The sequence below is a fragment of the Enterobacter cloacae complex sp. 6730903 genome (genome assembly GCF_048283985.1).
Taxonomy (GTDB): Bacteria; Pseudomonadota; Gammaproteobacteria; order Enterobacterales; family Enterobacteriaceae; genus Enterobacter; species Enterobacter hormaechei_C.
Window position 1 is genome coordinate 57,672 of the sequence record NZ_JBLVXX010000002.1, and the last position, 56,838, is coordinate 114,509.

The 56,838-nt window shown below is 57.6% G+C and carries 55 protein-coding genes (1 of these 55 cut by a window edge); 27 read left to right on the forward strand and 28 right to left on the reverse strand.

Going from position 1 to position 56,838, the window contains the following annotated elements; genetic code table 11:
• Nucleotides 1–76 precede the first annotated feature (76 nt).
• Nucleotides 77–907, reverse strand: a complete 831-nt coding sequence (locus tag ACNQ0W_RS01215; protein ID WP_062932116.1) for an N-acetylmuramoyl-L-alanine amidase — start codon at nt 905–907, stop codon at nt 77–79.
• On the reverse strand, nt 904–1,227 hold the full coding sequence (locus ACNQ0W_RS01220; RefSeq protein ID WP_062932117.1) for a heavy metal-binding domain-containing protein: 324 nt from the start codon (nt 1,225–1,227) through the stop codon (nt 904–906). The genes ACNQ0W_RS01215 and ACNQ0W_RS01220 overlap by 4 nt, the downstream gene beginning before the upstream one ends.
• 97 nt (nt 1,228–1,324) lie before the next feature.
• On the opposite strand from ACNQ0W_RS01220, the gene ACNQ0W_RS01225 reads away from it, so the two are divergent.
• The 6 genes from ACNQ0W_RS01225 to artJ all read left to right on the forward strand — a co-directional run bounded on the left by ACNQ0W_RS01225 (nt 1,325) and on the right by artJ (nt 5,850).
• A complete protein-coding gene (locus tag ACNQ0W_RS01225; RefSeq protein ID WP_015571007.1) occupies nt 1,325–1,843 on the forward strand; it encodes a lipoprotein in 519 nt (172 codons plus the stop codon).
• Nucleotides 1,844–2,069: 226 nt separating this feature from the next.
• Entirely contained in the window at nt 2,070–2,798 is a 729-nt protein-coding gene (gene artP, locus ACNQ0W_RS01230; protein ID WP_006809439.1) for an arginine ABC transporter ATP-binding protein ArtP, read from the forward strand.
• A gap of 18 nt (nt 2,799–2,816) precedes the next feature.
• Nucleotides 2,817–3,548, forward strand: a complete 732-nt coding sequence (gene artI / locus ACNQ0W_RS01235; RefSeq protein WP_062932118.1) for an arginine ABC transporter substrate-binding protein ArtI — start codon at nt 2,817–2,819, stop codon at nt 3,546–3,548.
• A 6-nt stretch (nt 3,549–3,554) separates the two neighbouring features.
• Nucleotides 3,555–4,271, forward strand: a complete 717-nt coding sequence (gene artQ, locus ACNQ0W_RS01240) for an arginine ABC transporter permease ArtQ (protein WP_062932119.1) — start codon at nt 3,555–3,557, stop codon at nt 4,269–4,271.
• Nucleotides 4,271–4,939: an arginine ABC transporter permease ArtM gene (gene artM / locus ACNQ0W_RS01245; protein ID WP_003858369.1), complete on the forward strand. Its 669-nt coding sequence runs from the start codon at nt 4,271–4,273 to the stop codon at nt 4,937–4,939. The genes artQ and artM overlap by 1 nt, the downstream gene beginning before the upstream one ends.
• A gap of 179 nt (nt 4,940–5,118) precedes the next feature.
• Nucleotides 5,119–5,850, forward strand: a complete 732-nt coding sequence (gene artJ, locus ACNQ0W_RS01250) for an arginine ABC transporter substrate-binding protein ArtJ (RefSeq protein WP_015571008.1) — start codon at nt 5,119–5,121, stop codon at nt 5,848–5,850.
• Nucleotides 5,851–5,926: 76 nt separating this feature from the next.
• Here the strand turns inward: artJ and ACNQ0W_RS01255 are convergent, their stop codons facing one another.
• The 11 genes from ACNQ0W_RS01255 to nfsA form a co-directional block, all read right to left on the reverse strand.
• Complete coding sequence (locus tag ACNQ0W_RS01255) at nt 5,927–7,396, reverse strand: sensor histidine kinase (protein ID WP_062932120.1); 1,470 nt, start codon at nt 7,394–7,396, stop codon at nt 5,927–5,929.
• Nucleotides 7,380–8,087 (reverse strand): response regulator transcription factor, encoded by a 708-nt coding sequence (locus ACNQ0W_RS01260; protein WP_045142262.1) that lies wholly within the window; start codon nt 8,085–8,087, stop codon nt 7,380–7,382. The genes ACNQ0W_RS01255 and ACNQ0W_RS01260 overlap by 17 nt, the downstream gene beginning before the upstream one ends.
• Before the next feature lie 313 nt (nt 8,088–8,400).
• The gene (gene rlmC / locus ACNQ0W_RS01265) at nt 8,401–9,531 is read right to left on the reverse strand and encodes a 23S rRNA (uracil(747)-C(5))-methyltransferase RlmC (protein WP_062932122.1); all 1,131 of its coding nucleotides are present in this window, start codon (nt 9,529–9,531) and stop codon (nt 8,401–8,403) included.
• A 40-nt stretch (nt 9,532–9,571) separates the two neighbouring features.
• Nucleotides 9,572–10,069: a YbjO family protein gene (locus tag ACNQ0W_RS01270; RefSeq protein WP_086598616.1), complete on the reverse strand. Its 498-nt coding sequence runs from the start codon at nt 10,067–10,069 to the stop codon at nt 9,572–9,574.
• A gap of 42 nt (nt 10,070–10,111) precedes the next feature.
• Nucleotides 10,112–10,957 carry a putrescine ABC transporter permease PotI gene (gene potI, locus ACNQ0W_RS01275; protein WP_003858378.1) on the reverse strand — a complete coding sequence of 282 codons (846 nt, stop codon included), beginning with the start codon at nt 10,955–10,957 and terminating at the stop codon, nt 10,112–10,114.
• Nucleotides 10,954–11,907 (reverse strand): putrescine ABC transporter permease PotH, encoded by a 954-nt coding sequence (gene potH / locus ACNQ0W_RS01280; RefSeq protein ID WP_017384875.1) that lies wholly within the window; start codon nt 11,905–11,907, stop codon nt 10,954–10,956. Before potH ends, potI begins: the two co-directional genes overlap by 4 nt.
• 9 nt (nt 11,908–11,916) lie before the next feature.
• Nucleotides 11,917–13,050: a putrescine ABC transporter ATP-binding subunit PotG gene (gene potG, locus ACNQ0W_RS01285; protein ID WP_062932123.1), complete on the reverse strand. Its 1,134-nt coding sequence runs from the start codon at nt 13,048–13,050 to the stop codon at nt 11,917–11,919.
• A 143-nt stretch (nt 13,051–13,193) separates the two neighbouring features.
• Nucleotides 13,194–14,306, reverse strand: a complete 1,113-nt coding sequence (gene potF / locus ACNQ0W_RS01290; RefSeq protein ID WP_047051778.1) for a spermidine/putrescine ABC transporter substrate-binding protein PotF — start codon at nt 14,304–14,306, stop codon at nt 13,194–13,196.
• Between the two features lie 349 nt (nt 14,307–14,655).
• The gene (locus tag ACNQ0W_RS01295) at nt 14,656–15,132 is read right to left on the reverse strand and encodes a YbjN domain-containing protein (protein WP_003858385.1); all 477 of its coding nucleotides are present in this window, start codon (nt 15,130–15,132) and stop codon (nt 14,656–14,658) included.
• Nucleotides 15,133–15,195: 63 nt separating this feature from the next.
• Nucleotides 15,196–16,098 carry a 30S ribosomal protein S6--L-glutamate ligase gene (rimK, locus tag ACNQ0W_RS01300; protein WP_017384877.1) on the reverse strand — a complete coding sequence of 301 codons (903 nt, stop codon included), beginning with the start codon at nt 16,096–16,098 and terminating at the stop codon, nt 15,196–15,198.
• 64 nt (nt 16,099–16,162) lie between these two features.
• Nucleotides 16,163–16,885: a nitroreductase NfsA gene (gene nfsA, locus ACNQ0W_RS01305; protein ID WP_003858388.1), complete on the reverse strand. Its 723-nt coding sequence runs from the start codon at nt 16,883–16,885 to the stop codon at nt 16,163–16,165.
• Between the two features lie 185 nt (nt 16,886–17,070).
• Here nfsA and ACNQ0W_RS01310 point away from each other — a divergent pair, with 185 nt between their 5' ends.
• Complete coding sequence (locus ACNQ0W_RS01310) at nt 17,071–17,340, forward strand: GrxA family glutaredoxin (protein ID WP_006809455.1); 270 nt, start codon at nt 17,071–17,073, stop codon at nt 17,338–17,340.
• A 30-nt stretch (nt 17,341–17,370) separates the two neighbouring features.
• Here ACNQ0W_RS01310 and ACNQ0W_RS01315 read toward each other — a convergent pair whose 3' ends face one another.
• Nucleotides 17,371–17,745 (reverse strand): inner membrane protein YbjM, encoded by a 375-nt coding sequence (locus tag ACNQ0W_RS01315; RefSeq protein WP_017384878.1) that lies wholly within the window; start codon nt 17,743–17,745, stop codon nt 17,371–17,373.
• A 274-nt stretch (nt 17,746–18,019) separates the two neighbouring features.
• Between ACNQ0W_RS01315 and ACNQ0W_RS01320 the strand changes: the two genes are divergently transcribed.
• From ACNQ0W_RS01320 to arsC, 4 genes are all read left to right on the forward strand, one after another.
• Entirely contained in the window at nt 18,020–19,705 is a 1,686-nt protein-coding gene (locus tag ACNQ0W_RS01320) for an aspartate:alanine antiporter (RefSeq protein ID WP_032610193.1), read from the forward strand.
• Between the two features lie 254 nt (nt 19,706–19,959).
• The gene (locus ACNQ0W_RS01325; protein WP_047051776.1) at nt 19,960–20,280 is read left to right on the forward strand and encodes a metalloregulator ArsR/SmtB family transcription factor; all 321 of its coding nucleotides are present in this window, start codon (nt 19,960–19,962) and stop codon (nt 20,278–20,280) included.
• A 40-nt stretch (nt 20,281–20,320) separates the two neighbouring features.
• Nucleotides 20,321–21,610, forward strand: a complete 1,290-nt coding sequence (locus ACNQ0W_RS01330) for an arsenic transporter (protein ID WP_062932124.1) — start codon at nt 20,321–20,323, stop codon at nt 21,608–21,610.
• A 12-nt stretch (nt 21,611–21,622) separates the two neighbouring features.
• Nucleotides 21,623–22,048 carry a glutaredoxin-dependent arsenate reductase gene (gene arsC, locus ACNQ0W_RS01335; protein WP_062932125.1) on the forward strand — a complete coding sequence of 142 codons (426 nt, stop codon included), beginning with the start codon at nt 21,623–21,625 and terminating at the stop codon, nt 22,046–22,048.
• A gap of 27 nt (nt 22,049–22,075) precedes the next feature.
• On the opposite strand, the gene ACNQ0W_RS01340 is transcribed toward arsC, so the two are convergent.
• Nucleotides 22,076–22,627: a TetR/AcrR family transcriptional regulator gene (locus ACNQ0W_RS01340; protein WP_022647560.1), complete on the reverse strand. Its 552-nt coding sequence runs from the start codon at nt 22,625–22,627 to the stop codon at nt 22,076–22,078.
• Between the two features lie 82 nt (nt 22,628–22,709).
• On the opposite strand from ACNQ0W_RS01340, the gene ACNQ0W_RS01345 reads away from it, so the two are divergent.
• Both ACNQ0W_RS01345 and ACNQ0W_RS01350 read left to right on the forward strand, forming a co-directional pair.
• Nucleotides 22,710–23,924 carry an MFS transporter gene (locus ACNQ0W_RS01345; RefSeq protein ID WP_062932126.1) on the forward strand — a complete coding sequence of 405 codons (1,215 nt, stop codon included), beginning with the start codon at nt 22,710–22,712 and terminating at the stop codon, nt 23,922–23,924.
• Nucleotides 23,914–24,726: a Cof-type HAD-IIB family hydrolase gene (locus ACNQ0W_RS01350; protein WP_062932127.1), complete on the forward strand. Its 813-nt coding sequence runs from the start codon at nt 23,914–23,916 to the stop codon at nt 24,724–24,726. The genes ACNQ0W_RS01345 and ACNQ0W_RS01350 overlap by 11 nt, the downstream gene beginning before the upstream one ends.
• A gap of 90 nt (nt 24,727–24,816) precedes the next feature.
• Here the strand turns inward: ACNQ0W_RS01350 and ACNQ0W_RS01355 are convergent, their stop codons facing one another.
• The gene (locus tag ACNQ0W_RS01355) at nt 24,817–26,049 is read right to left on the reverse strand and encodes an MFS transporter (protein ID WP_062932128.1); all 1,233 of its coding nucleotides are present in this window, start codon (nt 26,047–26,049) and stop codon (nt 24,817–24,819) included.
• Nucleotides 26,050–26,216: 167 nt separating this feature from the next.
• On the opposite strand from ACNQ0W_RS01355, the gene ACNQ0W_RS01360 reads away from it, so the two are divergent.
• From ACNQ0W_RS01360 to deoR, 3 genes are all read left to right on the forward strand, one after another.
• Complete coding sequence (locus ACNQ0W_RS01360; protein WP_047737783.1) at nt 26,217–26,945, forward strand: phosphatase PAP2 family protein; 729 nt, start codon at nt 26,217–26,219, stop codon at nt 26,943–26,945.
• A gap of 7 nt (nt 26,946–26,952) precedes the next feature.
• Nucleotides 26,953–27,561, forward strand: a complete 609-nt coding sequence (gene ybjG, locus ACNQ0W_RS01365) for an undecaprenyl-diphosphate phosphatase (RefSeq protein ID WP_023296185.1) — start codon at nt 26,953–26,955, stop codon at nt 27,559–27,561.
• A gap of 67 nt (nt 27,562–27,628) precedes the next feature.
• A complete protein-coding gene (gene deoR / locus ACNQ0W_RS01370; RefSeq protein WP_039271239.1) occupies nt 27,629–28,387 on the forward strand; it encodes a DNA-binding transcriptional repressor DeoR in 759 nt (252 codons plus the stop codon).
• A gap of 86 nt (nt 28,388–28,473) precedes the next feature.
• On the opposite strand, the gene dacC is transcribed toward deoR, so the two are convergent.
• A complete protein-coding gene (gene dacC, locus ACNQ0W_RS01375) occupies nt 28,474–29,679 on the reverse strand; it encodes a serine-type D-Ala-D-Ala carboxypeptidase (protein WP_062932308.1) in 1,206 nt (401 codons plus the stop codon).
• A gap of 243 nt (nt 29,680–29,922) precedes the next feature.
• Between dacC and ACNQ0W_RS01380 the strand changes: the two genes are divergently transcribed.
• The gene (locus ACNQ0W_RS01380) at nt 29,923–30,549 is read left to right on the forward strand and encodes a glutathione S-transferase family protein (RefSeq protein ID WP_062932129.1); all 627 of its coding nucleotides are present in this window, start codon (nt 29,923–29,925) and stop codon (nt 30,547–30,549) included.
• Here the strand turns inward: ACNQ0W_RS01380 and ACNQ0W_RS01385 are convergent, their stop codons facing one another.
• Both ACNQ0W_RS01385 and bssR read right to left on the reverse strand, forming a co-directional pair.
• Complete coding sequence (locus ACNQ0W_RS01385; RefSeq protein ID WP_062932130.1) at nt 30,550–31,668, reverse strand: PQQ-dependent sugar dehydrogenase; 1,119 nt, start codon at nt 31,666–31,668, stop codon at nt 30,550–30,552.
• Nucleotides 31,669–31,774: 106 nt separating this feature from the next.
• Entirely contained in the window at nt 31,775–32,158 is a 384-nt protein-coding gene (gene bssR, locus ACNQ0W_RS01390) for a biofilm formation regulator BssR (RefSeq protein ID WP_032620009.1), read from the reverse strand.
• 217 nt (nt 32,159–32,375) lie between these two features.
• Here bssR and rimO point away from each other — a divergent pair, with 217 nt between their 5' ends.
• Entirely contained in the window at nt 32,376–33,701 is a 1,326-nt protein-coding gene (gene rimO / locus ACNQ0W_RS01395; protein ID WP_017693743.1) for a 30S ribosomal protein S12 methylthiotransferase RimO, read from the forward strand.
• Nucleotides 33,702–33,764: 63 nt separating this feature from the next.
• On the opposite strand, the gene gsiD is transcribed toward rimO, so the two are convergent.
• The 5 genes from gsiD to iaaA are packed head-to-tail and all read right to left on the reverse strand — an operon-like array spanning nt 33,765 to nt 39,987.
• Nucleotides 33,765–34,676: a glutathione ABC transporter permease GsiD gene (gene gsiD, locus ACNQ0W_RS01400; protein ID WP_015571027.1), complete on the reverse strand. Its 912-nt coding sequence runs from the start codon at nt 34,674–34,676 to the stop codon at nt 33,765–33,767.
• A 1-nt stretch (nt 34,677) separates the two neighbouring features.
• On the reverse strand, nt 34,678–35,598 hold the full coding sequence (gene gsiC, locus ACNQ0W_RS01405) for a glutathione ABC transporter permease GsiC (RefSeq protein WP_006809475.1): 921 nt from the start codon (nt 35,596–35,598) through the stop codon (nt 34,678–34,680).
• Between the two features lie 5 nt (nt 35,599–35,603).
• Nucleotides 35,604–37,142 carry a glutathione ABC transporter substrate-binding protein GsiB gene (gene gsiB, locus ACNQ0W_RS01410; RefSeq protein WP_062932132.1) on the reverse strand — a complete coding sequence of 513 codons (1,539 nt, stop codon included), beginning with the start codon at nt 37,140–37,142 and terminating at the stop codon, nt 35,604–35,606.
• A gap of 23 nt (nt 37,143–37,165) precedes the next feature.
• Nucleotides 37,166–39,037 carry a glutathione ABC transporter ATP-binding protein GsiA gene (gsiA, locus tag ACNQ0W_RS01415; RefSeq protein WP_062932133.1) on the reverse strand — a complete coding sequence of 624 codons (1,872 nt, stop codon included), beginning with the start codon at nt 39,035–39,037 and terminating at the stop codon, nt 37,166–37,168.
• Nucleotides 39,038–39,048: 11 nt separating this feature from the next.
• Nucleotides 39,049–39,987 (reverse strand): beta-aspartyl-peptidase, encoded by a 939-nt coding sequence (iaaA, locus tag ACNQ0W_RS01420; RefSeq protein WP_062932134.1) that lies wholly within the window; start codon nt 39,985–39,987, stop codon nt 39,049–39,051.
• Nucleotides 39,988–40,176: 189 nt separating this feature from the next.
• Here iaaA and moeA point away from each other — a divergent pair, with 189 nt between their 5' ends.
• Nucleotides 40,177–41,409, forward strand: coding sequence for a molybdopterin molybdotransferase MoeA (gene moeA / locus ACNQ0W_RS01425; protein ID WP_062932135.1), 1,233 nt, complete (start codon nt 40,177–40,179; stop codon nt 41,407–41,409).
• 1 nt (nt 41,410) lies between these two features.
• On the forward strand, nt 41,411–42,163 hold the full coding sequence (gene moeB / locus ACNQ0W_RS01430) for a molybdopterin-synthase adenylyltransferase MoeB (protein WP_023303354.1): 753 nt from the start codon (nt 41,411–41,413) through the stop codon (nt 42,161–42,163).
• A gap of 86 nt (nt 42,164–42,249) precedes the next feature.
• On the opposite strand, the gene fsa is transcribed toward moeB, so the two are convergent.
• Nucleotides 42,250–42,912 carry a fructose-6-phosphate aldolase gene (gene fsa / locus ACNQ0W_RS01435; RefSeq protein ID WP_048973304.1) on the reverse strand — a complete coding sequence of 221 codons (663 nt, stop codon included), beginning with the start codon at nt 42,910–42,912 and terminating at the stop codon, nt 42,250–42,252.
• 127 nt (nt 42,913–43,039) lie between these two features.
• Between fsa and ACNQ0W_RS01440 the strand changes: the two genes are divergently transcribed.
• From ACNQ0W_RS01440 to ACNQ0W_RS01455, 4 genes are all read left to right on the forward strand, one after another.
• Nucleotides 43,040–43,939, forward strand: coding sequence for a glycyl-radical enzyme activating protein (locus ACNQ0W_RS01440; RefSeq protein WP_062932136.1), 900 nt, complete (start codon nt 43,040–43,042; stop codon nt 43,937–43,939).
• 4 nt (nt 43,940–43,943) lie between these two features.
• On the forward strand, nt 43,944–46,376 hold the full coding sequence (locus ACNQ0W_RS01445; RefSeq protein WP_062932137.1) for a formate C-acetyltransferase/glycerol dehydratase family glycyl radical enzyme: 2,433 nt from the start codon (nt 43,944–43,946) through the stop codon (nt 46,374–46,376).
• A gap of 219 nt (nt 46,377–46,595) precedes the next feature.
• Nucleotides 46,596–47,411, forward strand: coding sequence for a Cof-type HAD-IIB family hydrolase (locus tag ACNQ0W_RS01450; protein WP_032647816.1), 816 nt, complete (start codon nt 46,596–46,598; stop codon nt 47,409–47,411).
• A 151-nt stretch (nt 47,412–47,562) separates the two neighbouring features.
• Nucleotides 47,563–48,819, forward strand: a complete 1,257-nt coding sequence (locus tag ACNQ0W_RS01455; RefSeq protein ID WP_062932138.1) for a DUF1479 domain-containing protein — start codon at nt 47,563–47,565, stop codon at nt 48,817–48,819.
• Here ACNQ0W_RS01455 and ACNQ0W_RS01460 read toward each other — a convergent pair.
• Nucleotides 48,816–49,889 (reverse strand): LacI family DNA-binding transcriptional regulator, encoded by a 1,074-nt coding sequence (locus ACNQ0W_RS01460; RefSeq protein WP_062932139.1) that lies wholly within the window; start codon nt 49,887–49,889, stop codon nt 48,816–48,818. The two genes, ACNQ0W_RS01455 and ACNQ0W_RS01460, sit on opposite strands and share 4 nt — an antisense overlap.
• Nucleotides 49,890–50,174: 285 nt before the next feature.
• Between ACNQ0W_RS01460 and ACNQ0W_RS01465 the strand changes: the two genes are divergently transcribed.
• Nucleotides 50,175–51,476 carry an MFS transporter gene (locus ACNQ0W_RS01465; protein ID WP_062932140.1) on the forward strand — a complete coding sequence of 434 codons (1,302 nt, stop codon included), beginning with the start codon at nt 50,175–50,177 and terminating at the stop codon, nt 51,474–51,476.
• Nucleotides 51,477–51,493: 17 nt separating this feature from the next.
• Nucleotides 51,494–53,857 carry a TIM-barrel domain-containing protein gene (locus ACNQ0W_RS01470; protein ID WP_180261493.1) on the forward strand — a complete coding sequence of 788 codons (2,364 nt, stop codon included), beginning with the start codon at nt 51,494–51,496 and terminating at the stop codon, nt 53,855–53,857.
• 84 nt (nt 53,858–53,941) lie between these two features.
• Here the strand turns inward: ACNQ0W_RS01470 and ACNQ0W_RS01475 are convergent, their stop codons facing one another.
• The gene (locus ACNQ0W_RS01475) at nt 53,942–55,537 is read right to left on the reverse strand and encodes an ABC-F family ATPase (protein WP_023296172.1); all 1,596 of its coding nucleotides are present in this window, start codon (nt 55,535–55,537) and stop codon (nt 53,942–53,944) included.
• Between the two features lie 222 nt (nt 55,538–55,759).
• On the opposite strand from ACNQ0W_RS01475, the gene ldtB reads away from it, so the two are divergent.
• A complete protein-coding gene (gene ldtB, locus ACNQ0W_RS01480; RefSeq protein ID WP_003858435.1) occupies nt 55,760–56,680 on the forward strand; it encodes a L,D-transpeptidase in 921 nt (306 codons plus the stop codon).
• Nucleotides 56,681–56,721: 41 nt separating this feature from the next.
• Here ldtB and ACNQ0W_RS01485 read toward each other — a convergent pair whose 3' ends face one another.
• Nucleotides 56,722–56,838 carry the final stretch of a GntR family transcriptional regulator gene (locus ACNQ0W_RS01485; protein WP_062932142.1) on the reverse strand. Its footprint extends 600 nt past the window's final position, so only the last 117 of its 717 coding nucleotides appear in the window; its start codon lies beyond the right edge, outside the window; its stop codon occupies nt 56,722–56,724.

Consider the following 56,838-nt stretch of genomic DNA (forward strand, 5'->3'; position numbering starts at 1 on the left):
ATGAAATGAGTTTGTACTTAGGATTAATCTGATAGAAACCTAAGAAAATATACCCATTCGAGGGTAATCCGAAGGTTTACCCCTGCCCGTATTTCTCTAAAAGTGCTTCGGCAATCGCCATAGTTTCCACATCCGCGACGCCATTCCATAACTGCGGACGGAAATGCATCTGGAAAACCATGATGATGCGTTTTTGCTGTGCGGGCGTGCTGTTTTCTGGCACCTCGTAACCGTAGCGCGCCAGCAGATCGAGCAGCGCTGCGGTATCAACCTGCTGATAATGCGGTCGGCCATTGATATAAAAATTCACCCGCGCCGGATCGGGCCAGGTTCCGATACCCTGCTGCGCCAGCTCGCGCCACGGAAACAGCGGGCCAGGATCGTCTTTACGCTGCGGGGCGATATCCGAGTGTGCCACCACGTTCTGCGGTTTTATGTCGTAGCGGGCGATGATGTCTCTGGCAAGCGGGATCAGCGCCGCAATTTGCCCCGGTTCGAAGGGGGTAAAGGTTTTCACGCCATCGGTTTTCCGCCAGCCGCGGTTTTCCAGCTCAATGCCGACGGAGGTATCATTTATGCGGTTGGTGCCACGCCAGAAGCTGATGCCCGCATGCCAGGCCAGCTCGCTCTCCGGGACCAGCTGCCAGATACGCGGTTTGCCCTGCGGAGCCGGGGGCTTTGCGGGGATGAGATAGTGAGAGCTGACGTTTTTATCGGTCAGGGTCGCAAGCGAGGTGTCGAAATCGTCGGCGGTGTAGTGAATAACCAGCACTTTTATACGCGGGTAGGCCGCCTGCGCCTGATGGCGCGTATCCAGCTCGTACGCGCCTTTATCAATGATGCCCTCTTCCGAGGCGCATCCTGCCAGCAACATCGCCAGCAGGAGGGTTGAGAGCGAACGCTTCATCGACGGGTTTTCACCGCCGTGCCGCTTACGCTCACCATCAGCATGCTGGCATCTTTCCCGACCGTTTCGTAGTCGATATCAATGCCTACCACCGCATCCGCGCCCAGCGCTTTGGCCTGCTCGCCCAGCTCCTTAAACACAATGTCACGCGCTTTACGCAGCTCTTTCTCGTACGCGCCGGAACGCCCCCCGACGATATCCCGAATGCCGGCAAAGAAATCGCGGAATATGTTCGCGCCCAGAATCGCCTCACCGGTGACCACGCCGCAGTACTCGGTAATCGGTTGACCTTCCAGGGTTGGCGTTGTTGAAAATTGCATACTTTCTCTCCTTCTTTAGCGTTCAATGCGTTAGCGACAGCATTATCGGTTCGTTACGCTATGATTGAAAGGATAGTTAATAAATAAGGAAATCAACATGCGCTACTCTGCTTTAACGCTTTTAGTGCCATGCGCGCTGGTGCTCAGCGCCTGCACAACGCCGGTCACGCCAGCCTTTAAGGATATCGGAACCCGCAGCGGCCCTTGTATTGAGGGTGGCCCGGATGCCGTGGCGCAACAATTTTATGATTACCGTATTCAGCATCGCGGTAATGACCTGACCGCCCTGCGCCCGTACCTGAGCGATAATCTGGCGAAACTGCTCACCGACGCTTCGCGCGATCCGCAGCACAACGCCCTGCTGTCATCCGATCCGTTCTCCAGCCGCGCCACGCTGCCGGACAGCGCCGACGTCGCCAGCGCGTCCACCATACCGAATACCGACGCACGCAATATTCCCCTGCGCGTGAAGCTCACCCAGGGGACGCAAACCTGGCAGGATGAGGTGCTGATGATCCGTGAAGGCCAGTGCTGGGCAATAGACGATGTGCGCTACATTGGCGGCAGCGTTCATGCCCCGGCGGGCACCCTTCGCCAGTCGATCGAGAACCGCTAACGCCTCCGTTCAATAAACGTTAACCCCGTAAAATGTCCGGCATTTCCAGCGGAATGCCGACATTTATACTCGCCCCCCTTTCCCGTCGCTATTTTGTGCTATGTTTAAGAGGAAACACGGGTTATATTTAACTTTTAACGCAGAAATATTGCATAACTATTCTGTCAACGGTACTATCTGCGGCCTCAATTGCTATAGATTGCCTGGATGAGTAAAGACTGCCCCGATGAGTATTAAACTAAACGGCATTAACTGCTTCTACGGCGCACACCAGGCGCTGTTCGACATTACGCTGAGTTGCCCGGAGGGCGAAACGCTGGTTTTGCTCGGCCCAAGCGGCGCGGGAAAAAGCTCCCTTCTGCGTGTTCTTAATCTGCTTGAAATGCCCCGTTCGGGGACGCTGGCCATCGCCGGTAACCATTTTGACTTCGCGAAAACCCCGTCTGATAAAGCGATTCGTGAACTGCGTCAAAACGTGGGCATGGTTTTCCAGCAATACAATCTCTGGCCGCATCTGACGGTGGTGCAAAACCTGATTGAAGCCCCGTGCCGCGTGCTTGGCTTAAGCAAAGACCAGGCGATGGCGCGTGCTGAAAAGCTGCTGGAACGTCTGCGTCTGAAACCGTACAGCGACCGGTATCCTTTACACCTCTCTGGTGGTCAGCAACAGCGTGTGGCGATCGCCCGTGCGCTGATGATGGAGCCAGCGGTGCTGCTGTTTGACGAGCCGACCGCGGCGCTGGACCCGGAAATTACCGCCCAGATCGTGAGCATCATTCGTGAGCTGGCGGAAACCAACATTACCCAGGTCATCGTGACCCACGAGGTGGAAGTGGCGCGCAAAACCGCCAGCCGCGTGGTCTATATGGAAAACGGATATATCGTTGAGCAGGGTGACGCGAGCTGCTTCACTAACCCGCAAACCGATGCCTTCAAAAACTACTTATCACACTGATGTGTTAGGGAAACTATAATGAAAAAAGTATTGATTGCCGCGCTGCTTGCTAGCGTCAGCCTTTCCGCTACCGCAGCCCAGACCATCCGTTTCGCCACTGAAGCGTCCTACCCTCCGTTTGAATCCATTGATGCGAACAACAAGATTGTTGGCTTCGACGTGGACCTGGCAAATGCCCTGTGTAAAGAGATCGACGCGACCTGTACCTTCAGCAACCAGGCGTTCGACAGCCTGATCCCAAGCCTGAAGTTCCGCCGTATCGACGCCGTGATGGCCGGTATGGACATCACGCCTGAGCGTGAAAAGCAGGTTCTGTTCACCACCCCTTACTATGACAACTCGGCCCTGTTCATCGGTCAGAAAGGTAAATACGCCTCCGTTGACCTGCTGAAAGGCAAGAAAGTCGGCGTGCAGAACGGCACCACGCACCAGAAATACATCATGGATAAGCACCCGGAAATCACCACCGTGCCGTATGACAGCTACCAGAATGCGAAGCTGGACCTGCAAAACGGTCGTATCGATGCGGTGTTCGGGGATACGGCTGTTGTGACTGAATGGCTGAAAGCGAACGACAAGCTGGCCGCCGTAGGTGACAAGGTGACCGATAAAGACTACTTCGGTACAGGTCTGGGTATTGCCGTACGTCAGGGCAACACCGAGTTGCAGCAGAAATTCAACGCTGCGCTGGAAAAAGTGAAGAAAGACGGCACCTACGAAACCATCTACAAAAAATGGTTCCAGAAGTAATTCCTGATGAATGAAATTTTTCCTTTAGCAAGCGCCGCCGGGATGACCGTCGGCCTTGCCGTTTGTGCACTGATTATCGGCCTCGTACTGGCGATGTTCTTTGCGGTGTGGGAGTCCGTTAAGTGGCGCCCTGTCGCATGGTTCGGTTCAGCGCTGGTGACTGTGCTGCGTGGACTGCCGGAAATTCTGGTGGTCCTGTTTATCTATTTCGGCTCCTCACAGCTGCTGTTAACGCTGTCGGACGGCTTCACGATTAATCTCGGCTTTGCGCAGATCCCGGTGCAGATGCAGATTGAGAACTTCGACGTCAGCCCGTTCCTGTGCGGCGTGATTGCGCTCTCCCTGCTCTATTCAGCCTATGCGTCACAAACGCTGCGCGGCGCGCTGAAAGCGGTGCCGCAGGGTCAGTGGGAATCCGGTCAGGCGCTGGGCCTGTCGAAAGCGGCGATCTTCTTCCGCCTGGTGATGCCGCAGATGTGGCGTCATGCCCTGCCAGGGCTGGGTAACCAGTGGCTGGTACTGCTGAAAGATACCGCGCTGGTGAGCCTGATCAGCGTGAACGATTTGATGTTGCAAACCAAAAGTATCGCCACCCGTACGCAGGAGCCGTTTACCTGGTACATTGTGGCGGCGGCGATCTACCTGGTGATCACGTTGCTGAGCCAGTACGTTCTTAAGCGTATTGACCTGCGCGCAACGCGTTTTGAACGGAGACCAGGCTGATGCTGGATTATTTACCCGAACTGATGAAAGGGCTGCACACCAGCCTGACGCTGACCGTCGCGTCTATCATCGTAGCGCTGATCCTGGCGCTGATCTTCACCATCGTCCTGACGCTGAAAACGCCGGTGCTGGTGTGGATTGTCCGTGGCTACATTACGCTCTTTACCGGTACGCCGCTGCTGGTGCAGATCTTCCTGATTTACTACGGCCCGGGCCAGTTCCCGTCGTTACAGGAATATCCGGTTATCTGGCATCTGCTCTCTGAGCCATGGCTCTGCGCCCTGATTGCCCTCTCCCTGAACAGCGCGGCCTATACCACGCAGTTGTTCTACGGTGCGATCCGCGCGATCCCGGAAGGCCAGTGGCAGTCCTGCGGAGCGCTGGGCATGAGCAAGAAGGATACGCTGGCGATCCTGCTGCCTTATGCCTTTAAGCGCGCGCTCTCTTCCTATTCCAACGAAGTCGTTCTGGTGTTCAAAAGTACCTCTCTGGCCTACACCATCACCCTGATGGAAGTGATGGGCCACGGACAGCTGCTGTACGGACGCACCTACGACGTAATGGTGTTCGGTGCGGCGGGTCTGGTCTATCTGGTGGTCAACGGTCTGCTGACCCTGATGATGCGTCTTATCGAGCGTAAGGCGCTGGCGTTTGAGCGCAGAAATTAATCGTCTTAATGCATAAAGCTGTTGTTACGGTGCGGATAACCTGATGGGTTATCCGCATTTTTTTATGCATTAAATAATATTTAATCATATTTATTGCATATAAATTCATTGAGTGGCATTGTACATCCATGCCGCAGACACGGCGCATAATGACAAGACAGACAGACGGGAGCATTACAATGAAAAAGTTAGTTCTGGCCGCATTACTCGCAACCTTCGCCGCTGGCGCATCCGCCGCCGATAAAATCAATTTCGGCGTTTCTGCCACCTATCCGCCGTTTGAATCGCTGGATGCCAGCAACCAGATCGTCGGCTTCGACATCGACCTGGCGAAAGCGCTGTGCAAGCAGATGCAGGCCGACTGCACTTTTACTAACCACGCGTTTGACAGCCTGATCCCGTCCCTGAAATTTAAAAAGTACGACGCGGTGATCTCCGGCATGGACATCACGCCAGAGCGCAGCAAGCAGGTCGCGTTCACCGACCCGTACTACGCGAACTCTGCGGTGGTGATTGCGAAGAAAGGAGCTTATAAATCTTTCGACGAGCTGAAAGGCAAGCGCATCGGCATGGAGAACGGCACTACGCACCAGAAATACCTCCAGGACAAGCATCCTGAAGTGAAAACCGTGGCCTATGACAGCTACCAGAACGCCATTATCGACCTGAAAAATGGCCGTATTGATGGCGTATTTGGCGACACCGCGGTCGTGAATGAGTGGCTGAAAACCAACCCGCAGCTGGGTACAGCGACGGAGAAAGTGACCGATCCGCAGTATTTCGGCACTGGCCTCGGTATTGCGGTACGTCCGGATAACAAAGCCCTGCTCGAGAAACTGAACGGCGCGCTGAAAGCGATCAAAGCTGACGGCACATACCAGAAAATCAGCGAGCAGTGGTTCCCACAATAACCTTTTTTGCCGGGTGACCTGGCCTACGGGGGTGGTCTGTAGGCCGGGTAAGGCGAAGCCGCCACCCGGCAATTTCTTAAAGCGGCACAAAGAACCTGAACCGCGCCCCGCTCACGGACTCCATCAGCCTGATCCCCCCGCCGTGCAGCTCCAGCATTCTTTTCACGATTAACAGCCCTAACCCGCCCCGGTGCTCCCGCGAGGCCTGCGGATTTAACGCTGACGGTCGCTGGAACAGATCGTCCCGTAATGCGACATCAACACCCGTTCCGCTGTCGGCCACTTCAACCTGCAACCGATCGTTCTCCTGCCATACCGCCAGACGAATGTCTCCGCCTGCTGGGGTATGGCGTATCGCATTATCCAGCAGATTCGTCACCACCCGTTCAATCATGGAGACATCGGCGAACACCTGCGGCAGCGGACCCGGCACGTCAATGTGCAGATTTAACTCACGCGTGCGGGCAGCGAGTTCAAACTTCTGCGCCACGTCGGAAATCAGTTCAGCCATGGCAAAACGCTCGCGCTGGGGCTTGATGCCGCCGTGCTCAAGACGCGCCAGCTCGAATAGCTGCTGCGACATATGGCGTACCTTTTGCCCCTGACGCAGCGCGGTAGCGAGGTACTGCTGATGCTCTTGCGGCGACAGCGTGGCGGATTTCAGCGACAGCGTTTCCAGATAACCCAGCAGCGACGTCAGCGGGGTGCGTAAGTCGTGGGAAATGTTGGCGATAAACTCCCGGCGCTGGCGGTCGCTGTCGGCCAGCCGATCCCACTGAGAGGTGATTTTGCGCGCCAGCTCGATAAAGGTATTGCGCAGGATCGCCACTTCATCCTCTCCGGCAGGCTCAAGCGGCTGGGCCGCCAGCTGCTTAATCGCGCTGATGCTGTCCTGCTCCAGCCCGGCCACGTTCAGCGTGAGCTGTTTAACCGGGCGCGTCACCCAGTACCAGAGCAACACCCCCGCCAGCAGACCAAACAGCGCCACCAGCAGCATCGACCACAGCGCCGTACTCCAGAGCGCTTTGTGCCAGGCCATCTCCGCCAGCGCGTTGGACTCCTCCCCCTGCAAAATAATGTACAGATACCCCTTCAGCTCACCGTCCTGTCGCAGCGGGGTGGCGCTGAAGACTTTCTTATTCTGGCTTCGGGGATCGTCGCCAAACACCGGCATCACCGTCCCGCCCAGGAAATTCTGTATCGGCGCGAGGTCAATTTTTTGCCGCTGAATGTGCCCCGGCGGGGCGGCATCGGCCAGGATATCGCCATCTGGCGAGACAACATACAGCTCGACGCTGGGATTAAAGGTCATCAGCCGGTCGAACAGCGGTTTTAAGGCGCTGCGATCCACCCTGCCCTGCGCATCCAGAATCGCTTCCCGCTGCACAATCTGCTGCGCCAGCCCGCCGGAGAGCCGCTGCACCATCGCATTGCCGTACTGCATGCTACTGTAGAGCTGCACCGCACAGGCGACGGTGGCGCAGAGCAGCAGTAACGCCGTAAACAGCAGCGTCAGGCGCTGGCTCATGCTAAAGCGACGCATCATGATCCTGCTCCGCAAATTTGTAGCCTTTGCCCCAGACGGTGCGAACGATCTCCGGCTCGGCGGCATCTTTCTCTATTTTGATGCGCAGGCGGTTAATGTGGGTGTTGACGGTGTGTTCGTAGCCTTCGTGCTGATACCCCCACACCTGCTCCAGCAGCGCCAGCCGCGAAAAGACCTCTCCGGGATGGCGGGCAAAGAAATAGAGCAGTTCAAATTCGCGCGGGGTGAGATCGACGTGTTGACCGTTAAGGCGCACGGTGCGCGCCAGCGGATCGATAGTCAGTCCGTGCGCCTGAATAATGCCGTCCGTCTGCGCCTGGCCCATCGCCTGCTGACGGCGAAACAGCGCCTTAATGCGGGCAATCAGCTCCTGCACCGAGAAAGGTTTTGCCAGATAATCATCCGCCCCGGTTTCCAGGCCGGTAATACGGTCAGTTTCACTGCTGCGGGCGCTAATGATGATAATGGGCAGGTAGCGGGTCATCTGGCGGATACGGCGGCAAATCTCCAGACCATCAACATTCGGCAGCATCAGATCGAGGATCACCGCGTCCCACGGCTGTGTTTCAAGACGCTGTAAGGCGTTGCCCCCGTCGGGCTCGTGGGTAATGGCGTAGCCTTCATCTTCCAGGTTAAGACGCAGGAGTGCCGCGATATCGTGGTCATCTTCTACCAGCAGGATCTGCTTCATGGGTAAGCCTTCAATCATTTGTTATGACGTAAGCTTACCTGATTTCGAGCGGGGGAAGAGTTCACATTTTGTTGAAGATTGTGCGGGGTTTATGCCGGGTGGCGGCTTCGCCTTACCCGGCCTACGCTTTGGTTAACAACGTGAGCTGACAGGCTATTTTGCCGACCAGTTGAAAGCGCCACGCTGGCTTAAAACAGAGGCGGGAGTCGCATTCATGGGTTGAGCAAACAAAGCCGGGTGGCGGCTACGCCTTACCCGGCCTACTCCGGATCGTAGGCCCGGTAAGCGCAGCGCCACCGGGCGATGTTGAGGATTAACGCGTTTTCACCAACAACGTCAACACTTCATAATGGGCGGTATGGGGGAACATATCGAAAAGCTGAACGCGCGCAATGCGGTAGCCCGGCAGGCTGGCAATATCCTTCGCCATGGTCTGCGCGTTACAGCTGGAGTAGACGATGTACTCCGGCGCCATCTGGCTCAGGTAGTCGCAGAGCGCCTGGCCGATGCCCCGGCGCGGCGGGTTCACCAGCACCAGCTCCGGCACGTTGCCCTGTCCTGTGGCGAACCGGGTCGAGTCCAGCGCCTGAAAGTGCAGATTCGACAGCCCCAGCTCCGCGGCGGACTGCTTCGCGCAGGCAATCGCTTCGGCAGAGATCTCAATGCCGGTGAGCTGCATGTCTGGCGTGGCACAGTGCAGGCCAAAGCCGCCGACGCCGCAGAACAGATCCCACATGTGATGAACCTGTAACGCACGCACCCAGTCGCGCGCGGTGGCGTACAGCGCGCTGGCGACGGTGGGGTTAGTCTGGAAGAAGCTTTGCGGACGGATCCACAGCGGCACGCCGTTGAAGTTTTCAGCCAGCGCATGCTGTTCGGTGAAGAAGATCTCTTTCTCCCCTTCCATGATCGCCATATGCACCGGCTGAATATTTGCGGTGATAACCTTGAGCTGCGGAAGCTGTTCCTGCAACCCTGGAAGCGCTGCGCGCAACTGCTCCAGCTTGGTTTCCGAACGCAGCACAAAGCGCAGCATCATCCCGCCGTCGATTTGGCTTTCGGTCAGCAGAAGGTATTTCAGCTCGCCGCGCCTGCGGGCAACGTTATAGGGCGTTAACCCCGCCCGGGCGATAAATGGTTTCAGCGCGCTAAACACCGGCTCAAACGAGGCGGGATACAGCGGACAGCCGGTGAGATCTTCCGGCGTGCCGTCGCGGTGCAGCATCCCCAGCAGCGGCTTTTCAACGCTGCCGCTGACCACCATTTTGGCTTTATTGCGAAAGCCCTGCTCCGGGCCGCTGACGGGTGCGCACCACTCGCCCACCGCGTGTGCTGCCAGCAGCTGTTGCAGGTCGACCATTTTGGCGGTGAGTTGTTGAGAGACCGGCTGTTCTATCCACTGACAGGAGCGGCAGCGTCCGGCGTCGTAGAGTGCGCACTGCATATGAAAACCTTAAGAAACACGAGGGCTGCGATTATACACATTATTGCAGGCGGAAGAACCGCCGACTGGAAGCCGGGAGATAAAGCAGGCAGAGCACCAGCATATCCGGCAGTTTTTGCATCACCAGTGAATGGAAAATCTCGCGTCGCGACTCACCGGGTATGCTGAACAGCTCCGGATAGCCATAGCCCAGCGAGGCGGCCCACAGGTAGCTGGCAGCGGTGATCTGCGTCAGCAGATACACCCAGCGCGCCCAGTTACGTCCTTTCACCAGCGAGAACGCACAGTAGATCTCAATAAACACCAGCATCAGGCTGCTGAGAAACACCAGTGTCAGATTCCACGTCTGCGCGCTGCGGTGAATAAATTCCCCCATTCCGCGCGGACCCAGCGTGTTCATTATCATCAGCACATCCAGGCAGCGGATCATAATAATGGCGAGCGCCGCCACCTGCACCAGTGCAGGGACGTTCGGACGAGCGTGCGAATGACGTGTTTTTTGTAAGAATCCCAATGTTTTTACTTCCCTGAAAAACAGTGCCGCGTCATACGCGGCACATCACTGGAAATAGTAATTCCTTCAGCCGCGTCTTGCACGCTGGATATCGCGCACACGCTGTTTTTCCGCGCGCGCCATCAAATACCAGGCGATAAATCCGACAATTCCGACCACGCCAAGGATGATGGACGCCAGGGCGTTGATCTCCGGATTCACCCCCATCCGCACGCTGGAGAAGACCAGCATCGGCAGCGTCGTCGCGCCCGGTCCCGACACAAAGCTGGCGATAACCAGATCGTCGAGCGAGAGCGTGAACGCCAGCAGCCAGCCGGAGATCACCGCCGGCATAATCATCGGCAGCGTGATGATGAAAAAGACCTTCAGCGGCGTTGCGCCGAGATCCATTGCCGCCTCTTCAATGGAGCGATCCAGCTCGCGCAGCCGCGAGGAGATGACCACCGCCACATACGCCGTACAGAAGGTGACGTGCGCCAGCCAGATGGTGAGCATCCCGCGATCCGCTGGCCAGCCGATGGCGTGCGCCAGCGCGACAAACAGCAGCAGCAGCGACAGGCCGGTGATGACGTCCGGCATGACCAGCGGGGCGGTGATCATAAACGCGAAACCATTCGCCCCGCGGAAACGGCCAAAGCGCACCATCACCAGCGCGGCAATCGTGCCCAGCACGCAGGCCATCGTCGCCGCCAGCGCCGCAATGGTCAGGCTCAGCCCCACCGCGCTCATCATCGCATCATCGTGGAACAGCTCGCTGTACCAGCGCGTCGACCAGCCCGCCCAGACGGTGACCAGCTTAGAACTGTTGAACGAGTAGATCACCAGCATCAGCATCGGCGCATACAGGAAGGTAAAGCCGATAATCAGGATCGCAATTCGCCATGGGGAGCGTACTACCGGTAAGTTGTTCATCCGTGGTCTCCCATCTGTTTCTGCTGATGTTTATGGAACCACATAATCGGCACGATCAGCAGCAGTAACATGACGATCGCCACCGCCGAGGCCACCGGCCAGTCGCGGTTATTGAAGAACTCCTGCCACAGCACGCGGCCAATCATGATACTGTCCGGGCCGCCGAGCAGTTCCGGGATCACAAACTCCCCGACCGCCGGGATAAATACCAGCATCGATCCGGCGATGATCCCGCCTTTGGTGAGCGGCACAATGACGCTGAAGAAAGTCTTCAACGGGCGTGCGCCGAGATCCAGCGAGGCTTCCACCAGCGAGTAATCGATTCGCGTCAGCGCCGTATAGATTGGCAGCACCATAAACGGCAGATAGGCATAGACAATCCCGATATACACCGCAAGGTTGGTGTGCAGGATCGTCAGCGGCTGGTCGATGACCCCAAGCCACAGCAGGAAGTTATTCAGTATGCCGTTATTCTTCAGGATCCCCATCCACGCGTACACGCGGATCAGGAACGACGTCCACGACGGTAAAATGACCAACAGCAGTAAAATATTTCGCGTCGACGGCTTGCTGTGCGCCACTGCCCACGCCAGCGGGTAGCCCATCAACAAACAGCAGATTGTCGAAATAGCCGCAACCTGTAACGACTGCAAATAGGCTTCGAAATAGAGCGGATCGTCGGTCAGTTGCAGGAAATTACCGAGGTTTACGGTCAGCGTCAGCTGGCCGTCGGCCCACTCCCACAGATCGGTATACGGTGGGATCGCCCGCGCCATCTCCGCCAGGCTGATCTTAAAGACGATCAGGAACGGCAGCAGAAACAGCAGGATCAGCCAGATATAGGGCATGGCGATGACCAGCTTGCGGCCATGCGCCATCTGCATGCGCGCCAGCCAGAGCGCGAAACCGCCCGGTTTTTTGACGCGGGCTGGAGGTTCAAGTGTGCTCATGACCGCTCCTTATACCGTCAGGACTACGCAACTGTCCGCATCCCAGCAGAGGCGCACTTCGTCGCCCCAGGTTGGCTGTCCCTTGCGATAACGATGTTCGTTCTGTAACTGGGCGCTGAGCATCTGGCCGCTTTTCAGGCGCACATGGTAAATCGACAGATCGCCGAGATAGGCAATGTGCACCACTTCGCCCACGGCAAAGTTATAGCCATCGGCGGGCGGCTCATCGCAAAGCATGATTTTTTCCGGGCGCAGGGCAACGTAAACCGGCACGTTGTCCACCACGGAGTTATCAGAATCAACCTTCAGCGGGTGCACCAGCCCCGGCGATTCAATCACCAGACCGTCGTCCTGGCGTTCCTTCAGTAGCCCTTCGAAGACGTTTACCGAGCCGATGAACTCCGCGCTGTAGCGGGTTGTCGGGTGTTCGTAAATCTCTTCCGGCTCGCCGATCTGCACGAACTTACCGCGATTCATGATCGCAATGCGCCCGGCCATGGTCATCGCCTCTTCCTGGTCGTGGGTCACCATCACGCAGGTCACCCCCACGCGCTCAAGGATATCCACCACTTCCAGCTGCATCCGGTCGCGCAGCTTTTTGTCCAGCGCGCCCATCGGCTCGTCGAGGAGTAATAATTTTGGACGCTTCGCCAGACTTCTTGCCAGCGCCACGCGCTGACGCTGGCCGCCGGAAAGCTGATGCGGCTTACGCTTCGCAAACTCCTGCATATGCACCAGGCTCAGCATCTCCGCCACGCGCGCGGTGATTTCGGCTTTCGGCAGCTTGTCCTGCTTCAGGCCAAAGGCGATATTCTGCTCAACGGTCATGTGCGGGAACAGAGCATAGGACTGGAACATCATGTTTATGGGCCGCTGGTACGGCGGCACGCTGGAGAGGTCTACCCCATCCAGCACGATCTGCCCGGCTGTGGGCTGTTCAAACCCGGCCAGCATGCGCAGCAGTGTGGATTTGCCGCAGCCCGATGCGCCGAGCAAAGCAAAAATTTCACCTTTGTAGATCGTCAGGCTGACATCGTCCACGGCATGCTGGCCGTCGAAGGATTTGGTGAGGTTACGAATTTCAAGAAGCGGGGTCAGCGCTTTACGGACTTTCGCCTGCGGGCGGGGGATCGCGTCATTCACGGGGTGCTCTCCGGCATAGATCAACACTGGTGCAAACGCACCGTCAGGGTGCGCATCGCCGGGCGGCGCGAACGCTTGCCCGGCCTACGGGATTTGTCGGCCCGGTAAGCGACAGCGCCACCGGGCAACGATATCAAACGCCGTTACTTACCGCTTTTCACCTTGGTCCACGCGCGGGTACGCACACGGTCAATTTTTGGTTCCTGCACTTTCAGGGTGAACAGCTTGGCAAACACATCGGCTGGCGGGTAGATCGCCGGATTATTGCGGATTTCTTCGCTCACCAGCGGCACGGAGGCCTTGTTACCGTTGGCGTAGTAGACATGGTCGCTGATGTGGGCAATCACGTCCGGACGCATCAGATAGTTGAGGAACTGATACGCTTCCTCTTTGTTTTTCGCATCAGCCGGCATCGCGAAGACGTCGAAGAACGCCAGCGCCCCCTCCTTCGGAATGAAGTAGGAAACATTCACGCCGTTTTTCGCCTCTTTCGCGCGGTTCGCCGCCTGCCAGACGTCGCCCGCCCAGCCGATGGCCACGCAGATATCCCCGTTAGCCAGGTCATTGATGTACTGAGAGGAGTGGAAGTAGCGAATATTCGGACGCAGCTTCAGGAGCAGGTCGGTCGCCGGACCGGTGTAGTCGTCGGCCTTGCTGCTGTTTGGATCTTTGCCGAGATAGTTAAGCACGGTGGCGAAAATCTCTTCCGGCGCATCGAGGAAAGAGACGCCGCAGCTTTTCAGCTTCGCGAGGTTTTCCGGCTTCAGCACCACGTCCCAGCTGTCCAGCTTGACGTCCGGGCCCAGCGCCGCTTTGACTTTATCCACGTTATAGCCAATACCGGTGGTCGCCCACAGGTAAGGCATCGCGTATTTATTCTCCGGATCGTGCTTCGCCACCAGCTTCAGCACGTCCGGATCGAGGTTTTTCCAGTTCGGTAATTTGCTCTTGTCCAGCGGCTGGAAGACACCGGCGGTCAGCTGACGCTCCAGGAAGCTTGCCGAGGGCACCACCAGGTCGAAACCGGTGCTGCCCGCCATCAGTTTGCCTTCCAGCACTTCGTTGGAATCGAATACGTCGTAGACAACCTTAATGCCGGTCTCTTTTTCAAAATTCGCGACGGTGTCCGGCGCAATATAGTCAGACCAGTTATAGACGTGCAGCGTTTTTTGTTCCGCAGCGAGCGTGCCGGCAGAGACGGCCATCAGAGCACCCGCAACCAGACCCGATAACCATTTTTTATTCAAGGCGATCATATTGTTATTCCTTCTGAAAGCTCGTTAACAAACGAACCAAAACTGTGCAGCCTGAAGATATGCAATAATCATGCATAGTTTGTCGCTCTGCCCGAAATAAAATACCCCCTCTTCCCGGCAGGTTCCGCTCGCTTTTTTAAGCACCGCAAGAATAACTGTAGCCCGTGTCTCCGGCTATAGCCCAGACGAAAAAACGCCTTTTATCAATTTTTTATGCAGATTATGTCTACGTGATAAGCCGAAACGGCCGGAGAGGAGGTGAAAAACTCTTTAAAGAAAGGTTAAAAGCAGCAGAAAAAACGGCGTTATGCAGCCGCTCTGGCAGCGACTGCGCAAAAGTCAGACAGGCTTAGTGGAGAAAATTGGGAGATGCATCATTATTCTCGGCATCATCTTCCGCGCTATACAGCAGGTGATGTGCATTGGCTTCCATCATGACCATGGAAATTTGCTCTTCGCTCAGGCGCATAAACCAGGCGAACTGCTTGAAGGAGAGCCCCGCGCCGGAGAATAAAGACTGGCAAACCACCAGCTTTGGCAGATTATCATCCTGTATGTCGAGAAACGCTTTCACCGTCAAAGAGCTGGCGTTGATCGCTGACAGATCAGAGGCCAGCGCCAGCAGCGCGGACGGCTTTACTTCAGCCAGCGCCGAGAACAGGATCACGTCGTTAATCAGATCGATTTTGGCATCGAAAATGCCGTCGAAATTTTGCATGTGAGGCAGATGCAGCGCCTGGCAGGAGTCGCATTCGAAGAAAGTAATACCGGCATCATCGAGCCATTGACGTAACGTATCCAGTGTAGGTACGACCTGTAAATCCATCGCTGTGCAGCCTCTTAAATAAAAACGTTGTCCAGATTACGCAAAAAGTGCGCGCCGATCCATTTAACCGCCCGTTTTCAGGCAAAATCCCGGCGTCGCATGGCGTTCAATCCATGCGATCATTTTACCTGCAATATCGACACCCGTGGTTTTTTCCACCCCTTCCAGCCCCGGCGAGGCGTTGACTTCCATCACCAGCGGCCCGCGCCCGGCACGCAGCAGATCGACCCCTGCCACGTCCAGGCCCAGCGTCTGCGCCGCTTTCACCGCAATCTCGCGCTCGCGCTCGCTGATAAGGGCCACCCGCGCGATACCGCCGCGGTGCAGGTTAGAGCGGAAGTCGCCCTCTTTCGCCTGCCGCTCGATGGCGGCCACCACTTCATCGCCCACCACAAAGCAGCGAATGTCGCACCCGTTGGCCTCTTTAATATACTCCTGCACCAGAATATGGGCATTCAGACCGCGAAACGCGTCAATCACGCTTTCCGCCGCCTGACGCGTCTCCGCCAGTACCACCCCAATACCCTGCGTACCTTCCACCAGCTTAATAACCAGCGGCGCACCGCCCACCATGTCGATTAAATCGCTGGTGTCGTCCGGGGAGTGGGCAATCCCGGTGACGGGCAGATCGATCCCCTGGCGCGCCAGCAGTTGCAGCGAGCGCAGCTTATCGCGGGCGCGGGAGATCGCCACGGACTCGTTGAGCGGATAGCTTCCCAGCATTTCAAACTGGCGCAGCGCAGCCGTGCCGTAATAGGTGATCTGGGAGCCAATGCGGGGGATCACCGCATCAAAATGCGGGAGTTTGCGGCCTTTGTAATGAATCGACGACGCCGCAGGGTCGATGTTCATATAGCAGGACATCGGATCGAGGATCTCAACCTGATGTCCGCGTTTCGCCGCCGCTTCCCGCAGGCGTTTACATGAATAGAGCGTTCCATCCCGGGACAATATGGCAATTTTCACCCTGCACCTCTCTAAAGACATGGTAAAAGCCTGCCTATCATACACGAGGCGCAGGAGGAATGGACTACCGCGTTGCCCAGCCCTGTTTGTGCAGGTAATCGAGAATGAACGGGCGGTTCTCCTTGATGATGGTGCGACGAATATGGTCGCTCCAGGTGTCGCGGCGGTTGTTGCTGTCGCGCGTCAGATAGTAGTTCGCCAGCTCTTCATCGTATTGATGCAGAACGTCCTGGTCGACCGGCTGGTAGTGGTTTTCATGCACCAGCATCGCAGCAGGAATGCGCGGCTTCAGATCCGGGTTGTCCGCCGGCCAGCCGAGGCACAGACCAAACAGCGGCAGCACGTGTTTCGGCAGCTTCAGCAGTTCCGTCACGCTTTCGATGTTGTTACGCAGCCCGCCAATATAGACGCCGCCAAGCCCCAGCGATTCCGCCGCCGTGAACGCGTTTTGCGCCATCAGTGCCGTATCCACCACGCCCAGCAGCAGCTGTTCCGCCAGCCCCAGCTCGGCCTCGGGGCAGATTTGCAGGTGACGGTTAAAATCGGCGCAGAACACCCAGAACTCAGCCGCCTGGGCAACGTGCTTTTGTCCGCCCGTCAGCGTTACCAGCTGCTCACGCATCGCCGGATCGGTGATGCGGATAATGGAGCTGCACTGCAAAAAGCTGGAACTGGAGGTGCCTCTTGCGCTGTCGATGATCGCGTCCCGCTGCGCCTGGGTAATTGGCTCATCGGTGAAATGGCGAATGGAACGGTGGGAACGAAGCAGGTCAATGGTTGGCGTCATTTTGTCTCTCTTTGTGTTGCGTAAAACGTATGGCAGCCAGTATAGGCAATGATCCACCTGATGTAATTGGCGAAACATAGCCTGACTGTATCAAAGTGACAGGTGAAACCTTCTTTCCATGACGGCAGGTTATCGTGCACTATAGGCGCTATTCGCCGTCAGGCTTGTTTTTTGAGGAGAGAGAAATGTTTGCAGTAATTTTTGGTCGTCCAGGATGCCCTTACTGTGTGCGCGCGAAAGAGCTGGCAGAGAAACTGACTGAAGAGCGTGATGATTTCAACTTCCGTTACGTGGATATCCACGCGGAAGGCATCACTAAAGCCGATCTGGAAAAAACCGTGGGTAAACCGGTTGAAACCGTGCCGCAGATCTTCCTCGATCAGAAACACATTGGCGGCTGCACCGATTTTGAAGCCTACGCCAAAGAACACCTGGGCCTGTTTGCGGCTCAGTAATGCGAAGACGCCCTCACCCTGAGGGCGTTTTTATTTACGGTGCTTCCGCTGTTGCAGCAGGCTGCGCGTAAATAAGAAACAGAGCGCGCCCAGCGCACACCAGAAAACGCCACTCAGTAACCACGCCACTTCCTGCCAGACGCTTCTCGACGAGAGAAACAGCACGCGCATCAGAAGCAGGCAGAGCGGGGCCGCAAGCATTGCCCCAATAAGCGGCATCACCACCTCGCCTTTACGCGAGAGAAAACCAGCGACTACCCCCGGCAGGATGAAAAACAACAGGCCCAGTTCGGGATGACCGGACGCTCTGAAGGCGCCTTTCACGTTAAAAGCGAGCGACATGCAAACGACCGTAAACAGCAAAAAACAGCTGATTACGCCAGCCCAGTTTCGTTTAAAGTTCAAACTATCCTCCTGACTTATCTCTATCAAATACAAAAATCGTCCGGTGGACGCCCAGTCAGATAAAGCAATGCGGCAATCCTTGCCAAAGCACGCACAGAAGTCGTGCGATAATAGGTGGCTGTCGGTAGCTATTACGATTAAACTAACCGCCTGCTAGTGTTTAGGGTATTTATCAGGAAGCAGGGAGGTGCAAAGTGATTCCCTGACTCTGAAAACAGTAGCCCAAATAGTCCTTTCATTCAACAACTTACTGGTAAACAAGAAGTTAGCCTCCGTGAATATAAACGTCGCAGACTTGTTAAATGGGAATTACATCCTGTTATTATTTGTGGTACTGGCGCTGGGCCTTTGTCTGGGTAAATTACGCCTGGGTTCAGTTCAACTTGGTAATTCCATTGGCGTTTTAGTCGTCTCCCTGTTATTAGGTCAACAACATTTCAGTATTAACACGGACGCGCTTAACTTAGGTTTCATGCTGTTTATTTTTTGCGTAGGCGTGGAAGCCGGTCCGAACTTTTTTTCCATTTTCTTCCGAGACGGCAAAAATTACCTGATGCTGGCGCTGGTGATGGTCGGCAGCGCCCTGCTGATTGCGTTAGGGCTGGGCAAACTGTTTGGCTGGGACATCGGCTTAACGGCCGGTATGCTGGCAGGCTCAATGACCTCCACGCCGGTGCTTGTCGGCGCGGGGGATACGCTTCGTCATTCTGGCATGGCAGGCACGCCGCTTTCCTCCGCGCTGGACAACCTGAGTCTGGGCTATGCCCTGACCTATCTGATTGGTCTGGTGAGCCTGATTGTTGGCGCGCGCTATCTGCCAAAACTTCAGCATCAGGATCTCCAGACCAGCGCCCAGACCATCGCCCGCGAGCGCGGCCTGGACACGGACTCCAAACGTAAAGTTTACCTGCCGGTGATCCGCGCCTACCGCGTCGGGCCGGAGCTGGTTGCCTGGACCGACGGGAAAAACCTGCGCGAGCTGGGGATCTACCGTCAGACCGGCTGCTACATCGAACGTATCCGTCGTAACGGCATTCTTGCAAACCCGGACGGTGACGCGGTGCTCCAGATGGGCGATGACATCGCCCTTGTTGGCTACCCGGACGCCCACGCGCGTCTCGATCCGAGCTTCCGCAACGGGAAAGAGGTGTTTGACCGCGACCTGCTGGACATGCGTATCGTCACCGAAGAGATTGTGGTGAAAAACCACAACGCCGTGGGCCGCCGTCTGGCACAGCTGAAGCTGACCGACCACGGTTGTTTCCTCAACCGCGTGATCCGCAGCCAGATTGAAATGCCTATCGACGATAACGTGGTGCTCAATAAAGGCGATGTGTTGCAGGTCAGCGGCGATGCCCGACGGGTTAAAACCGTTGCCGACCGTATCGGCTTTATCTCGATCCACAGCCAGGTGACGGACCTGTTAGCCTTCTGCGCCTTCTTCATTGTCGGCCTGATGATCGGGATGATCACCTTCCAGTTCAGCAACTTTAGCTTCGGCATTGGTAACGCAGCCGGTCTGCTGTTCGCCGGGATCATGCTGGGCTTCCTGCGAGCGAACCATCCCACCTTCGGCTATATCCCTCAGGGGGCGCTGAATATGGTGAAAGAGTTCGGTCTGATGGTCTTTATGGCGGGTGTCGGCTTAAGCGCCGGGAGCGGCATTGGCAACGGCCTGGGCGCGGTCGGCTGGCAAATGTTGGTTTCCGGACTTATCGTCAGCCTGGTACCGGTGGTGATCTGTTTCCTCTTCGGCGCCTACGTGCTGCGCATGAACCGCGCCCTGCTCTTCGGCGCGATGATGGGCGCGCGCACCTGCGCACCGGCGATGGAGATCATCAGCGACACCGCGCGCAGCAACATCCCGGCGCTGGGCTATGCAGGCACGTACGCGATCGCCAACGTGCTGCTGACGCTGGCAGGTACGCTGATCATCATTATCTGGCCAGGACTCGGATAAATCTCAAGTTTGCGTGTGACGCAAAAAATTTTCGTTACGCGCAGAACTTTTTACGCAGGGTGCAGTCATAACTAGTGCCACTGCTTTTCTTTGATGTCCCCAATTTGTGGAGCCCATCAACCCCGCCGTTTTGGTTCAAGGTTGATGGGTTTTTTGTTGCCTGAAACTTCCTCATTTTGCCATTTTCGCTTCCCCCTCCCCCTGCAAACATATATGATTAATCACATATGAATGAATGCACGCAGGATCACCCGATGCTACACCCCATCCAGCTCTTCAAAACCCTTTCCGACGAAACGCGGCTCTCCATCGTCATGCTTCTGCGTGAAGCGGGCGAGCTGTGCGTCTGCGATCTCTGCTCCGCTACCAACGAGCCGCAGCCTAAGGTCTCCCGTCACATGGCCTTGCTGCGCGAGGCCGGGCTGGTCATCGACCGTCGCGAGGGTAAGTGGATCTACTACCGTCTCTCTCCCAACATGCCAGCATGGGCGGCAACCGTTATCGACACCAGCTGGAACTGCCTGCGGGAAGAGACGCGTATGAAGCTGAAAAACCGACTTCCGGGCTCGTGCTGACCAAAACACATTCACAATAACAGATATAACGGAGTAAAAGATGTTTCTGGCAGGGGCTATTTTTCTGTTTACGCTGGTACTGGTTATCTGGCAGCCCAAAGGGCTCAGTATCGGCTGGAGCGCCACCATTGGCGCCGTGCTGGCGCTGATGAGCGGCGTGATTAACATTAACGATATCCCTGTGGTATGGAATATCGTCTGGAATGCGACGGCAACGTTCATCGCCGTCATCATTATCAGCCTGCTGCTGGATGAGTCCGGCTTTTTCGAGTGGGCCGCGCTGCACGTTGCCCGCTGGGGAAACGGTCGCGGGCGATTGCTGTTTACCTGGATCGTGCTGCTTGGCGCAGCCGTGGCGGCGCTGTTCGCCAATGACGGCGCGGCGCTGATCCTCACCCCTATCGTCATCGCTATGCTGCTGGCGCTGGGGTTCAGCAAGCAGGCTACGCTGGCGTTCGTGATGGCGGCGGGATTTATCGCCGATACCGCCAGCCTGCCGCTGATTGTCTCCAACCTGGTCAACATTGTGTCGGCGGACTTCTTTAAGCTGGGCTTCAGCGAATACGCCTCGGTGATGATCCCGGTAGATATCGCTGCGATTGCCGCAACGCTGGTAATGCTGCATCTGTTCTTCCGAAAAGAAATCCCCCCCGAATATGACCTGGCAAAACTCCGCGAGCCCGCACGGGCCATTCACGACCTGCCGACGTTCAGAACGGGCTGGATCGTGCTGCTGCTACTGCTCGTCGGTTTCTTTGTGCTTGAACCTCTCGGCATTCCCGTCAGTGCCATCGCGAGTGTGGGCGCGCTGATTTTGTTTGCCGTTGCTAAACGCGGGCACGCCATTAACACCGGGAAAGTGCTGCGCGGCGCGCCGTGGCAAATTGTTATCTTCTCGCTGGGGATGTATCTGGTGGTGTATGGCCTGCGCAACGCCGGGCTGACGGAGTCTCTTTCAGGCGTTCTTGATCACTTAGCCGGATACGGACTCTGGGTTACCACGCTGGGAACCGGATTTATCACCGCCTTCCTGTCATCCATAATGAACAATATGCCAACGGTGCTGATTGGCGCGCTCTCCATTGAGGGTAGTGCTGCAACAGGGTTAATCAAAGAGGCGATGATTTACGCTAACGTGATTGGCTGCGATTTGGGGCCGAAAATTACCCCCATAGGAAGTCTGGCTACCCTGCTCTGGCTCCATGTGCTGGCACAGAAAAACATGACTGTTACCTGGGGCTACTACTTCAGGACGGGCATCATAATGACCCTGCCGGTTCTCTTTGTGACGCTCGCCGCACTCGCGCTACGTCTCTCCTTCACACCATAATGAGTCACTGATATGAGCCACATCACCATTTATCACAACCCGGCCTGCGGCACGTCGCGCAATACGCTGGAGATGATCCGCAACAGCGGTACGGAACCCGAAATTATTCTCTATCTTGAGAACCCACCGTCGCGTGATGAACTGACCAGGCTGATTGCAGACATGGGGATTTCCGTGTGCGATCTGTTGCGCAAAAACGTCGAGCCTTATGAGCAACTGGGCCTTTCACAGGGACATTTCACCGACGACCAGCTTATCGATTTCATGCTGCAATACCCTATTCTGATTAACCGTCCGATTGTGGTGACGCCGCTGGGTACCCGTCTGTGCCGCCCTTCTGAAGTCGTTCTCGACATCCTTCCGGACGCGCAAAAAGGGGCATTTATGAAGGAAGATGGCGAAGTCGTCGTTGACGCCAGCGGGAAAAAAATCTCCTGACATCAGGCGTGGCCGGGGCGAGTGCTATCAGACGGTATCCTCGCCTGCAATCCGTCCCACCATCGCCCGGATCTCCTCCCGGGTTAACGGCGACCGGTCGGTTACAAAATGCAGCGTCATCCCCTCGATAAACGCATCCAGCGCACGGGCGGTGGCCGGATCAAACCACTGCTCCAGCGTAGTCTGGCTCATCTTCATCCAGTCCTGCATCACCGTTTTCAGCGCGGCGCTGCGGTGCATAAACGCGTATAACTGATACATCAGCGCCATATTGTGTGGCGTAGTCACGGCTGAACTGTGGATCAGCGTGGTAATCGCCTCGCACGCCCTCTCCCGCCCGGTAACCCCCGCGAAGAAATCCCGGTACTGCTGAGACATCTGCTGCGTAAACCACGTGAATGCCTCCTCCAGAAGCGACTCCATCCCGTCGAAATAGTAGGTCATCGACCCCAGCGGCACGCCTGCGCAGGTAGCAATTTTGCGGTGCGTGACGGCATGAATACCGTGCTCAGCAATGGTGTCCAGCGTCGCCTGGAGTATCTTCTCGCGGCGGTTAGGGTCGTTCGGTGGTCTGCTCATAAAATCCTCATCCGGTTTGTGTACAAATGTACACAAAGTTGCTAGTGTTGTCGCTATTGTTGTACTTCTGGTGCTGATCCCAATGACGCTAACTTCTCCTCGCAAAGCCCTGCATCTGCGCATGTGGGCGCTGTTTATGTTCTTCTTCATCCCCGGGCTGCTGATGGCTTCCTGGGCAACGCGCACCCCGGCAATCCGCGATACGCTATCCGTTTCGACGGCGGAGATGGGGATCGTGCTGTTTGGCCTGTCGATTGGCTCGATGAGCGGCATTCTCTGCTCGGCCTGGCTGGTGAAACGCTTTGGCACGCGCACGGTAATCCGCACCACCATGTGCTGCGCAGTGGTAGGTATGCTCGGTCTGAGCGTGGCGCTGTGGTTCGCCTCGCCACTGATGTTTGCCCTTGGGCTGATGGTATTTGGCGGCAGCTTTGGTGCGGCGGAAGTGGCCATTAACGTCGAGGGGGCCGCCGTTGAACAGGCGATGAACAAAACGGTGCTGCCGATGATGCATGGCTTTTACAGCCTCGGCACGCTGGCAGGCGCGGGCGTGGGGATGGCGCTGACGGCGCTGGGCATTGCGGCCAATGTGCACATTTTACTCGCGGCGCTGGTCTGTATTATCCCGATCCTCACCGGCATCAGGGCTATTCCCGCAGGCACAGGACAAAATGCCTCGGACGAACAGAAGTCTGCGGCAAAAGGGTTGCCCTTCTATCGCGATTTCCAGCTGATGCTGATTGGCGTGGTGGTGCTGGCGATGGCGTTTGCTGAAGGCTCCGCCAACGACTGGCTACCGTTGCTGATGGTGGACGGGCACGGATTTAGCCCCACCTCCGGCTCGCTGATTTACGCCGGGTTTACGCTCGGCATGACCGTCGGACGCTTTACCGGGGGCTGGTTTATCGACCGTTACAGCCGCGTGGCTGTCGTCCGTGCCAGCGCCCTGCTGGGTGGGCTGGGTATCGCGATGATTATCTTTGTGGATGTGGACTGGATTGCCGGCGTGTCGGTGATCCTGTGGGGACTGGGCGCCTCCCTTGGCTTCCCGCTGACCATTTCCGCTGCCAGCGATACCGGCCCCGACGCGCCGACGCGCGTGAGCGTCGTGGCGACCACGGGCTACCTCGCTTTCCTGGTGGGGCCGCCGCTGCTTGGATTCCTCGGTGAGCACTACGGGTTACGCAGCGCGATGCTGGTGGTATTAGGGTTAGTCATTATTGCCGCCCTGGAGGCGCGAGCGGTGGCTAAACCGGAAGCAGAACCAACGTCAATGGAGAAGGGATATGAGCGTTAAACTGATTGCAGTCGACATGGATGGCTCCTTCCTGAGCGATGCGAAAACCTATAACCGCGCGCGTTTTCTGGCGCAGTATGCGCGCATGAAAGCGCAAGGCATCCGTTTTGTGGTCGCCAGCGGTAACCAGTACTACCAGCTGATCTCATTTTTCCCGGAGATCGCCCATGAAATCGCCTTCGTCGCCGAAAACGGCGGCTGGGTGGTGGATGCGGGCGAAGATGTGTTTAACGGCGAACTGTCGAAAGAGCATTTTATGACCGTCGCCACCCTGTTAAACGACGTGCCCGGCATAGAGATAATTGCCTGCGGAAAAAACAGCGCCTACACGCTGAAAACGTATAACGACCTCTTCAAAGAGATTGCTGCGAAATACTATCACCGCCTTGAAAGCGTCAGCAGCTTTGACAACCTCAACGATATTTTCTTCAAATTCGGGCTAAATGTCTCTGACGACGAAATTCCGCGCATTCAGGCGCTGCTGCATGAGAAGCTTGGCGACATCATGGTGCCGGTGACCACGGGACACGGCAGTATCGACCTGATTATCCCCGGCGTGCACAAAGCTAACGGCCTGCGGATCCTGCAAGCGCGCTGGGGCATTAAGGACAGTGAAGTGGTTGCCTTTGGCGACAGCGGTAACGACGTGGAGATGCTGCGACAGGCTGGGTTTGGCTTCGCGATGGCCAATGCCAGACCGCATATTAAAGCGGTGGCCCGCTATGAAGCGCCGAACAATAATGACGAAGGGGTGCTGGACGTAATTGATAGGGTGCTGGATGGGAGGGCGCCGTTTAATTGATTCCGTGCGCTCTGGTGCCCTCACCCTAACCCTCTCCCACCGGGAGAGGGGACTGTCCCGAGCTCGCCCACGGGGGAGAGGGAATAAGGATTACGGTTGCAGGGCGTTTCCGACGCGCTTGTCTTTCAGGAATACCACCATCAGGGCAATCCACAGCACGCCGTTGGCGAGGTTAAACAGGCTGAACAGCCCGTTACCGCCGAAAGCATAGGCATGCTTGCTAACCTCAATACCGACGGTAAAAATCAGCATTTGCAGCATCCCCATCGCGGCAGACACCGTGCCTTTACTCATTTCACTGGCGAACAGCGTCAGGCGTACCAGACCGGCATTCGCCACGCCAATACCAAACGCATAAATGCTCAGCCCCGCCGTCATCCACAGGTACGCATGGGACGAGACTACGGTCGCCACCGCCGCGATAATCAGCCCTGCCGCTATGGGCCAGCCGCCCATAATGATCAGCGAACGCACGGTACGGCGCGACGTCAGACGTGCCAGCACCAGGTTACCGATAATCAGCGCGCCAAAAATCGGCACCTGTAACAAGCCATACTCATAGCTGCTAAGCTGTTCGCCACTGATGATAATGACCGGCGACTGGGCAATCCACGCCAGCAGCGGCAGGCTGACAAAGCCCGTCGCCAGCGCGCCCGCGACAAAACGGCCGTTTTTCAGCACCGCCTTATAATCACGCCCCAGCTCCTTAAGCGAGAGCTTTTCGCCCAGGCGGGTGGCGGTCTCCGGCATCGCACGGTGCAGGCCAAAGAAAGAGATGGCCGCAAGCGCGGCAAAGAGGACGAACATCCCTTCCCACGGCGCGACGTGGACCCATGCGGCTCCCACCAGCGGCCCCAGAAGCGGCGCAATCAGCGCCACGTTCGCCATCAGCGCGGTTATTTTGATACATACCGCCTCCTCAAACGACTCCTGAATAGCGGCGTAGCCCACGGCGCCAATAAAGCACAGGCTCACGCCCTGAAGGAAACGCAGCAGCGTGAATTGCTCAATGTTCTGCGCCAGCAGCGTGGCGAGACAGGTGACGATAAACCACACCACGCCCGTCAGCATCACCGGACGGCGGCCAATACGATCCGACAGCGGCCCTAAAAGCCACTGTAAAAACATGCCGCCCGCGAGATAGGCGGTCATGGATGTAGGTACCCACTCAATACCTGCGTTGTACTGCTCAACCACAGCCAGCATGCCTGGCTGGATCATGTCGTTGCCGATGTAGGTAGAGAATTCGTAAAGCACCAGACACAGAGGAAAAAGTAACGCCTGACGACCCAGACGATTACCGGAAGAAGAACGGTTTATCATGCAATCTCTTTAGTATGAAAAAATCGCGATGAGTGTAATGAATTGCCGCTGTCTGAGATAGCACAATCACGTGAAAACTCAGAAATAAGGCACTTATCGTTGTCGTTTAAGGTTTCCTTAAGTTGCCCTCCCTATGATAGTGCTATTTCACGTTATTGACCGAAACTATGACACACGCCGTCAGCCCTTCAGAATTATCTAAGTTACCGACAAATAAGACAAAACGCCTTTACCGTTTGCCTGCCCGCTTTTATGGTTATCAGCTTTTCGTGCTGATCGTCCTTGCGCTGCTTTTTACCTGGCTTTCGCGCGATGAATCGCTTGACCGATGGATCACCGGCTTCTGGTATGACGCGGCGACGCATCATTTCCCGCTACAGCAAAATCCGCTGCTGGATTTGCTCAACCATCGGCTGGCGAAATATGTGGCCATTGCGCTGGCTGCCGCCTCGCTGATTTACGGTGCTTACAAACGCAATGCCCGGCTGGTGACGGCCGCGCTTCTGATGGGGCTGGGTGCGCTGGTAGTTGGAGTGCTGAAAAGCATAAGCCACCACAGCTGTCCGTGGGATCTGGTGGAGTATGGCGGCAAAGCCGTCTCGTATCCCCTGTTCAACGCGGTTCCGGCAGACAGCGGACCGGGACGCTGCTTTCCCGGCGGCCACGCCTCAAGCGGGTTTATGGTAATGGGGCTGTTTTTTGCCTTCTGGCGTGAACGTCCACGCCTGGCCTGGACCTGTGTCGCGTTAGGCGTTGTTATGGGGCTACTGATGGGATTCGGGCAGGTCATGCGCGGCGCGCATTTTTTCTCTCACAACCTGTGGGCCGGGTGGTGGGTCTGGTTTTCCCAGGTGCTGGTTTACGGGCTGGTTTCCGCCTGGTTTGCTAAAGAGTAACGAGATTATGTTAGAAAATCTGAACTACGAACTGTTTTACCTGCTCAACGCCACGCCAGCATCACCGGAATGGATGATCGATCTCGCCACCTTTATTGCGAAAGATGTGATCAGCATTGTACCGGCGCTGGCGGTGATCCTCTGGTTATGGGGACCTCGTACACAGGTCACCGCCCAGCGCCATCTGGTGATCAAAATGGCGATGGCGATCGGCGTCAGCGTGCTGGCAAGCTACGTGCTGGGCCACGCCTTCCCGCACGATCGGCCGTTTGTCGAGCACGTCGGCTATAACTTCCTGCACCATGCGCCGGATGACTCGTTCCCGAGCGATCACGGCACGGTGATCTTCACCTTTGCGCTGGCCTTCCTGTTCTGGCATCGCCTGTGGTCCGGCATGGTGCTGATGGGCGTGGCGGTCGCCATCGCCTGGTCCCGCGTCTACCTGGGCGTACACTGGCCGCTGGATATGGTCGGCGGTTTCCTGGTGGGACTGATGGGCTGCGTCAGCGCAGCCATCCTGTGGAGCCTCTTTGGTCCGGCGCTTTATCGTGGATTATCACAGGCCTATCGCGTTCTGTTTGCCCTTCCGATCCGCAAGGGCTGGATACGTGACTAACCCCGGTCCGTCAGGTTACACTTGAGCCCCCGCCCTGCGGGGGCTCACTTTTTTAGCCCGAGGATCTATGGAAACACGTCGCGATGACCGCATTGCTCAGCTGCTTCAGGCGCTGAAGCGCAGCGATAAGCTGCATCTTAAGGAAGCCGCTACCCTGCTTGGCGTGTCTGAAATGACCATTCGTCGCGATCTGAACAGCGACAGCGCCCCCGTTGTGCTGCTTGGCGGGTATATTGTTCTGGAGCCGCGTAGCGCCAGCCATTATCTGTTAAGCGATCAAAAAACACGCCTGGTGGAAGAGAAGCGCAAAGCCGCACGGCTCGCCGCCTCGCTGGTACAGCCGCATCAAACGCTGTTTTTTGACTGCGGTACGACAACCCCGTGGATCATCGAGGCCATCGACAGCACCGTTCCGTTTACCGCCGTCTGTTATTCGCTAAACACCTTCCTGGCCTTGCAGGAAAAACCGGCGTGCCGGGTGATTTTGTGTGGCGGCGAGTTTCATGCCAGCAACGCCATCTTCAAACCGCTGAATATTCAGGACACGCTGAGCAATGTATGCCCGGATATCGCCTTTTACTCTGCGGCGGGCGTGAATGTGAAACAGGGGGCAACCTGTTTTAATCTTGAAGAGTTACCGGTGAAACAGTGGGCGCTCAACGCCGCACAGCAGCATGTGCTGGTGGTTGATCACAGTAAATTTGGCAAGGTCCGTCCGGCAAGGATGGGAGAGCTGTCGCGCTTTGACGCCATCGTCAGTGATTGCCGCCCGGATGACGAGCTGGTGGCATACGCGAAAGCGCAGCAGGTGAAGTTGATCTATTGAGGTTGTGCCGGGTGGCGGCTTCGCCTTACCCGGCCTACAACGGCTCGAACGAAGGCCGGGTAAGCGAAGCGCCACCCGGCAAAAACCTAGCTGAACCAGCTGCCAAACCAGCCGTGGAATTTCATTAACACAAAGTCCCATATCCGGCTGAAGAAGCCGCCCTCTTCCACCGATTCCATTACCACCAGCGGACGCTGCTCAATGGATTTACCGTTAAGCTGGAAATCTATCGTCCCGACCACCTGGCCTTTTTTCAACGGCGCGGTCAGCTGTGGCTCGGTCAGGGTATAGCTGGCTTTCAGGTTTTTCAGCTGACCGCGTGGAATGGTGACGGACCCCGCTTCACCTGCCCCCAGGTTCACTTCACTTTTATCACCAAACCAGACGCGCTGGCTCACGAAGGTGGCGTCCGGCTTAATCGGCGTGACGGTTTCAAAGAAGCGGAACCCCCAGGTCAGCAGTTTTTCAGATTCGTTAAAACGAATGCGGTCGGTTTTCGTCCCCAGCACCACCGAGATGAGGCGCATGTCGCCCTGCGTCGCAGAAGCCACCAGGTTGTATCCGGCCCCGGCGGTCGTCCCCGTTTTCATGCCGTCCACGTTAACGTTACTGCTCCAGAGCAGACGGTTACGGTTAGGCTGGCGGATATTGTTGAAGGTAAACTCTTTCTCTTTATGGATGGCGTACTCATCCGGCACGTCATGGATCAACGCTTTGCCCAGCAGCGCCATATCGCGCGCGGTACTGAACTGACCGGGCGCATCCAGGCCGTGAACGGTTTTAAAGGTGGTGTTGGTCAGGCCCAGTTTTTTCGCGTAGCCATTCATCAGCCCAATAAATGAATCCTGACTGCCTGCGACGTAATCGGCCAGCGCAATACAGGCATCATTTCCCGACTGAATAATGACCCCTTTATTCAGATCGGAAACGGAGACCTGATCGCCGGGCTTCAGGAACATGACGGACGAGCCGCGCAGCGCCGGGTTACCGGTCGCCCAGGCATCTTTCCCGACGGTGACCATGTCATTCAGCTTGATTTTGCCCGCTTTCAACGCCTGGCCGACTACATAGCTGGTCATAATTTTCGTCAGGCTCGCCGGGTCGAGTTTTTCGTCGGCGTTACCTTCCGCCAGCACTTTCCCGCTGGCGTAATCCATCAGGATCCAGGCGCGCGCATCGACAGGCGGCGCTTCGGGCGCCGTCTGTTCCGCCGCATGCAGCGTTGGGGCAAAAAGGAAAAGCAGCGCCGAGCCTGCCGCCAGGCTGCGCAGAGAAGAAGTTTTTTGCGTCATAAATGCCACCCGAGTGTCCATTCTAAAAATCACGTCACAATCACCGTGTCGCAAGAAGCGATGAGTAATAGCGCACTACAGCGTTCAAAGAAACCTGTTCCAGGTAAAGTTTTTAAAGTTTATGCAATAACATTCAGATACGCTTTGATTGCGGCGTTTTTTTTAGCATCTGTTGCGTAATTGTTAGGTTTATCTCACCATGGCGAAAAGCTGACTCGGATTCACATCTCATCGGGAGTAAATATGATTACGCTGTGGGGCAGGAACAATTCGACCAACGTGAAGAAAGTGCTCTGGACGCTGGAGGAGCTGGATTTACCGTTCAACCAAATCATGGCAGGCATGGCGTTCGGGGTGAATAAAGACGCCGACTATCTGGCGATGAACCCAAACGGACTGGTGCCGTTGCTGCGCGATGACGAGACAGACGCCACGCTGTGGGAGTCCAACACCATCGTGCGTTATCTCGCCGCGCAGTACGGCCAGGGTCGCCTGTGGGTGGAAAATCCAGCCCGGCGCGCGCAGGGCGAAAAGTGGATGGACTGGGCAAACCAGACGCTTTCCCCCACGCACCGCCTGATCCTGATGGGGCTTATCCGTACGCCGGAAGCCGATCGTGATTATCCCGCCATTCATGCCGCCCAGGACGCCTGCGAATCCCTTTTCGCGATGATGGACGACGAACTGGCGAAGCACGCCTGGTTCTCCGGCGACACCTTCGGCGTGGGCGATATCGCCGTCGCCCCCTTCGTCTGGAACCTCACTAACATGGGTCTCAGCTGGACCCCGCGTCCTCACCTGGAGCGCTGGATCCAGCAGCTTAGCGAGCGCCCGGCGTATCGCAACGTGGTGATGATCCCGGTGACCTGATTACGACCCGGACGGGCTGACTTTCAGCAGCTGCCCGTCCGTCTCGTCAGTCAGCACGTACAGATAGCCATCCGGCCCGACGCGCACATCGCGAATACGCTGATCTTTATCGCCCAGAATGCGTCCGTCCTCCGTCACGCTATTGCCCTTCACGCTCAGCACGATGACGTCTTTCTCCTTCAACGCGCCGATAAATAGCTTGTTTTTCCACTGCGGGAAGACGTCGCTGTTGTAGAACGCCATGCCGCTGACGGCGGGCGACAATTTCCAGACAAACAGCGGTTTTTCGGTGCCCTCAACGTGCTCGCCTTTTGCTTCCGGGATTTTCAGGCCGCTGTAATTGATCCCGTGCGTCGCCAGGGGCCAGCCGTAGTTTTTGCCCTTCTCAGGAATGTTAATCTCATCCCCACCGCGTGGTCCGTGTTCGTTGAGCCACAGGGTGTCACTCCACGGGTTCATCGCCATCCCCTGCGGGTTGCGAATGCCATAGGACCAGATTTCAGGGCGCGCACCGGCGGTGTTCACAAACGGATTATCCGGCGGCACTTTTCCGTCCTCCGTCAGGCGCACCACCTTGCCCTGAAGCTTGTCCAGATCCTGCGCCGTGGGGCGCTGATTGTTTTCACCCAGGCCAATAAAGAGATGGCCTTTGCCGTCGAACACCAGTCGTCCGCCAAAGTGGTTGCCGGTAGAGAGCTTCGGCATCTGTCGGAACACCACCTGGAAGCCCTCAATGCGCGACAGGTCATCGCTCAACCGCCCGTAGCCCACCGCGGTACCCGCTTTGCCATCATTACCTGCCTCGGCGAAGCTAAGCCAGACCCGCCGTGACTGTGCAAAATCCGGGGCCAGCGCGACATCCAGCAGTCCGCCCTGGCCGCTCGCCCACACTTTCGGCACGCCGACAATCGGATCGGAGAGCCCTTTTCCTGCCTGCCAGTGCTTAAGCTGCCCGTCTTTGAGCGTGATGAGCAGCCCCTTGTTATCTGGCAGAAACGCCAGCGACCAGGGGTGATCCAGTTTTGTCTGGAGCACGTCAACCTTAATCGTCTCAGGCGCTGCAAGCAGTGAAAGCGGGAATAACAAGACTGGAAGGAAAATCAGCGAGGATCGAGGCATAACGCACTCCTTTATCGACATATGGCTTAAAGATTAGCCACTGTTCCCGGGTGCGTTACCACTTTTACAAAAGCTTAATCAGAAGGGGGAGTTGCCTCCCCCTGGTTCAGTGCCGGGCAAGCGTTTCCGGCTTGTTCAGACACATGATGCAAAGCGCGAGCGTGGTCAGGCAGTTTTCAAGCTTCTCCGCGTTAACGGCAATAAAATTCGGGCAGTCGTGACGTCCGTTCATCAAACAGACCCCGGCGATGGAGAGCACCTCGGCGGCGCGGCGCAGCGCCACTAATTCGCTTTCAGCGCAGTGCGCTTTCAGGATGGGTGCTTTTTCACGCATGAAATTGCAAAGTTCAAAGAAGTTATCACGCAGATTTTCGCTTTCGCTGACTGACATATACCCTTTCGCCTTGCGGAGTTGCAGATATGCGGCCAGGTCGATTCGGGCGTTGATCAGCTTGTTAAGCAGATCGCGTTTCAGTCTGTCAACGGACATGCTATTTCCTCCCCTGTCAGCCATGTTACCTTATTAAGGATAAGGTCATTTTTTGTACAATGTAATGCCTGAGATCAATAAACGATAACTGATTAACATTCTTTACAATGTTACAACGATTGCCCGCCTCAACTGCGCCATCAAGAGTGTATAAATCCCCCGCGATACGCTGTAAAATCCCGCCCTGATAACTCCATAATTGATGAATTTTTAACCTATGAGCAATGTTACGCACCCGCCGAAAATCGGCTTTGTCTCCCTCGGCTGCCCGAAGAACCTGGTGGACTCCGAACGCATCCTGACTGAACTTCGCACTGAAGGCTATGACGTGGTGCCAAGCTACGACAACGCCGACATGGTGATCGTCAACACCTGCGGATTCATCGACAGCGCGGTCCAGGAGTCACTGGAAGCCATTGGTGAAGCCCTGACGGAAAACGGCAAAGTGATTGTCACCGGCTGCCTGGGCGCGAAGGTAGATCAGATCCGCGAAGTGCACCCGAAAGTGCTGGAGATCACCGGCCCGCACAGCTACGAGCAGGTGCTGGAACATGTTCATCACTACGTACCTAAACCAAAGCACAACCCGTTCCTGAGCCTGGTGCCGGAACAGGGCGTGAAGCTGACGCCGCGCCACTACGCGTACCTGAAAATTTCCGAAGGCTGCAACCATCGCTGTACCTTCTGCATCATCCCGTCGATGCGTGGCGATCTGGTGAGCCGTCCGATTGGCGAGGTGCTGGCAGAAGCCAAACGCCTGGCCGACGCGGGCGTGAAGGAGCTGCTGGTCATCTCCCAGGACACCTCCGCCTACGGCGTGGACGTCAAACACCGTTCCGGTTTCCACAACGGCGAGCCAGTGAAAACCAGCATGGTCGGCCTGTGCGAGCAGCTGGCTAAGCTCGGGATCTGGACGCGCCTGCACTACGTCTACCCTTATCCGCACGTTGACGATGTGATCCCGCTGATGGCGGAAGGCAAAATCCTGCCGTATCTTGATATCCCGCTACAACACGCCAGCCCGCGCATTCTGAAGCTGATGAAACGACCTGGCTCCGTGGACCGCCAGCTGGCGCGCATCAAGCAGTGGCGTGAGATCTGCCCGGATCTGACCCTGCGCTCCACCTTTATTGTCGGCTTCCCGGGTGAAACCGAAGAAGATTTCCAGATGCTGCTCGACTTCCTGAAAGAGGCGCGTCTGGATCGCGTCGGCTGCTTCAAGTACAGCCCGGTTGAAGGCGCAACGGCCAACGAGCTGGCGGACCAGGTACCGGAAGAGGTCAAAGAGGAGCGCTGGAACCGCTTTATGCAGCTGCAACAGCAGATCTCTGCTGAACGCTTGCAGGAGAAAGTGGGCCGCGAAATTCTGGTGATTATCGACGAAGTGGACGAAGAAGGCGCGATTGGCCGCAGCATGGCGGATGCGCCTGAAATCGATGGCGCGGTGTACCTGAACGGCGAAACACAGGTTAAGCCGGGTGATATTATTCGCGTGAAGGTTGAAAACGCGGATGAGTATGACCTGTGGGGCAGCCGGGTTTAAACACCCTGCTTCCCTTTTGTAGGCCGGGTAAGGCGTAGCCGCCACCCGGCACATTTCACTGCACTACCCCTTAATCCTCGGGTCCAGCGCGTCGCGCAGCCCATCCCCCAGCAGGTTAAACGCCAGCACGGTCAGGAAAATCGCCAGGCTCGGGAAGATCGCCACGTGTGGCGCAATCACCATATCCGCCCGCGCCTCGTTCAGCATCGCGCCCCACTCCGGCGTCGGTGGCTGCGCCCCTAACCCCAGAAACGACAGGCTGGCCGCCGAGATAATCGACACGCCTATGCGCATGGTGAAATAGACCACGATAGACGAGACCGTTCCCGGCAGAATATGGCTGAACAGGATGGTGGCATCGCTGGCTCCCATGCTGCGCGCCGACTCGATAAAGGTCTGCTGCTTCAGCACCAGCGTATTGCCACGTACCAGACGCGCGAAAGCGGGAATCGAGAATACCGCCACGGCGATAATGACGTTCGCCATGCCGCTGCCCATCACCGCCACCACGGCAATCGCCAGCAGAATACCGGGAAAGGCAAACAGCACATCGCAGATACGCATGATGATGCGGTCCCACCAGCCTTCGTAGTACCCGGCCACCAGCCCCAGCACGGTGCCAATTGCTGCGCCCATCAGCACCGCGAAGACCCCGGCCGCCAGCGAGATCTGCGCCCCTACCAGCACGCGGCTGAAAATATCGCGCCCGAGCGAGTCCACGCCAAACCAGTGCATCATCGACGGTCCATCGTTCAGCCGGTCGTAGTCGAAGTAGTTTTCCGCATCAAACGGGGCTATCCAGGGGGCGATAATCGCCACCAGGATCAGCAGTAACACAAACAACCCGGCGACCATAGCGACGGGCTGACGACGGAATCGACGCCAGAACTCAACCCACGGGGTGCGAATATGGTCCGGCCTGATCCCCGGCATAGCGTTTAAAATGGCCTGGCGACGCCAGTTCAGTAATCGCATCTTACTTATACCTGATGGCCGGGTTAATGGCGGCGTAAAGCACATCCACCACTAAGTTGATAAGAATAAACTCCAGCGAGAAAAGCAGGACTTCAGCCTGAATAACCGGATAGTCACGCATATCGACCGAGTCGACCAGCAGGCGCCCCAGCCCCGGCCAGTTAAAGACCTTCTCAACCACGATAGAGCCCCCCAGCAGGAAGCCGAACTGTAGCCCCATCATCGTAACCACCGGGATCATCGCATTACGAAAACCATGCTTCAGAATGACCCATTTCTCACTCACCCCTTTTGCCCGCGCGGTGCGAATGTAATCTTCGCTCAGCACGTCGACAAACGAGGCGCGGGTAAACCGGGCCATAACCGCCGCAACGGCCGCGCCAAGCGTCATAGAGGGCAGAATGTAGTGCTTCCAGGTGTCGGCCCCGACGGTCGGCAACCAGCCCAGCTCGACGGAGAAAATCTGCATCAGCAGCATGCCCAGCGCAAACGCCGGGAAAGAGATGCCGGTGACCGCCAGCGCCATACCGAGCTTATCCGGCCAGCGGTTGCGCCAGACGGCGGCGACAATCCCCGCGCCCAGGCCAAAGACAACCGCCCAGCTCATACTGGCAATCGTTAACCAGAAGGTAGGCATAAAGCGGCTGGCAATCTCCTCCGACACCGGACGACGCGACACCATCGAGATGCCGAAATCGCCCTGAAGGACATTGCCAATGTAACGCAGAAATTGCCTGTACAGCGGCTGGTCAAGACCGAGCTGTTTACGCACCAGTTCAATAACCGTCGCATCCGCTTCCGGTCCGGCAATCAAACGCGCCGGATCGCCGGGCAGCATATGGACAAACAAAAACACCAGCACGGCCACAATCAGCAGCGTCGGGATAAGCCCCAGCAGGCGTTTACACACATAATTCAGCATGAGTTTTATTTTAAATCCGCGTCATCAAAGCTAAAGCCCGTATCCGGCATGATGTAAAAACCGGTCAGCGCTTTGTTGTGGGCTGAGACCAGTTTTTCCACCACCAGCGGCACCCACGGCGACTCTTTCCAGATAATGTCCTGCGCCTCTTTGTACAGGCGTGCTTTCTCTTCCGGTTTGGTGGTTTTCAGGGCATCGGCCAGATCTTTATCCACCTGCGGATTACTGTAGAACGCGGTATTGAACAGCGTTGGCGGCCAGTTCTGGGAAGCAAACAGCGGCGACAGGGACCAGTCCGCTTCACCGGTTGAAGCCGTCCAGCCGGTGTAGAACATCCGCACGCCGCTCTCTTTCTGTCCTTTGCCTTCCACTTCCGCCGCTCGCTGTCCGGCATCCATCGCCGTGACCCGGGCTTTAATGCCCACCTGCGCCAGCTGCTGCTGGGTAAATTGCAGCACCTTCTGCGCGGTACTGTGGTTATGCGACGACCACAGCGTAGTATTAAAGCCGTTCGGATAGCCCGCCTCTTTCAGCAGTTCCCGCGCTTTCGCCGGATCGTACGGCCACGGCTGATAGCTTTGCGCGTACTCAATGGTTGGCGGCATCACGCCCGTCGCCGGGGTGGCGTAGCCGGCAAAGGCCACCTTCACCAGCGCCTGGCGGTTAATGGCGTAGTTGATGGCTTCACGCACCTTCGGGTTATCAAACGGTTTCTGCGTGACGTTCATGCTGATGTAGCGCTGCATAATCGACGGGCTGGCCACCAGTTCCAGCTTGCTGTTTTTCGCCAGCAGCGCCGCCTGTTCGTACGGGATGGGGAAGGCAAACTGCGCTTCGCCGGTTTGCAGCATTGCGGCGCGGGTGTTGTTGTCCACTACCGGCCGCCAGGTGATGGTATCCAGCTTCGGCAGCCCCTGCTGCCAGTATCCGGCGAATTTTTTTACCTTCACAAAATCGGTCTGGTTCCAGGTGAGCAGTTCGTACGGTCCGGTCCCCACCGGATGGAAGCCAATCTCTTTGCCGTATTTTTTCAGGGCGGCGGGCGAAATCATCGCCGTCGCGGGGTGCGCCAGGATATTAATAAACGCCGAGAACGGCTCTTTGAGGGTGATCTTCACCGTCGCCGGGTCAACCACCTCGGTTTGGGCAATATTTTTATACAGGTTGTAGCGTTTAAGACCGTTTTCCGGATTGCTGGCACGATCCAGGTTGACCTTAACCGCCTCGGCGTTGAAGTCGGTGCCATCCTGGAACTTCACGCCGGTACGGAGCTTAACGGTATAGACCAGCCCGTCGTCCGACACGGTATAGCCTTCCGCCAGCACGTTTTTCAGCTTCATCTCGCGGTCCAGGCCGAACAGCCCCTGGTAGAAGGATTTTGCCACCGCCTGAGAAAGAGTGTCGTTAGCATCATACGGATCCAGGGTCGTGAAGTTAGACCCCACAGCCACCACCACGTCTTTCGCCGCGAACGCGGGGGCGGCGGCCAGCGCAGCCGTCACGCTCGCGGCCAGCAGCCATTTACGAGCAACAAAAGGAACCATTGTGTTCTCCTGCCTGTTGTAAGTTATAACCGCGAGAATGCATTGCCCTGACGCGGTGGTGCGACAAAATGACCGGGACCCACCTCACGCAGCGCCACGCGCTCCAGGGTTTCGCCCCGTTTACGAATATTGCTCGGCATTTCGTCCTGCAACAGCACGCGCTGGGCGTGACGATGCTCAGGATCGGCAACCGGTACGGCGGCCATCAGCTTGCGGGTGTACGGGTGCTGTGGGTTTTCAAACACCGCCCGACGGGGGCCGATTTCAACAATTTGCCCCATGTACATCACCGCCACGCGATGGCTGATCCGCTCCACCACCGCCATATCGTGGGAGATAAACAGAAACGCAATGCCCAAATCCCGCTGTAAATCGAGCAGGAGATTGATGATTTGCGCGCGGATAGAAACATCCAGCGCTGACACGGACTCATCCGCAATCACCACTTTCGGATTCAGGGCCAATGCCCGGGCTATGCAGATACGCTGACGCTGACCGCCAGAAAATTCGTGCGGATAGCGCCAGGCATGCTCCGGCTTCAGGCCCACGCGCTCCAGCAGCCACGCGACGCGGCGCTGCGCGGCTTCACCGTCGAGCAGGTTATGCACCCGCAGCGGCTCCATAATCGAGTACCCCACCGTATGGCGCGGATCGAGCGACGCATAAGGATCCTGGAATATAAACTGAATATCCCGGCGCACCGCCTGCAATTTACTGTTAGGGAGCGTGTCGATGCGCTCACCGTTGAAGGTGATGCTCCCCTCCTGCGACGCCACCAGCCTGAGCAGCGCCCGTCCGGTGGTGGATTTACCGCAGCCGGACTCCCCCACCAGCGCCAGCGTTTCGCCCGGCCAGAGATCAAAACTGACGTTTTCAACCGCATGCACTTCACGCTTCACGCGATTGAGGATCCCGCTACGCAGCGGGAAACGGGTCACCAGGTCACGCACTTCGAGGATTGGCCTGCCGGGAACCACCGTATCCTGCTCGGTTTCGTCTTCCTGCTGGCCCTGTTCGGTCTGTGAGATCAGCGGAAAACGGCGCGGAAAATCACTGCCATTCATGGCCCCCAGACGCGGGACCGCCGCCAGCAGCGCTTTGGTATAAGGATGCACCGGCGCATGAAAGACCTGCTCTACCGTGCCGGTTTCCACGGCATTGCCCTGATGCATAACCAGCACCCGATCGGCAATGTCCGCCACCACCCCCATATCGTGGGTGATGAAAATCACCCCCATCTCCATCTCCTGCTGCAACACCTTAATCAGTTGCAGGATCTGGGCCTGAATAGTGACATCCAGCGCCGTGGTGGGTTCGTCCGCAATGAGCACCGCCGGACGGCACGACAGCGCCATCGCAATCATCACCCGCTGGCGCATGCCGCCGGAAAGCTGATGCGGATAGCGGGACAAAATCGCCTGCGCCTCAGGGATACGCACCAGCTCCAGCATCCGTTTTGCTTCGTTGAGCGCCTCATCACCGCTCAGTCCCTGATGCAGGCGGATAGATTCGGCAATCTGCTCGCCCACCGGAAAAACCGGGTTCAGGGAGGTCATCGGCTCCTGAAAAATCATCGCAATATCTGCCCCGCGCACCCCCTGCATCTGGGACGCACTCAGCTCGTTGAGATCGATAACCTGACGGTTGCGACGGCGCAACAGCATCCGCTCGCTGGTGACCTGCCCGCCCGTCTGCTCAAGCAGACGCATCAGCGCCAGCGCGGTAACGGATTTACCGGAACCTGATTCGCCAACAATCGCCAGCGTCTCGCCGCGCCTGAGCGAAAACGATAAATTCTGTACTGCGGGGATGAACTGCCGCTCTTCCTGAAACGCAATATTCAGTTGGTGGACAGCCAGCACTTCGCAGTTGTCCAGCTCTTCACGGTGCGGCACGCAATGCCCCCTTATTCACGATAAATGCCTGTGCTGGGCGCATCGCCGGCATACCCCCACGCCCGGTACATCCCTTCACTGTTGAACGGCAGAGCCACGTTGCCCTCCCGATCCACCGCAATTAAGCCGCCAATCCCGCCCAGCGCCGGCAGTTTCTCCATCACTACCCGCTCGCAGGCCTCACTCAGGCTTAATCCGCCGTAATCCATTAGCGCGGTAATGTCGTAGGCCGCCAGCGCGCGGATAAACACTTCGCCGGTGCCGGTGCATGACACCGCTGCCGTGGCGTTATTGGCGTAACACCCGGCCCCCGGCAGCGGGCTGTCGCCAACGCGACCGGGAAGCTTGTTGGTCATGCCGCCTGTCGACGTCGCGGCGGCGAGATTACCGGCTTTATCCAGCGCCACCGCGCCTACCGTGCCCATTTTGCTGCGTTCATCGAGCGGCGCGGCATGGTCCAGCTGCGTCATCCCCGCAGTACGGGCCTCCAGCAGTTGCCGGTAACGTTCCTCGGTGGAAAAAAGATCGGGCGAGACCGTGTCCATCCCGTGCTCGACGGCAAATTTTTCCGCCCCCGCCCCGGTCAGCAGCACATGCGGGCTTTGTTCCATCACCAGACGCGCGGCCAGCACCGGATTACGCAGACGGCTGACGCCCGCTACCGCGCCCGCTTTCAGGGTGACGCCGTCCATCACGCAGGCATCCAGCTCGTGCGTTTCATCGCGCGTAAAGACCGAGCCAATACCGGCATTAAACAGTGGACACTCCTCCAGCAAACGTACTGCTTCGGTCACCACGTCCAGCGCGCTGTCGCCCGCTTCCAGCATCCGCTGGCCTGTTTCCACAATGGCGTTCAGCGCATCAATATAACGCTTCTCCTGCTCGGGACTGAGCTGTGCACGGGTGATTGCCCCGGCACCGCCATGAATTGCGATAACCGCTTTACTCATTTCGCATCACCCATCAGCCTGGCTGGCTGCTTTTTCTATAAATATCATTATCGTCGACGAATCTTCAGATGATTTTTGAATATAGAAAGACGCAACTGTGATGTAAAGCGTACACCCATCGGGTCATACAGTTAGCCGCACTTTTCTGCCATAATGAGCGCTTTCGTTGTTACTCCGCAGGAGCCCACCATGGATTTTACCGCCGGACTGATGCCGCTTGAGACGGCACTCTCGCAGATGCTTGACCGCATTACTCCACTGCACGACGTTGAGACGCTGCCGCTTGTGCGCTGTTTTGGCCGTATTGCCGCGCGCGATATCGTCTCGCCGCTGAACGTGCCGGGGTTCGATAACGCGGCGATGGACGGCTATGCCGTACGTCTGGCGGATCTGCACACGGGTCAGCCGCTGCCGGTGGCAGGTAAAGCGTTTGCCGGGCAGCCGTTCAACGGTGAGTGGCCAGCGGGCACCTGCGTGCGCATTATGACCGGCGCGCCGGTGCCAAAGGGCTGTGAAGCCGTGGTGATGCAGGAAGAGACCGAACAAACGGACGACGGCGTGCGCTTTACCGCCAGCGTCAAAGCGGGACAGAATATCCGCCATATCGGGGAAGACATTACCCTGGGCGCAACGGTCTTTGCCGCCGGGCAAAAACTGACGGTCGCCGAACTGCCGATGCTGGCATCACTTGGCATCGCGGAGATTGACGTGGTCCGCAAAATGCGCGTGGCGGTGTTCTCCACGGGAGACGAGCTACAGCTTCCGGGTCAGCCGCTGAACGAGGGGCAGATTTACGACACCAACCGTCTGGCGGTACACCTGATGCTTGAGCAGCTGGGCTGCGAGGTGATTAACCTCGGTATCATTCCTGACGATCCGCAAAAACTGCGCGCGGCGTTTATCGAGGCTGACGCCTCTGCCGACGTGGTGATCAGCTCCGGCGGCGTATCGGTTGGCGAAGCGGATTACACCAAAACCCTGCTTGAAGAGCTGGGCGAAATCGCCTTCTGGAAGCTGGCGATTAAACCGGGCAAACCGTTCGCGTTTGGCAAACTTCCGCACAGCTGGTTCTGTGGCCTGCCGGGTAACCCGGTCTCTGCCGCGCTGACCTTCTACCAGCTGGTGATCCCGCTGCTGGCGAAGCTGTCAGGCAACAATGCCAGCCCGCTGCCGGAGCGTGTGCGCGTGCGGGCGGCAACGCGCCTCAAAAAATCACCGGGCCGTCTCGATTTCCAGCGCGGCATTCTGGCGCGCAACGCCGACGGCGAGCTGGAGGTGAGCACCACCGGGCATCAGGGTTCGCACATCTTTAGCTCCTTCAGCCAGGGTAACTGCTTTATCGTGCTGGAGCGCGATCGCGGCCACGTTGAGGCGGGCGAATGGGTTGAAGTGGAACGCTTTAACCACCTGTTCGGAGGCTGACATGACGGTGGAACTGAGCGACCCGGAGATGATGCGCTACAACCGCCAGATCGTGCTGCGCGGGTTTGATTTCGAGGGCCAGGAAGCGCTCAAGGCGGCAAGCGTGCTGGTTGTTGGCCTGGGCGGGCTGGGCTGCGCGGCGGCGCAATATCTGGCTGCGGCGGGCGTCGGCAGCATGACGCTGCTGGATTTCGACACCGTGTCGGTGTCCAACCTGCAACGCCAGACGCTGCACAGCGACGCGACGGTCGGTCAGCCTAAAGTGGAATCAGCACGCACGGCGCTGGCGCGCATTAATCCCAACGTTCAGTTCACCCTGATTGACGCGATGCTGGATGACGACGCGCTGTTTGCGCAGATTGCACGGCATGACCTGGTGCTGGACTGCACCGATAACGTCGCCATTCGCAACCAGCTCAATGCGGGCTGCTTTGCCCGTAAAACGCCGCTGATTTCCGGCGCGGCCATCCGCATGGAGGGGCAAATCAGCGTTTTTACCTACGCTGAAGGAGAGCCCTGCTACCGCTGCCTGAGCCGTCTGTTTGGCGAGAATGCGCTGACCTGCGTCGAGGCGGGCGTAATGGCGCCGCTGGTTGGCGTGATTGGTTCCTTGCAGGCGATGGAGGCGATCAAAGTGCTGGCGCACTACGGCACGCCCGCAGCGGGTAAAATCGTGATGTATGACGCGATGACCTGCCAGTTCCGCGAGATGAAGCTGATGCGTAATCCCGGGTGTGAGGTGTGTAGCCAGTAAAAAAGTCGGGTGGCGGCTTCGCCTTACCCGACCTACAACGGTTCGAACGTAGGCCGGGTAAGCGTTAGCGCCACCCGGCAACAGCGTCAAATAGACGTCCGCCCAAACGCCCCCTGCCAGTCCTGCTCAAACTTCACAATTGCCGCATCCACCGCCGGAGAGGTAATAAACTGCTGCGCCACGTCCAGCGGCAGCGTGATGGACTCACACCCTGCCAGCAGACAGTCCAGCGCCTGGCGCGGGGTTTTAAAGCTCGCCGCCAGCACTTTTGACTGCGGGGCATGCAGGGTCAGCAACTGTTGCAGTTCGACCACCGTCTGGATCCCATCCCCGCCCTGCGCGTCCACGCGGTTCACGTAAGGAGCCACATACTCAGCCCCCGCCAGTGCGGAGAGCATCCCCTGTGCTGCGCCATACACCGCCGTACCCAGCGTCGGGATCCCTTCTGCTTTCAGCATTTTGATCGCCGCCAGCCCTTCAGCGGTCACGGGCACTTTCACCACCAGGTCATTGATTATCGCGCGCAGCTTACGTGCGTCTTCCACCATCCCTTCGGCGGTCTTCGCCATCACCTGGGCGAACAGCCGGCCCTTGCCGCCCAGCGCGTCGTGCAGCGCGGGCAGCAGCTCGTCCAGGGGCGTTTTACCCGCCGCCACAATGCTTGGGTTAGTGGTCACGCCCGCCAGCGGGAAGATACGCGCCAGCTTTTTGACTGCCGCAACGTCAGATGTGTCGAGATAAAGTTCCATGATGTCACCCTCAAAATTAGCCTGCACTTACCCTATCACAGCAAAACCTGCTCAGGAATTGACCCACATCAAGATAACTTTCATTCGAAAGTAATTTAATCTTCATATGTAATTCGAGGGCAAGAAAATGATCTTCAATATACAGCGTTACTCCACCCACGACGGCCCCGGTATTCGAACCGTGGTATTCCTGAAAGGCTGCTCGCTGGGCTGCCGCTGGTGTCAGAACCCGGAAAGCCGCTCCCGCACGCGGGACGTCCTGTTTGATGCCCGCCTGTGCCTGGACGGCTGTGACCTGTGTCAGCAGGCCGCGCCGGGGTGTGTTGAGCGCGCGCTGAACGGGCTGGTCATTCATCGTGAGAAGCTTAACGACGAGACGCTCACTGCCCTTACCGACTGCTGCCCGACCCAGGCGCTTACCGTCTGCGGTGAAGAGAAGCAGGTGGAGGAGATTATGGCCACCGTGCTGCGCGACAAGCCCTTCTACGACCGCAGCGGCGGCGGGATCACCCTCTCCGGCGGCGAGCCGTTCATGAACCCGGCGCTGGCACACGCCCTGTTTAAAGCCAGCCATGAACAAGGTATTCATACCGCCGTTGAAACCTGCCTTCACGTACCCTGGCATTATATCGAGCCGTCACTGCCGTATGTCGATCTGTTCCTGGCGGACCTGAAACATGTGGACAGTGACGTATTTAAACAGTGGACCGATGGCTCAGCCAGACGGATCCTGGACAACCTGAAGCGCCTGGCTGCCGCCGGGAAAACAATCACCATTCGCGTGCCGTTGATCCAGGGCTTTAACGCCGATGAAGCGTCGGTTACCGCCATTACCAATTTCGCCGCCGACGAACTCGGCGTTCACGATATTCATTTTCTGCCGTATCACACGCTGGGCATGAACAAATACACCCTGCTCGGCCAACCCTACTCTGCCCCTGACAAACCGCTGGATAACCCTGCCCTGCTGGACTTCGCGCAGCAGTATGCCTGCCAGAAAGGGTTAACCGCGACCTTACGAGGATAAACTTATGACCACCCTGAATCTCAACACCCTCAGCGAGCGCATCAAGGCGCACAAAACGGCGCTGGTGCATATCGTTAAGCCGCCGGTCTGTACCGAGCGCGCGCAGCACTATACCGAAATGTACCAGCAGCACATGGACAAGCCGATCCCGGTCCGTCGCGCGCTGGCGCTGGCGCATCACCTGGCAAAACGTACCATCTGGATCAAACACGACGAGCTGATTATCGGTAACCAGGCCAGCGAAGTGCGCGCCGCGCCGATTTTCCCGGAATATACCGTCTCGTGGATTGAGAAAGAGATTGACGATCTGGCGGACCGTCCGGGTGCGGGCTTCGCGGTCAGCGAAGAGAATAAACGCGTTCTGCATGCGATCTGCCCGTGGTGGCGCGGCCAGACGGTGCAGGACCGCTGCTACGGCATGTTCACCGACGAGCAGAAAGGCCTGCTGGAAACCGGCATTATCAAAGCGGAAGGCAACATGACCTCCGGTGACGCACACCTGGCGGTGAATTTCCCGCTGGTGCTGGAGAAAGGGCTCGACGGCCTGCGCGCGAAAGTGGCCGAGCGCCGGTCGCGCATCAACCTGACGGTGCTGGACGATCTGCACGGCGATCAGTTCCTGAAAGCCATTGATATCGTGCTGGAAGCCGTAAGCCTGCACATCAAACGCTTCGCCGACCTGGCGCGTGAAATGGCCGCCAGCGAAACCCGCGACAGCCGCCGCGACGAGCTGCTGGCCATGGCGGAAAACTGCGACATCATCGCCCACCAACCGCCAAAAACCTTCTGGCAGGCGCTACAGCTGTGCTACTTCATTCAGCTGATCCTGCAAATTGAGTCCAACGGTCACTCCGTCTCCTTTGCCCGTATGGACCAATACCTTTACCCGTACTACCGCCGCGACGTGGAGCTGGACCAGAGTCTGGATCGCGAGCACGCCATTGAGCTGCTGCACAGCTGCTGGCTGAAGCTGCTGGAGGTGAACAAAATCCGCTCCGGCTCGCACTCCAAAGCCTCTGCGGGCAGCCCGCTGTATCAGAACGTCACCATCGGCGGCCAGAAGCTGGTCAACGGTGAGCCGATGGACGCGGTCAACCCGCTCTCGTACGCGATTCTGGAGTCCTGCGGTCGCCTGCGCTCCACCCAACCGAACCTGAGCGTGCGTTACCATGCGGGCATGAGCAACGACTTCCTCGATGCCTGCGTGCAGGTGATCCGCTGCGGCTTCGGGATGCCGGCGTTTAACAACGATGAAATCGTCATCCCGGAATTTATCAAGCTCGGCGTAGAACGCGACGATGCCTATGACTATGCGGCGATTGGCTGCATCGAAACCGCCGTCGGCGGCAAGTGGGGCTATCGCTGCACCGGCATGAGCTTTATCAACTTCGCCCGCGTAATGCTGGCGGCGCTGGAAGGTGGTCGCGACGCCACCAGCGGCCAGGTATTCCTGCCGCAGGAAAAAGCGCTTTCTGCCGGTAACTTCGGCAATTTCGACGAGGTCATGGCGGCGTGGGATAGCCAGATCCGCTACTACACCCGCAAATCCATTGAGATCGAGTACGTGGTGGACACCATGCTGGAGGAGAACGTCCACGATATTCTCTGCTCGGCGCTGGTGGACGACTGCATCGAACGCGCGAAAAGCATTAAGCAGGGCGGCGCGAAGTATGACTGGGTTTCCGGCCTACAGGTGGGGATCGCCAACCTTGGCAACAGCCTGGCGGCGGTGAAGAAGCTGGTGTTTGACCAGGGCGTTATCGGTCAGCAACAGCTGGCGGCGGCGCTGGCGGATGACTTCGAGGGGCTGACCCACGAGCAGTTGCGCCAGCGCCTGATCAACGGCGCGCCGAAGTACGGTAACGACGACGACAGCGTGGATCTGCTGCTGACCCGTGCTTATCAGACCTACATTGAAGAGCTGAAGCAGTACCATAACCCACGCTACGGCCGCGGCCCGATTGGGGGTAACTACTATGCGGGCACGTCGTCTATCTCCGCAAACGTGCCGTTTGGCGCAGCAACCATGGCAACGCCGGACGGCCGTAAAGCCCACACCCCGCTGGCGGAAGGGGCAAGCCCGGCCTCCGGTACCGACCACCTCGGCCCGACGGCGGTGATTGGCTCCGTGGGCAAACTGCCAACGGAAGCGATTCTCGGCGGCGTGCTGCTAAACCAGAAGCTGAACCCGTCGACGCTGGAAAACGACAGCGATCGCCAGAAGCTGATGGTGCTGCTGCGCACCTTCTTCGAGGTGCATAAAGGCTGGCATATTCAGTACAACATCGTCTCCCGCGAAACGCTGCTGGAAGCGAAGAAACACCCGGATCAGTATCGTGACCTGGTGGTGCGCGTCGCGGGTTACTCGGCGTTCTTCACCGCCCTGTCGCCGGATGCGCAGGACGATATTATCGCTCGTACTGAGCATACGCTGTAACGGTTTATCCCCTCTCCCTTGAGGGAGAGGGTTAGGGTGAGGGGGAAATGCGCACGCTGATGCCCTCACCCCGGCCCTCTCCCACGGGGAGAGGGAGAAAACACTAAAAACGGCAACTTCGGTTGCCGTTTTGCTTTGACTTTCGAATGAAATTAAATTTGTGCTCCCCGTCACCTTGTTATTAGAATGTTTCAAAACGCAGTGACCCAGGAGCACAGTATGACCGTAAAAGTTATCGTCACCGATATGGACGGAACTTTCCTTGATGATGCCAAGCAGTACGATCGTGACCGCTTCCAGGCACAGTTTGAGCAGCTTAAAGCCCGCAACATTGAATTTGTTGTCGCCAGCGGCAACCAGTATTACCAGCTCATCTCCTTTTTCCCGGAGCTGAAAGATCAGATCTCCTTCGTCGCGGAAAACGGCGCGCTGGTCTTCGATCACGGCGAACAGATTTTCCACGGCGAACTGACGCGTCATGAGTCGCAGATCGTCATTGGCGAGTTGCTGAAAGACAAAGGGCTGAACTTTGTGGCCTGCGGGCTGGAGAGCGCGTACGTCAGCGATAAAGCCCCGGACGCGTTCGTGGCGCTGATGTCAAAGCACTACCACCGCTTAAAGCGCATCAGCGATTACCGCGACATTGACGACGTGCTGTTTAAATTCTCCCTGAACCTGCCGGACAGCGATATCCCGAATCTGGTCGATAAACTGCATGTCTCCCTGGACGGCATCATGAAGCCGGTCACCAGCGGCTTCGGTTTTGTCGATTTGATTATCCCCGGCCTGCACAAAGCCAACGGCATCAGCCGCCTGCTGAAACGCTGGAAAACCTCCCCGCAGGAGTGCGTCGGCATTGGCGACAGCGGCAACGATGCGGAAATGCTGAAACTGGTGAAATACTCCTTTGCCATGGGCAACGCGGCGGACAGCATTAAAGCGGTCAGCCGTTACGCTACCGACGATAACAACCATCAGGGCGCGCTGAACGTGATTCAGGCCGTGCTCGACGCGCACTCCCCGTTCGACGCCTGATCCCCCTACCTGCCGGAGCCTCGCTCCGGCCCCCTCACTCTTTTCCCATCCTGTGGCACCCGTCAAGGTTTTAAACTTGCATTAACTTTTTTTTAACTTAAAGTATCACTTGTAGACACTTTTACTTTCGAATGAAAGATGCGAGGCAGTTATGACCTTTACCAGCGAAACGTTGCCAGCGGACCATAAAGCGGCAATCCGTCAGATGAAACGTGAATTACGCGCGCCGATCGGCGATGTGCAGGCGGTGTTCGACCGGCTCAGCGATAAAATCGCCACCCGCGTGGCGGAAATCAACGCTCTCAAAAACAAAGGCGAAACCGTCTGGCCAGTGATCCCCTTTGCCGACGTGAAAAACGGCACGATTACCGCCGAACAGCGCGAAGCGGTTAAACGTCGCGGCTGCGCGGTGATCAAAGGCCATTTCCCGCGCGAGCAGGCGCTGGCGTGGGATCAGTCAATGCTCGACTACCTCGATCTGAATAAGTTTGACGAGGTGTACAAAGGACCCGGCGATAACTTCTTCGGCACCTTAACGGCCTCTCGTCCGGAGATTTACCCGATCTACTGGTCTCAGGCGCAAATGCAGGCGCGCCAGAGTGAAGAGATGGCGCAGGTACAGTCGTTCCTGAACCGTTTATGGACATTTGAGAGCAACGGCAAGCAGTGGTTTGACCCGGACGTGAGCGTGATTTACCCGGACCGCATCCGCCGCCGCCCGCCAGGAACAACCTCGAAAGGACTTGGCGCACACACCGATTCCGGCGCGCTGGAGCGCTGGCTGCTGCCCGCTTATCAGCAGGTCTTTGCCCGCGTGTTTGACGGCAACGTTGAAAAATACGATCCGTGGAATGCCGCGCACCGTACCGAAGTGGAAGAGTACACCGTGGATAACACCACCAAATGCTCGGTGTTCCGTACCTTCCAGGGCTGGACGGCGCTGTCGGATATGATCCCCGGCCAGGGCTTGCTGCACGTGGTGCCGATCCCGGAGGCAATGGCTTACATTCTGCTGCGTCCGCTGCTGGACGACGTGCCGGAAGACGAGCTGTGCGGCGTGGCGCCGGGGCGCGTGCTGCCGATTTCTGAGAAGTGGCACCCGCTGCTGATCGAAGCGTTAACCAGCATTCCGGCGCTGGAAGCCGGTGATTCCGTGTGGTGGCACTGCGATGTGATCCACTCCGTCGCGCCGGTGGAAAATCAGCAGGGCTGGGGCAACGTGATGTACATTCCTGCCGCGCCAATGTGCGAGAAGAATCTCGCCTATGCGAAAAAGGTCAAGGAAGCGCTGGAAACCGGCGCGTCGCCGGGCGATTTCCCGCGCGAAGATTATGAGAAAAGCTGGCAGGGCCGCTTTACCGTGAACGATCTCAACATCCACGGCAGGCGCGCGCTGGGCATGGCTTAACCGTCGTACAGCCCTTCCCGCTCCACGGCGGTGCGTCGTTTCCCCTGACGTATCCGCCGTACCGACTCCCGTACGGTCAGCGTGCCGTTTAGCAGCAACGTTCCCACCGGCGCATCCGGGCGCATCAGCCGCTGCTGGAGCATATGCACCGCTTCCGTTCCCAGCTCATCACGCGGAACATGTACCGCGGTTAAGGGCACATCCTGAATCGCTGCGAGATTAAACCCGTCAATGCTCATCACCGAGACATCCTGCGGCACGCGCAGACCGTGTTTTTGCAGCGCGCTGATGGTCCCCGCCGCCATAAAATCGCCGCCAACCAGGAACGCCGTCGGCAGGTCTTTCCCTTTCTGCTGGTGAAGCCACTCGCTTACCAGCTGCTCCGTCTCTCTGGCGCTGAAGCTGGACACCACCAGCAGGTCGCGCCTGTCGCTGAACCTGAGGTTATGACCGTGCCACGCATCGCGGATCCCGGACAGGCGCAGCTCCATGGTGTAGCGACGCAGGCACAGCACGTTCATCACCTCCCGGTGCCCCATCTCGAACAGGTACTCCGCCGCCCGCTCGCCAATCGCGCGATGATCCGGCGCAACGGCGGGCAGGCGCATGTGGCGGTCCCGGCAGTTAATCAGCATGCAGGGTTTGCCCACGTCTACCGCCAGATCGTGGATATGCGGATCGTCGATACCGAGGAGGATTGCCGCCTGGGTGTCCGCTTCGTTCATGCGGGCCAGAAACAGCTGGGCATCGCTGTCGTTCTCCTCCAGCGCACAGTAGCGCAGACGCACCTCGTGCGAGGCCAGCCCTTTGCTCACGCTCTGGATGACGCGGTAGTAAAAGATGTCGGACCGCTCGTCAAACGCCCGCTGCGGGGCAAACACCACCAGGCTGTTAAGCAGCAAGCGCCCCGCCGCCATGCCGTCCATTACCCCCAGCTCCCGCGCGCACGCCAGCACCTTCGCCCGCGCTTTTTCGCTGGTATTTGCCTTCCCCGCCAGCACGCGAGAAACGGTGCTGATAGAGAGCTGGGTACGGGCGGCGATTTCGGTGATTTTAAGCCTTTTGTCCATTTTGTGATCTGGCTCCGGATGTGAAATGAAAAAATTTTCACAACATGTTTATCAGGTAATAACTTGCGAGAAGGCCATAATGCCGAAAATTAAACCTCGGTTATGAGAAAGTTTGCACAAAATCCACTATTCCCTGCCCAATTTCTTTCTTAAGGTGAACCTGTCACACAACTTCCATACTAGTTGTATAGCAGCTTAGCGCTCTAAAACAGATAACTTTCAAACGCCTGACGCTGTGTGACACTGAACCTTTGTCCCCTTACCGTCCGTCTTGTGGAGAAGAAAATGAGTCAGGACATCAATAACACCGTTGTGACAAGCAAAACACGTCGCGTCATCAGGAACCTGCGCTGGTACGTACTGGTGCTGTTTCTTCTCGGCGTGACCGTTAACTACATCACCCGTAACTCGTTAGGTATTCTCGCCCCTGAGCTGAAAGAGAGCCTCGGGATCACCACCGAGCAGTACTCCTGGATCGTCGGCGCGTTCCAGATCGCCTACACCATTTTCCAGCCCCTGTGCGGCTGGCTGATTGACGTTATCGGCCTGAAAATCGGCTTTATGGTCTGCGCCGGGATCTGGGCGCTGATGTGTATCTTCCACGCGGGCGCCGGAAGCTGGCTGCACCTGGCGATTCTGCGCTTCTTTATGGGGGCGTCCGAAGCCGCCGCCACGCCAGCGAACGCCAAAACCATCGGCGAATGGTTCCCGAAATCAGAGCGCCCTGTTGCCGCAGGCTGGGCGGGTGTAGGTTTCTCCATTGGGGCCATGCTGGCCCCGCCTATCATCTACTTTGCCCATGCCTCGTTTGGCTGGCAGGGTGCGTTTATGTTTACCGGCGTGCTGGCGCTGCTGTGGGTGATCCTGTGGTGGGCGTTTTATCACAACCCGGAACAGCACCCGAACCTGAGCCGCGATGAGCTGGCGTTTATCAAGCAGGATAACGAACCTGCGCCGGTCAAACTGCCCTTCCTGACCGCGCTGAAAACCGTCTCGAAGAACAAACGTTTCTACGGTATCGCTATCCCGGCCTTTATGGCGGAACCGGCCTGGGCCGTGCTGAGCTTCTGGGTGCCGCTGTACCTCGCCAAAGAGCACGGCATGGACCTGAAGCAGATTGCGATGTTCGCCTGGCTGCCGTTCCTGGCCGCCGACCTCGGCAGCGTGGCGAGCGGCTACCTGACGCGTCTGTACACCCGTCTGTTCGGCTGCTCCCGCGTCAACTCGGTCGTCGCCAGCTCCGTCACCGGCGCGTTTCTGATGATTTCTCTGGCTGTCGTCGCCGTGACCCGCGACCCGTATATCACCATCGTGCTGATCTCCATCGGCGGCTTCGGGCACCAGATCATCTCCTGCATGCTGAGCGCCCTGGTCGTGGAGTCGTTCGACAAAGGCCAGATGGCGACGGTCAACGGCATGCGCGGCTCGGCGGCGTGGATCGCCAGCTTCCTGTTCTCCCTTTTGATTGGGGTGACCGCCGACAAAATCGGCTTCAACCCGCTCTTTATCGCCATGGGCTTCTTTGACCTGCTTGGCGCTGTTTTCCTGGTGGCATTTATTGCTGAACGTCGCGCCAAGCGCGCCTGATAGTGGATGTATTGCATATGAAAACCCTGAAAAACTGGACCGTCGATACGCAGTCGGCGAATCATCTGGAACTGCTGGTAGATAATCAGCACCGCCTGTGCCTGTACGTGCTGGAAGAGAACCTGTTCCGCGTGCTGATCAAACGCAAAGGCGAGCTGGCGCTGGACCGCACCTGGAGTATCGCCCCGGAACAAGACGTGCCGTGGGAAGGCCGCCGTCGCGACGATGTCAGCGGCTTCACCTGCCCGGCCTGGACGCTGACGCAGCAGGACGACACGTTAACCGTAGCGACCGAACAGCTGCGCGTCACCGTCCACCAGCCGCTGTGGCTGGAGTGGCACTACCGCAATGAGGCGGGCGAGTGGCAGCCGCTGGTCAATGACCGCCCGACCAGCGCCTACCTGCTGAACGCCCACGGTGACGGCGTGGCGCACTATCTTAGCCGTCGTAAGGATGAACGTTTTTACGGTCTGGGTGAGAAAGCGGGTGATTTACAGCGCAACGGCAAACGCTATGAGATGCGTAACCTGGACGCGATGGGCTATAACGCGGCCAGCACCGATCCGCTTTACAAGCACATCCCGTTCACCCTCACCCGTCGCGATGACGTGAGCTACGGTCTGTTCTACGATAACCTGAGCAACTGCTGGCTGGATCTGGGTAACGAGATCGACAACTATCACACTGCCTACCGCCGCTGGCAGGCGGAAGCGGGCGATATTGACTACTACCTCTTCACCGGCAAGCGCGTGCTGGACGTGACCAAAGCCTTCGTGCGCCTGACGGGGAAAACGCTGTTCGGACCGAAATGGAGCCTGGGCTACAGCGGCTCGACCATGCACTACACCGACGCGCCGGACGCGCAAAACCAGCTGATGAACTTCATTCGCCTGTGCGATGAGCATGCCATTCCGTGCGACTCGTTCCAGCTCTCCTCCGGCTATACCTCGATTAACGGCAAGCGCTACGTCTTTAACTGGAACTACGACAAAGTGCCGCAGCCGAAGGTGATGAGCCAGGCGTTCCACGACGCGGGGCTGCGGCTTGCGGCCAACATCAAGCCGTGTCTGTTGCAGGATCATCCCCGCTACAGCGAAGTGGCGGAACGCGGCCTGTTCATTCGTGATTCAGAAACCGATGCGCCTGAACGTTCCAGCTTCTGGGATGACGAAGGATCGCATCTCGACTTCACTAACCCGCAGACGGTGCAGTGGTGGCAGAACGGCGTGACCACGCAGCTGCTGGAGATGGGCATCGACTCCACCTGGAACGACAACAACGAGTATGAAGTGTGGGACGGGGAAGCGCGCTGCTATGGCTTCGGCCAGGAGATCGCCATCAAGCACACTCGCCCGGTGATGCCGCTGCTGATGATGCGCGCCTCGCTGGAAGCGCAGCAGCGCTTTGCGCCGGAGAAACGTCCGTATCTTATCTCCCGCTCCGGCTGCGCCGGGATGCAGCGCTACGTTCAGACCTGGAGCGGCGACAACCGCACCAACTGGGACACCCTGCGCTACAACATCCGCATGGGGCTGGGCATGAGCCTGTCCGGACTGTTCAACGTCGGTCACGACGTTGGCGGTTTCTCCGGCGACAAGCCGGATGCCGAGCTGTTCGTGCGCTGGGTACAGAACGGCGTGATGCACCCGCGCTTTACCATTCACTCGTGGAACGATGACCACACCGTGAACGAGCCGTGGATGTACCCGGGCGTCACGCCTGCGATTCGCAGCGCCATTGAACTGCGCTACCGCCTGCTGCCGTACCTCTACACCCTGCTCTGGCAGGCGCACGCCGACGACGAGCCGATGCTGCGCCCGACCTTCCTCGATCATGAGCACGATGCGCAGACGTTTGAAGAGTGCGACGACTTCCTGCTGGGCCGTGACCTGCTGGTGGCCAGCGTCGTCGAAGCCGGGCAGCGCGAGCGCCGGGTCTGGCTGCCGGATAACGAAACGGGCTGGTATGATTTTTACACCCACGCGTGGTATGCAGGCGGACAATCCATCGTCCTCGATGCGCCGCTGGAAAAACTGCCGCTGCTGGTGCGCGCCGGAGCCGGTCTGCCGCTGAGCGAGCGCATCACGCATGTGAGTGCCGAAAAAGATACGACCCGCGAGCTGAAGCTGTTCCCGGTGAAAGGCGTGGGCACCACCGCCGGGCTGCTGTTTGAGGATGATGGCGAAAGCTGGGGCTACCAGAACGGCAATGCGCTGTGGGTGGAATGGGAGATGGTGTGCGACGGCGCAAGTATCAACCTGAAGGTGAATGCGCGCGGCGACTATCGTCCGGCATGGAAGGCGCTGAAGGTGTCATTACCGGCGGGGGAAAAACGTACGCTGCGGGTGAACGGGGTTGAAAGGAGTGAGTGGGTGCTCTGAACATTGCCGGGTGGCGGCTTCGCCTTACCCGGCCTACAAAGTCACCCGTAGGCCCGGTAAGCGAAGCGCCACCGGGCTTTTTTTTTAGCCGTCGATACCTTTGCTGCGCAGGTAATCTTCGTAGTTACCGGTGAAGTCCACCACGCGCTCTGGGGTAATTTCGATCACGCGGGTCGCCAGTGAGCTGACGAACTCACGGTCGTGAGAGACGAAGATCAGGGTGCCCTGATACATCTCCAGCGCCATGTTCAGCGACTCAATAGATTCCATATCCAGGTGGTTAGTCGGTTCGTCCATCACCAGAATATTCGGTTTTTCCATCATCAGCTTGCCGAACAGCATACGGCCCTTTTCACCACCGGAGAGCACTTTGGCGGGCTTTTTGATGTCGTCCTGGCTGAACAGCAGACGCCCCAGAATGCTGCGTACCGCCTGCTCGTCGTCGCCTTCCTGCTTCCACTGGCTCATCCAGTCGAAGACGGTCAGATCGTTTTCAAACTCATATTCATGGTCCTGCGCGTAGTAACCAATCTGCGCGTTTTCAGACCATTTCACGGTACCGTTGTCCGGTTGCAGTTCACCCACCAGGGTTTTCAGCATAGTGGATTTACCCACGCCGTTGGCGCCGAGGATGGCAATCTTCTCGCCCACTTCCAGCAGCAGGTTGAAGTTTTTGAACAGCGGGCCTTCATCGAAACCTTTGGTGAGGGCTTCCACTTCCAGCGCGTTACGGAACAGCTTCTTGTCCTGCTCGAAGCGGATGAACGGGTTCTGACGGCTGGAGGCTTTAACCTCTTCCAGCTTGATTTTGTCGATCTGACGGGCACGCGACGTTGCCTGGCGCGATTTAGAGGCGTTGGCGCTGAAGCGGCTGACGAAGGATTGCAGGTCCGCAATCTGCGCTTTCTTCTTGGCGTTATCCGCCAGCAGACGCTCACGCGCCTGGGTTGCCGCCGTCATGTACTCATCGTAGTTGCCCGGATAAACGCGCAGCTCGCCGTAATCCAGATCCGCCATGTGGGTACACACCATGTTCAGGAAGTGACGGTCGTGCGAGATGATGATCATGGTGCTGTCGCGATCGTTCAGCGTCTGCTCCAGCCAGCGGATGGTGTCGATGTCCAGGTTGTTCGTTGGTTCGTCGAGCAGCAGGATGTCCGGATTAGAGAACAGCGCCTGCGCCAGCAGCACACGCAGCTTCCAGCCTGGCGCGACTTCGCTCATCGGGCCGTAATGCTGTTCAACCGGAATACCCACGCCCAGCAGCAGTTCGCCCGCACGCGCTTCCGCAGAGTAGCCGTCCATTTCGCCGTATTGCGTTTCCAGGTCGGCCACTTTGTAACCGTCTTCTTCGCTCATCTCAGCGAGACCGTAGATACGATCGCGCTCCTGCTTCACTTCCCACAGCTCCGCGTGCCCCATGATCACGGTGTCGAGCACGGTGAACTCTTCGAAGGCGAACTGATCCTGACGCAGCTTACCGATGCGCTCGTTAGGGTCGAGCGACACGTTACCGAGCGTTGGCTCCAGGTCACCGCCGAGGATCTTCATAAAGGTGGATTTTCCGCTACCGTTGGCACCAATCAGGCCGTAACGGTTGCCGCCGCCAAATTTGACGGAAATGTTTTCGAACAGCGGCTTACTGCCAAACTGCATAGTGACGTTGCTGGTAACTAACACGGAGAGATTCCTGCGAAAAGTGTGATAAACGCGGCATTATGCCACAATTCCGAATTGAGATCCCGTGTTGCGGTAATCCACTAAACTTTAACAAAATCGAAAAAAATGTGATTTCGTACACATCTGAATTCCCAGTTAACGGGAATGCACATATAATGCGCTCCCATTACCGATTCAGACTTATCAACTCATCGCCAGAATGGCTTAGATACCTCGCATAACATGAACATGAAATTAACAACGCTTTTTGCGGCGGCGTTAGCCGTAGTAGGTTTTTGTAAGACCGCGTCTGCGGTGACGTATCCCCTGCCGACAGACGGAAGCCGTCTGGTGGGTGAAAACCAGGTGGTGACGGTGCCGGAAGGTAACACGCAGCCGCTGGAATACTTCGCGGCGCAGTATCAGCTCGGCCTGTCTAACATGCTGGAAGCGAACCCGGGCGTTGACCCGTATCTGCCGAAAGCGGGTACCGTACTCAACATTCCACAGCAGCTGATCCTGCCGGATACCGTGCACGAAGGTATCGTGATTAACAGCGCCGAAATGCGTCTGTATTACTACCCGAAAGGCACCAACACCGTGATCGTGCTGCCTATCGGTATCGGTCAGTTGGGTAAAGACACCCCGCTGAACTGGACCACCAAAGTGGAGCGTAAGAAAGCGGGCCCAACCTGGACGCCGACCGCCAAAATGCACGCTGAATACATTGCTGCCGGCGAACCGCTGCCGGCCGTTGTGCCTGCTGGCCCGGATAACCCGATGGGTCTGTACGCGCTGTACATTGGTCGTCTGTATGCCATCCACGGTACTAACGCCAACTTCGGTATCGGCCTGCGCGTAAGCCACGGCTGCGTGCGTCTGCGTAATGAAGACATCAAATTCCTGTTCGATAACGTGCCGGTCGGTACGCGCGTGCAGTTCATTAACGAACCGGTGAAAGCGACGTCAGAGCCGGACGGCAGCCGTTACATTGAAGTGCATAACCCGCTGTCCACCAGCGAAGATCAGATCAACAACAACGAAATCGTACCGATTAAGCTGACCAGCGCGGTGCAGTCCGTCACCTCTCAGGCGGATGTTGACACGACCATCGTTGACCAGGCGATTCAGAACCGTTCCGGTATGCCGGTGCGTCTGAACTAATCGTGATTATTTAAAAAGCGGGCCGCGAGGCCCGCTTTTTTTTATCCGTTATTCACGATAACGATGCCGCCATGGTCATAGCGATAGTGACAATGGGCGTACTCGAGCGGCGTACCATCTTCCAGATAGATCACCTGCTCTACCTCCAGCACCGGGTC

Coding starts and splice junctions, on each gene's coding strand:
- ACNQ0W_RS01215 (WP_062932116.1), bottom strand. CDS start 907: ATGAAGCGTTCGCTCTCAACCCTCCTGCTGGCGATGTTGCTGGCAGGA.
- ACNQ0W_RS01220 (WP_062932117.1), bottom strand. CDS start 1,227: ATGCAATTTTCAACAACGCCAACCCTGGAAGGTCAACCGATTACCGAG.
- ACNQ0W_RS01225 (WP_015571007.1), top strand. CDS start 1,325: ATGCGCTACTCTGCTTTAACGCTTTTAGTGCCATGCGCGCTGGTGCTC.
- artP (WP_006809439.1), top strand. CDS start 2,070: ATGAGTATTAAACTAAACGGCATTAACTGCTTCTACGGCGCACACCAG.
- artI (WP_062932118.1), top strand. CDS start 2,817: ATGAAAAAAGTATTGATTGCCGCGCTGCTTGCTAGCGTCAGCCTTTCC.
- artQ (WP_062932119.1), top strand. CDS start 3,555: ATGAATGAAATTTTTCCTTTAGCAAGCGCCGCCGGGATGACCGTCGGC.
- artM (WP_003858369.1), top strand. CDS start 4,271: ATGCTGGATTATTTACCCGAACTGATGAAAGGGCTGCACACCAGCCTG.
- artJ (WP_015571008.1), top strand. CDS start 5,119: ATGAAAAAGTTAGTTCTGGCCGCATTACTCGCAACCTTCGCCGCTGGC.
- ACNQ0W_RS01255 (WP_062932120.1), bottom strand. CDS start 7,396: ATGATGCGTCGCTTTAGCATGAGCCAGCGCCTGACGCTGCTGTTTACG.
- ACNQ0W_RS01260 (WP_045142262.1), bottom strand. CDS start 8,087: ATGAAGCAGATCCTGCTGGTAGAAGATGACCACGATATCGCGGCACTC.
- rlmC (WP_062932122.1), bottom strand. CDS start 9,531: ATGCAGTGCGCACTCTACGACGCCGGACGCTGCCGCTCCTGTCAGTGG.
- potI (WP_003858378.1), bottom strand. CDS start 10,957: ATGAACAACTTACCGGTAGTACGCTCCCCATGGCGAATTGCGATCCTG.
- potH (WP_017384875.1), bottom strand. CDS start 11,907: ATGAGCACACTTGAACCTCCAGCCCGCGTCAAAAAACCGGGCGGTTTC.
- potF (WP_047051778.1), bottom strand. CDS start 14,306: ATGATCGCCTTGAATAAAAAATGGTTATCGGGTCTGGTTGCGGGTGCT.
- ACNQ0W_RS01295 (WP_003858385.1), bottom strand. CDS start 15,132: ATGGATTTACAGGTCGTACCTACACTGGATACGTTACGTCAATGGCTC.
- nfsA (WP_003858388.1), bottom strand. CDS start 16,885: ATGACGCCAACCATTGACCTGCTTCGTTCCCACCGTTCCATTCGCCAT.
- ACNQ0W_RS01310 (WP_006809455.1), top strand. CDS start 17,071: ATGTTTGCAGTAATTTTTGGTCGTCCAGGATGCCCTTACTGTGTGCGC.
- ACNQ0W_RS01325 (WP_047051776.1), top strand. CDS start 19,960: ATGCTACACCCCATCCAGCTCTTCAAAACCCTTTCCGACGAAACGCGG.
- ACNQ0W_RS01330 (WP_062932124.1), top strand. CDS start 20,321: ATGTTTCTGGCAGGGGCTATTTTTCTGTTTACGCTGGTACTGGTTATC.
- arsC (WP_062932125.1), top strand. CDS start 21,623: ATGAGCCACATCACCATTTATCACAACCCGGCCTGCGGCACGTCGCGC.
- ACNQ0W_RS01340 (WP_022647560.1), bottom strand. CDS start 22,627: ATGAGCAGACCACCGAACGACCCTAACCGCCGCGAGAAGATACTCCAG.
- ACNQ0W_RS01345 (WP_062932126.1), top strand. CDS start 22,710: ATGACGCTAACTTCTCCTCGCAAAGCCCTGCATCTGCGCATGTGGGCG.
- ACNQ0W_RS01350 (WP_062932127.1), top strand. CDS start 23,914: ATGAGCGTTAAACTGATTGCAGTCGACATGGATGGCTCCTTCCTGAGC.
- ACNQ0W_RS01355 (WP_062932128.1), bottom strand. CDS start 26,049: ATGATAAACCGTTCTTCTTCCGGTAATCGTCTGGGTCGTCAGGCGTTA.
- ACNQ0W_RS01360 (WP_047737783.1), top strand. CDS start 26,217: ATGACACACGCCGTCAGCCCTTCAGAATTATCTAAGTTACCGACAAAT.
- ybjG (WP_023296185.1), top strand. CDS start 26,953: ATGTTAGAAAATCTGAACTACGAACTGTTTTACCTGCTCAACGCCACG.
- deoR (WP_039271239.1), top strand. CDS start 27,629: ATGGAAACACGTCGCGATGACCGCATTGCTCAGCTGCTTCAGGCGCTG.
- dacC (WP_062932308.1), bottom strand. CDS start 29,679: ATGACGCAAAAAACTTCTTCTCTGCGCAGCCTGGCGGCAGGCTCGGCG.
- ACNQ0W_RS01380 (WP_062932129.1), top strand. CDS start 29,923: ATGATTACGCTGTGGGGCAGGAACAATTCGACCAACGTGAAGAAAGTG.
- ACNQ0W_RS01385 (WP_062932130.1), bottom strand. CDS start 31,668: ATGCCTCGATCCTCGCTGATTTTCCTTCCAGTCTTGTTATTCCCGCTT.
- bssR (WP_032620009.1), bottom strand. CDS start 32,158: ATGTCCGTTGACAGACTGAAACGCGATCTGCTTAACAAGCTGATCAAC.
- rimO (WP_017693743.1), top strand. CDS start 32,376: ATGAGCAATGTTACGCACCCGCCGAAAATCGGCTTTGTCTCCCTCGGC.
- gsiD (WP_015571027.1), bottom strand. CDS start 34,676: ATGCGATTACTGAACTGGCGTCGCCAGGCCATTTTAAACGCTATGCCG.
- gsiC (WP_006809475.1), bottom strand. CDS start 35,598: ATGCTGAATTATGTGTGTAAACGCCTGCTGGGGCTTATCCCGACGCTG.
- gsiB (WP_062932132.1), bottom strand. CDS start 37,142: ATGGTTCCTTTTGTTGCTCGTAAATGGCTGCTGGCCGCGAGCGTGACG.
- iaaA (WP_062932134.1), bottom strand. CDS start 39,987: ATGAGTAAAGCGGTTATCGCAATTCATGGCGGTGCCGGGGCAATCACC.
- moeA (WP_062932135.1), top strand. CDS start 40,177: ATGGATTTTACCGCCGGACTGATGCCGCTTGAGACGGCACTCTCGCAG.
- moeB (WP_023303354.1), top strand. CDS start 41,411: ATGACGGTGGAACTGAGCGACCCGGAGATGATGCGCTACAACCGCCAG.
- fsa (WP_048973304.1), bottom strand. CDS start 42,912: ATGGAACTTTATCTCGACACATCTGACGTTGCGGCAGTCAAAAAGCTG.
- ACNQ0W_RS01440 (WP_062932136.1), top strand. CDS start 43,040: ATGATCTTCAATATACAGCGTTACTCCACCCACGACGGCCCCGGTATT.
- ACNQ0W_RS01445 (WP_062932137.1), top strand. CDS start 43,944: ATGACCACCCTGAATCTCAACACCCTCAGCGAGCGCATCAAGGCGCAC.
- ACNQ0W_RS01450 (WP_032647816.1), top strand. CDS start 46,596: ATGACCGTAAAAGTTATCGTCACCGATATGGACGGAACTTTCCTTGAT.
- ACNQ0W_RS01455 (WP_062932138.1), top strand. CDS start 47,563: ATGACCTTTACCAGCGAAACGTTGCCAGCGGACCATAAAGCGGCAATC.
- ACNQ0W_RS01460 (WP_062932139.1), bottom strand. CDS start 49,889: ATGGACAAAAGGCTTAAAATCACCGAAATCGCCGCCCGTACCCAGCTC.
- ACNQ0W_RS01465 (WP_062932140.1), top strand. CDS start 50,175: ATGAGTCAGGACATCAATAACACCGTTGTGACAAGCAAAACACGTCGC.
- ACNQ0W_RS01470 (WP_180261493.1), top strand. CDS start 51,494: ATGAAAACCCTGAAAAACTGGACCGTCGATACGCAGTCGGCGAATCAT.
- ldtB (WP_003858435.1), top strand. CDS start 55,760: ATGAACATGAAATTAACAACGCTTTTTGCGGCGGCGTTAGCCGTAGTA.